At 71.4% G+C, this 56,678-nt stretch carries 51 protein-coding genes, 2 tRNA genes and 1 riboswitch (2 of these 54 cut by a window edge); of the genes, 20 read left to right on the top strand and 33 right to left on the bottom strand.

The window, feature by feature from the left end; genetic code table 11:
* The 3 genes from AMK18_RS13285 to AMK18_RS13275 form a co-directional block, all read right to left on the bottom strand.
* Window positions 1-584, bottom strand: the 5' portion of a protein-coding gene (locus AMK18_RS13285; protein WP_018105576.1) for a carbohydrate ABC transporter permease. Its footprint begins 280 nt before the window's first position; 584 of the gene's 864 nt are visible here — the first part of the coding sequence; it begins with the start codon at window positions 582-584; its stop codon lies beyond the left edge, outside the window.
* Complete coding sequence (locus AMK18_RS13280) at window positions 581-1,594, bottom strand: carbohydrate ABC transporter permease (protein ID WP_018105575.1); 1,014 nt, start codon at window positions 1,592-1,594, stop codon at window positions 581-583. Before AMK18_RS13280 ends, AMK18_RS13285 begins: the two co-directional genes overlap by 4 nt.
* A gap of 114 nt (window positions 1,595-1,708) precedes the next feature.
* Complete coding sequence (locus AMK18_RS13275) at window positions 1,709-3,007, bottom strand: sugar ABC transporter substrate-binding protein (protein WP_073862937.1); 1,299 nt, start codon at window positions 3,005-3,007, stop codon at window positions 1,709-1,711.
* A gap of 281 nt (window positions 3,008-3,288) precedes the next feature.
* Here AMK18_RS13275 and AMK18_RS13270 point away from each other — a divergent pair, with 281 nt between their 5' ends.
* The 5 genes from AMK18_RS13270 to AMK18_RS13250 all read left to right on the top strand — a co-directional run bounded on the left by AMK18_RS13270 (window position 3,289) and on the right by AMK18_RS13250 (window position 9,928).
* Window positions 3,289-4,059, top strand: coding sequence for a GntR family transcriptional regulator (locus tag AMK18_RS13270; protein WP_018105573.1), 771 nt, complete (start codon window positions 3,289-3,291; stop codon window positions 4,057-4,059).
* 258 nt (window positions 4,060-4,317) lie between these two features.
* Window positions 4,318-4,572: a DUF3311 domain-containing protein gene (locus tag AMK18_RS13265; RefSeq protein ID WP_026171857.1), complete on the top strand. Its 255-nt coding sequence runs from the start codon at window positions 4,318-4,320 to the stop codon at window positions 4,570-4,572.
* The gene (gene mctP, locus AMK18_RS13260) at window positions 4,569-6,185 is read left to right on the top strand and encodes a monocarboxylate uptake permease MctP (protein WP_073862936.1); all 1,617 of its coding nucleotides are present in this window, start codon (window positions 4,569-4,571) and stop codon (window positions 6,183-6,185) included. The genes AMK18_RS13265 and mctP overlap by 4 nt, the downstream gene beginning before the upstream one ends.
* A 65-nt stretch (window positions 6,186-6,250) precedes the next feature.
* Window positions 6,251-6,375, top strand: a riboswitch (cobalamin riboswitch).
* 143 nt (window positions 6,376-6,518) lie between these two features.
* Window positions 6,519-8,909, top strand: coding sequence for a ribonucleoside-diphosphate reductase subunit alpha (locus AMK18_RS13255; RefSeq protein WP_073862935.1), 2,391 nt, complete (start codon window positions 6,519-6,521; stop codon window positions 8,907-8,909).
* The gene (locus AMK18_RS13250; protein ID WP_073862934.1) at window positions 8,909-9,928 is read left to right on the top strand and encodes a ribonucleotide-diphosphate reductase subunit beta; all 1,020 of its coding nucleotides are present in this window, start codon (window positions 8,909-8,911) and stop codon (window positions 9,926-9,928) included. The genes AMK18_RS13255 and AMK18_RS13250 overlap by 1 nt, the downstream gene beginning before the upstream one ends.
* Window positions 9,929-9,937: 9 nt before the next feature.
* Here the strand turns inward: AMK18_RS13250 and AMK18_RS13245 are convergent, their stop codons facing one another.
* The gene (locus tag AMK18_RS13245; protein ID WP_073862933.1) at window positions 9,938-10,150 is read right to left on the bottom strand and encodes a hypothetical protein; all 213 of its coding nucleotides are present in this window, start codon (window positions 10,148-10,150) and stop codon (window positions 9,938-9,940) included.
* Between the two features lie 81 nt (window positions 10,151-10,231).
* On the opposite strand from AMK18_RS13245, the gene AMK18_RS13240 reads away from it, so the two are divergent.
* Together AMK18_RS13240 and AMK18_RS13235 are read left to right on the top strand one after the other, a co-directional pair.
* Window positions 10,232-11,206 (top strand): helix-turn-helix domain-containing protein, encoded by a 975-nt coding sequence (locus AMK18_RS13240; RefSeq protein WP_073862932.1) that lies wholly within the window; start codon window positions 10,232-10,234, stop codon window positions 11,204-11,206.
* Window positions 11,207-11,295: 89 nt separating this feature from the next.
* The gene (locus tag AMK18_RS13235) at window positions 11,296-13,206 is read left to right on the top strand and encodes a family 20 glycosylhydrolase (protein WP_241836558.1); all 1,911 of its coding nucleotides are present in this window, start codon (window positions 11,296-11,298) and stop codon (window positions 13,204-13,206) included.
* A gap of 46 nt (window positions 13,207-13,252) precedes the next feature.
* On the opposite strand, the gene AMK18_RS13230 is transcribed toward AMK18_RS13235, so the two are convergent.
* From AMK18_RS13230 to AMK18_RS13190, 9 genes are all read right to left on the bottom strand, one after another.
* Window positions 13,253-13,984 (bottom strand): D-Ala-D-Ala carboxypeptidase family metallohydrolase, encoded by a 732-nt coding sequence (locus AMK18_RS13230; RefSeq protein WP_073862930.1) that lies wholly within the window; start codon window positions 13,982-13,984, stop codon window positions 13,253-13,255.
* A 143-nt stretch (window positions 13,985-14,127) separates the two neighbouring features.
* The gene (def, locus tag AMK18_RS13225; protein ID WP_073862929.1) at window positions 14,128-14,766 is read right to left on the bottom strand and encodes a peptide deformylase; all 639 of its coding nucleotides are present in this window, start codon (window positions 14,764-14,766) and stop codon (window positions 14,128-14,130) included.
* Between the two features lie 59 nt (window positions 14,767-14,825).
* Complete coding sequence (locus AMK18_RS13220) at window positions 14,826-15,818, bottom strand: tetratricopeptide repeat protein (RefSeq protein WP_018105563.1); 993 nt, start codon at window positions 15,816-15,818, stop codon at window positions 14,826-14,828.
* A gap of 91 nt (window positions 15,819-15,909) precedes the next feature.
* Window positions 15,910-17,178: an HD-GYP domain-containing protein gene (locus AMK18_RS13215; protein WP_018105562.1), complete on the bottom strand. Its 1,269-nt coding sequence runs from the start codon at window positions 17,176-17,178 to the stop codon at window positions 15,910-15,912.
* Complete coding sequence (locus AMK18_RS13210) at window positions 17,175-18,554, bottom strand: HD-GYP domain-containing protein (protein WP_073862928.1); 1,380 nt, start codon at window positions 18,552-18,554, stop codon at window positions 17,175-17,177. Before AMK18_RS13210 ends, AMK18_RS13215 begins: the two co-directional genes overlap by 4 nt.
* 137 nt (window positions 18,555-18,691) lie before the next feature.
* Entirely contained in the window at window positions 18,692-19,012 is a 321-nt protein-coding gene (rsrA, locus tag AMK18_RS13205) for a mycothiol system anti-sigma-R factor (RefSeq protein ID WP_018105560.1), read from the bottom strand.
* Window positions 19,009-19,665 (bottom strand): sigma-70 family RNA polymerase sigma factor, encoded by a 657-nt coding sequence (locus AMK18_RS13200; RefSeq protein WP_018105559.1) that lies wholly within the window; start codon window positions 19,663-19,665, stop codon window positions 19,009-19,011. The genes rsrA and AMK18_RS13200 overlap by 4 nt, the downstream gene beginning before the upstream one ends.
* A gap of 283 nt (window positions 19,666-19,948) precedes the next feature.
* Window positions 19,949-20,599, bottom strand: a complete 651-nt coding sequence (locus AMK18_RS13195; RefSeq protein ID WP_198956991.1) for an alpha/beta hydrolase family protein — start codon at window positions 20,597-20,599, stop codon at window positions 19,949-19,951.
* A gap of 63 nt (window positions 20,600-20,662) precedes the next feature.
* Window positions 20,663-21,478: an SOS response-associated peptidase gene (locus AMK18_RS13190; protein ID WP_073862925.1), complete on the bottom strand. Its 816-nt coding sequence runs from the start codon at window positions 21,476-21,478 to the stop codon at window positions 20,663-20,665.
* 65 nt (window positions 21,479-21,543) lie between these two features.
* On the opposite strand from AMK18_RS13190, the gene AMK18_RS13185 reads away from it, so the two are divergent.
* From AMK18_RS13185 to AMK18_RS13160, 6 genes are all read left to right on the top strand, one after another.
* Complete coding sequence (locus AMK18_RS13185; protein ID WP_018105556.1) at window positions 21,544-22,257, top strand: M50 family metallopeptidase; 714 nt, start codon at window positions 21,544-21,546, stop codon at window positions 22,255-22,257.
* 37 nt (window positions 22,258-22,294) lie between these two features.
* Window positions 22,295-23,644 carry a 3-phosphoshikimate 1-carboxyvinyltransferase gene (gene aroA, locus AMK18_RS13180; protein ID WP_073862924.1) on the top strand — a complete coding sequence of 450 codons (1,350 nt, stop codon included), beginning with the start codon at window positions 22,295-22,297 and terminating at the stop codon, window positions 23,642-23,644.
* A gap of 3 nt (window positions 23,645-23,647) precedes the next feature.
* The gene (rsgA, locus tag AMK18_RS13175) at window positions 23,648-24,664 is read left to right on the top strand and encodes a ribosome small subunit-dependent GTPase A (RefSeq protein WP_073862923.1); all 1,017 of its coding nucleotides are present in this window, start codon (window positions 23,648-23,650) and stop codon (window positions 24,662-24,664) included.
* 110 nt (window positions 24,665-24,774) lie between these two features.
* On the top strand, window positions 24,775-25,098 hold the full coding sequence (locus AMK18_RS13170) for a DMT family transporter (RefSeq protein WP_018105553.1): 324 nt from the start codon (window positions 24,775-24,777) through the stop codon (window positions 25,096-25,098).
* Window positions 25,099-25,150: 52 nt separating this feature from the next.
* Complete coding sequence (gene hisN, locus AMK18_RS13165) at window positions 25,151-25,951, top strand: histidinol-phosphatase (protein WP_073862922.1); 801 nt, start codon at window positions 25,151-25,153, stop codon at window positions 25,949-25,951.
* Window positions 25,952-26,136: 185 nt separating this feature from the next.
* On the top strand, window positions 26,137-26,538 hold the full coding sequence (locus AMK18_RS13160; RefSeq protein ID WP_018105551.1) for a CBS domain-containing protein: 402 nt from the start codon (window positions 26,137-26,139) through the stop codon (window positions 26,536-26,538).
* Between the two features lie 68 nt (window positions 26,539-26,606).
* Here AMK18_RS13160 and AMK18_RS13155 read toward each other — a convergent pair whose 3' ends face one another.
* Window positions 26,607-28,058 (bottom strand): catalase, encoded by a 1,452-nt coding sequence (locus tag AMK18_RS13155; protein ID WP_073862921.1) that lies wholly within the window; start codon window positions 28,056-28,058, stop codon window positions 26,607-26,609.
* Between the two features lie 175 nt (window positions 28,059-28,233).
* Here AMK18_RS13155 and AMK18_RS13150 point away from each other — a divergent pair, with 175 nt between their 5' ends.
* Complete coding sequence (locus tag AMK18_RS13150; protein ID WP_026171852.1) at window positions 28,234-28,653, top strand: Fur family transcriptional regulator; 420 nt, start codon at window positions 28,234-28,236, stop codon at window positions 28,651-28,653.
* 108 nt (window positions 28,654-28,761) lie between these two features.
* Here AMK18_RS13150 and AMK18_RS13145 read toward each other — a convergent pair.
* From AMK18_RS13145 to AMK18_RS13130, 4 genes are all read right to left on the bottom strand, one after another.
* Window positions 28,762-28,835: transfer RNA gene (locus AMK18_RS13145), tRNA-Met, on the bottom strand.
* 80 nt (window positions 28,836-28,915) lie between these two features.
* The gene (locus AMK18_RS13140; RefSeq protein ID WP_198956990.1) at window positions 28,916-31,030 is read right to left on the bottom strand and encodes a tetratricopeptide repeat protein; all 2,115 of its coding nucleotides are present in this window, start codon (window positions 31,028-31,030) and stop codon (window positions 28,916-28,918) included.
* A 214-nt stretch (window positions 31,031-31,244) separates the two neighbouring features.
* A tRNA-Met gene (locus tag AMK18_RS13135) sits at window positions 31,245-31,318 on the bottom strand.
* 52 nt (window positions 31,319-31,370) lie between these two features.
* Window positions 31,371-34,358 carry a UPF0182 family membrane protein gene (locus tag AMK18_RS13130; protein ID WP_198957014.1) on the bottom strand — a complete coding sequence of 996 codons (2,988 nt, stop codon included), beginning with the start codon at window positions 34,356-34,358 and terminating at the stop codon, window positions 31,371-31,373.
* A gap of 128 nt (window positions 34,359-34,486) precedes the next feature.
* On the opposite strand from AMK18_RS13130, the gene AMK18_RS13125 reads away from it, so the two are divergent.
* The gene (locus AMK18_RS13125; protein WP_234011946.1) at window positions 34,487-35,056 is read left to right on the top strand and encodes a PPA1309 family protein; all 570 of its coding nucleotides are present in this window, start codon (window positions 34,487-34,489) and stop codon (window positions 35,054-35,056) included.
* A 28-nt stretch (window positions 35,057-35,084) separates the two neighbouring features.
* On the opposite strand, the gene AMK18_RS13120 is transcribed toward AMK18_RS13125, so the two are convergent.
* The 4 genes from AMK18_RS13120 to AMK18_RS13105 form a co-directional block, all read right to left on the bottom strand.
* Window positions 35,085-36,173, bottom strand: coding sequence for a YlbL family protein (locus AMK18_RS13120; RefSeq protein ID WP_073862918.1), 1,089 nt, complete (start codon window positions 36,171-36,173; stop codon window positions 35,085-35,087).
* Between the two features lie 93 nt (window positions 36,174-36,266).
* Window positions 36,267-36,455 (bottom strand): hypothetical protein, encoded by a 189-nt coding sequence (locus AMK18_RS13115; RefSeq protein ID WP_026171849.1) that lies wholly within the window; start codon window positions 36,453-36,455, stop codon window positions 36,267-36,269.
* Window positions 36,456-36,582: 127 nt separating this feature from the next.
* Window positions 36,583-37,044, bottom strand: a complete 462-nt coding sequence (locus AMK18_RS13110) for a molybdenum cofactor biosynthesis protein MoaE (RefSeq protein WP_018105543.1) — start codon at window positions 37,042-37,044, stop codon at window positions 36,583-36,585.
* 89 nt (window positions 37,045-37,133) lie between these two features.
* On the bottom strand, window positions 37,134-38,276 hold the full coding sequence (locus AMK18_RS13105; protein WP_073862917.1) for an SDR family oxidoreductase: 1,143 nt from the start codon (window positions 38,274-38,276) through the stop codon (window positions 37,134-37,136).
* Window positions 38,277-38,465: 189 nt separating this feature from the next.
* Between AMK18_RS13105 and AMK18_RS13100 the strand changes: the two genes are divergently transcribed.
* Window positions 38,466-39,926: a zinc-dependent metalloprotease gene (locus tag AMK18_RS13100; protein ID WP_073862916.1), complete on the top strand. Its 1,461-nt coding sequence runs from the start codon at window positions 38,466-38,468 to the stop codon at window positions 39,924-39,926.
* Window positions 39,923-40,471: an NUDIX hydrolase gene (locus AMK18_RS13095; protein WP_073862915.1), complete on the top strand. Its 549-nt coding sequence runs from the start codon at window positions 39,923-39,925 to the stop codon at window positions 40,469-40,471. Before AMK18_RS13100 ends, AMK18_RS13095 begins: the two co-directional genes overlap by 4 nt.
* A 70-nt stretch (window positions 40,472-40,541) precedes the next feature.
* Here AMK18_RS13095 and AMK18_RS13090 read toward each other — a convergent pair whose 3' ends face one another.
* The 4 genes from AMK18_RS13090 to AMK18_RS13075 all read right to left on the bottom strand — a co-directional run bounded on the left by AMK18_RS13090 (window position 40,542) and on the right by AMK18_RS13075 (window position 44,404).
* A complete protein-coding gene (locus AMK18_RS13090) occupies window positions 40,542-41,297 on the bottom strand; it encodes an AIM24 family protein (RefSeq protein ID WP_073862914.1) in 756 nt (251 codons plus the stop codon).
* 19 nt (window positions 41,298-41,316) lie between these two features.
* Complete coding sequence (locus tag AMK18_RS13085) at window positions 41,317-41,997, bottom strand: AIM24 family protein (RefSeq protein WP_018105538.1); 681 nt, start codon at window positions 41,995-41,997, stop codon at window positions 41,317-41,319.
* Window positions 41,998-42,008: 11 nt separating this feature from the next.
* Window positions 42,009-43,652: a TerD family protein gene (locus tag AMK18_RS13080; protein WP_073862913.1), complete on the bottom strand. Its 1,644-nt coding sequence runs from the start codon at window positions 43,650-43,652 to the stop codon at window positions 42,009-42,011.
* Window positions 43,653-43,783: 131 nt separating this feature from the next.
* On the bottom strand, window positions 43,784-44,404 hold the full coding sequence (locus AMK18_RS13075; RefSeq protein WP_073862912.1) for a M48 metallopeptidase family protein: 621 nt from the start codon (window positions 44,402-44,404) through the stop codon (window positions 43,784-43,786).
* A gap of 238 nt (window positions 44,405-44,642) precedes the next feature.
* Between AMK18_RS13075 and AMK18_RS13070 the strand changes: the two genes are divergently transcribed.
* Entirely contained in the window at window positions 44,643-45,791 is a 1,149-nt protein-coding gene (locus AMK18_RS13070; RefSeq protein WP_073862911.1) for a ThiF family adenylyltransferase, read from the top strand.
* Between the two features lie 41 nt (window positions 45,792-45,832).
* Window positions 45,833-47,290 (top strand): ABC1 kinase family protein, encoded by a 1,458-nt coding sequence (locus tag AMK18_RS13065; protein ID WP_073862910.1) that lies wholly within the window; start codon window positions 45,833-45,835, stop codon window positions 47,288-47,290.
* 211 nt (window positions 47,291-47,501) lie between these two features.
* Here AMK18_RS13065 and AMK18_RS13060 read toward each other — a convergent pair whose 3' ends face one another.
* The 4 genes from AMK18_RS13060 to AMK18_RS13045 form a co-directional block, all read right to left on the bottom strand.
* The gene (locus tag AMK18_RS13060) at window positions 47,502-47,831 is read right to left on the bottom strand and encodes a hypothetical protein (RefSeq protein ID WP_026171846.1); all 330 of its coding nucleotides are present in this window, start codon (window positions 47,829-47,831) and stop codon (window positions 47,502-47,504) included.
* Between the two features lie 32 nt (window positions 47,832-47,863).
* A complete protein-coding gene (locus AMK18_RS13055; protein WP_018105532.1) occupies window positions 47,864-48,232 on the bottom strand; it encodes a WhiB family transcriptional regulator in 369 nt (122 codons plus the stop codon).
* A 173-nt stretch (window positions 48,233-48,405) separates the two neighbouring features.
* Window positions 48,406-48,744 carry a hypothetical protein gene (locus AMK18_RS13050; protein WP_018105531.1) on the bottom strand — a complete coding sequence of 113 codons (339 nt, stop codon included), beginning with the start codon at window positions 48,742-48,744 and terminating at the stop codon, window positions 48,406-48,408.
* Window positions 48,745-48,909: 165 nt separating this feature from the next.
* Window positions 48,910-51,159 carry an ATP-dependent DNA helicase UvrD2 gene (locus AMK18_RS13045; RefSeq protein WP_073862909.1) on the bottom strand — a complete coding sequence of 750 codons (2,250 nt, stop codon included), beginning with the start codon at window positions 51,157-51,159 and terminating at the stop codon, window positions 48,910-48,912.
* Between the two features lie 268 nt (window positions 51,160-51,427).
* Here AMK18_RS13045 and AMK18_RS13040 point away from each other — a divergent pair, with 268 nt between their 5' ends.
* On the top strand, window positions 51,428-51,685 hold the full coding sequence (locus AMK18_RS13040) for a mycoredoxin (RefSeq protein WP_018105529.1): 258 nt from the start codon (window positions 51,428-51,430) through the stop codon (window positions 51,683-51,685).
* A gap of 66 nt (window positions 51,686-51,751) precedes the next feature.
* On the opposite strand, the gene nudC is transcribed toward AMK18_RS13040, so the two are convergent.
* The 3 genes in view from nudC to AMK18_RS13025 are tightly spaced (at most 44 nt apart) and all read right to left on the bottom strand, a layout consistent with a single transcriptional unit that may run on beyond the window.
* On the bottom strand, window positions 51,752-52,699 hold the full coding sequence (gene nudC / locus AMK18_RS13035; protein WP_073862908.1) for an NAD(+) diphosphatase: 948 nt from the start codon (window positions 52,697-52,699) through the stop codon (window positions 51,752-51,754).
* A 44-nt stretch (window positions 52,700-52,743) separates the two neighbouring features.
* On the bottom strand, window positions 52,744-54,138 hold the full coding sequence (locus AMK18_RS13030; protein WP_073862907.1) for a dipeptidase: 1,395 nt from the start codon (window positions 54,136-54,138) through the stop codon (window positions 52,744-52,746).
* Window positions 54,139-54,148: 10 nt separating this feature from the next.
* Window positions 54,149-56,678, bottom strand: partial view of an ATP-dependent DNA helicase gene (locus tag AMK18_RS13025; RefSeq protein WP_073862906.1) — the 3' portion only. The gene runs 749 nt beyond the window's last position; the window shows 2,530 of its 3,279 coding nt (coding positions 750-3,279); the start codon falls outside the window, past its right edge; its stop codon occupies window positions 54,149-54,151.

Raw genomic sequence — 56,678 nt, 5'->3', positions numbered from 1 at the left:
CGGAAGGCGCCGAAGCGGGTGCACCCGTCCACCATGGCGGACTCCTCCAGCTCCACCGGGATGTTCACCACGAAGCCGCGGATCATGATCGTCGCGAACGGCAGCGTGGAGACCAGGTAGACGACGATGAGGCTCCAGTACTCGTCGATGCCGCCCATGGCGTTGAGCTGGGCGTAGATCGGGATGAGCATCGCCGTGGGCGGCAGCATCTGGACCAGGATCATGATCAGGACCAGCGGCTTGCGGCCGAAGAAGCGGAACCGGCCGATGGCGAGGGCCGCCAGGGTGGCGATGATCATGCCGCCGACGACGGCGGTGATCGTGACGATGAGGCTGGACTGGACCGCGGTGCCGAAGTTCGGCTGGTGGACCGCCTTGACGAAGTTGTCGAAGGTGATCGAGGAGGGCCACAGGGTCTGGTCGTAGGAGCGGATCTCGCGGCTGGGCCGCAGGGCGCTGACGACCAGCCAATAGACCGGGAAGACCATGACCAGCGAGATGCAGAGGCCGAGGATGTTCAGGCCGACGCGGGTCTTCTTGCGGTCCGGGCGCAGGACCTGTGGTGTGTCGGTCGTGGTGCTCATTCGACCTCTCCCGTCTTCATGAGCTGGCGCAGGTAGTACACGGCCACCGCGGACAGCAGGATCACCGTGATCAGGGCGATCGCGGTGCCCTGGCTGAAGGAGGTGGACTCGAAGGCCTTCGAGTAGGAGTAGAGGCCGAGGGTCTCGTACTCGGGCTCGGGCTTGCTGCCGCGCAGCAGCCAGATCTGGCCGAAGACGTTGAAGTCCCAGATCACCGACAGCGTGGCGACCATGGAGAAGACCGGCTTGATGACCGGCCAGGTCACGTAGCGGTACACACCGAAGCTGGTGGCGCCGTCGAGGGACGCGGCCTCCTCCAGTTCCTGCGGGACCTGGGTGAGGGCGGCGTACAGGGTGACGACGACGAAGGGGATGGCGCCCCAGACGACCAGCAGCGTGATGATCGCGAAGCCCTGGACCGGATCGAGGTACCAGTTGTGGCCGAGCCAGTCGTCGCCGACGACTTTCGCGATGAGGGTGTTGATGAGGCCGTAGTCGGAGTCGGCCATGAACCGGAAGATGGAGGCGGCGACCATCAGCGGCATCGCCCAGGCGGCGATGAGGCAGAAGGTCAGGATGAGCCGCACCCAGGTGGACAGCCGGCGCATCAGCAGGGAGATCAGGAGACCGATGCCCATGGTCAGCGACACGCAGACGGCCATGAAGACGACGGTGCGGAAGGTCACCCACCAGAACTCGGAGTCACCGAGGATGTTGGTGAACTGGTCGAAGCCGACCCAGGGTGCGGGATCACCGGTCCACAGCTCGCGCCGGCCCATGTCCTGGAAGGACATGATGACGGTCTTGGCGAGCGGGTAGAGGTAGACGGCGGCGATCGCCACGATCGCCGGGAGGATCAGGAGGTAGGGCAGCAGTTCGCCCTTCTTCCGCTTCCTCTTCTGCTTCAGGGGTGCGTTGCCGCCCTCATCGGACAGCGGGCTCCCGTCCGCCTTGGGATCACGTGGTACGGGGACCGGTGGCCCGGCGGCCTTGGTATCGGCGGCAGTCACGTGGCTGACCTTCCATCGCGGGTCCGAGGCGGGCCCCGGATAACACGGCGTGCTTGAGCAAAAGGGGGCGGGGACCCGGCGCAGTGCCGGGCCCCCGCCTGGCGATCAGAAGGCTCAGGCCTTCTTGTTGATCAGTGCGTCGATCTCGCTGTCGGCCTTCTTGGTGGCGTCGGCGACGGACGTGCCCTTGAGGATCTTCAGGAGCATGTTCTCCAGAATCTCCTCCTTCTCGATGGAGGCCCAGCCCGGAGCGATCGGCGTGAACCAGGCGTCCGGCACCGCGTTGGCGATGGCGGCCGTCTCGGGCTTGGCCTTCAGCGGCTCAAGCTGCTTCTCGTTGTTCGGGAGGATGTTCTTCGACGCGAGGACGTCCATGGACTTCGCGTTGGTGAAGAGGGAGATCCACTCCTCGCCCAGGTCCTGGACCTTGGACTTGGAGATGGTGGCGAGGTCGGAGCCGCCGATGAAGGACGGGAGCGCCTTGCCGTTCGGGCCGGGCATACCGGCCGTGGCGATCTTGCCCTCGAGCTTCGGGTTGCCGTTGTCACCGGTGGTGACGCTGCCGGCCTCCCAGGCCTGGCCGTAGATGACCGCGGCCTTCTCGTTGGCCATGACGTTGGCGTGGTCCTGCTCGTCCTTCGTCTGGTCGGCCTTGTTGTACTTCTTGACCAGGTCGACGAAGTGCTGGATGCCCTTCTGCGCCTCGGGGGTGGAGAGGGTGGCCTTCCACTCCTTCGAGCCCTCGTCGTACTTGGCGATCTGGCCGCCCTCGGCCGCGACGTAGGACATGGCGGCGTACCAGTAACGGCCCGGGTAGTACAGGGACGAGGCGCGCTTGTCCTTCTTCGCGAGCTCGGCCTGGACCTTGTCCATCGCCTTGAGGAAGTCGTCCTCGTTCTGCGGAAGGGCGTCGCTGCCGGTACCGGCCTTCAGCATGTCCTTGTTGTAGACCGCGAGGCGGGCGGAGGCGTAGTAAGGAACGCAGTAGATCTTGCCCTCGTAGGAGCAGGTGTCCTTCAGACCCTTGATCCAGGTGTCCGAGTTCTCGTACTTCGAGGTGTCGATCTCGCCGAGCGCGCCGTTGAGGATGTACTGCATGGTCTCGGTGTTGCCGAGTTCGACAACGTCCGGGAACTTGTCGCCACCGAGGGAGGTGTCGAGCTTCTTGACCTTGTCAGCCCAGCCCTGGTACTGGATCTTGACGTTGACGTTCGGGTACTTCTTCTTGAACTGGGCGTTGACGTCCTTCACCAGTTCGGGCCAGGTCGACTGGGCCTCGCCCATGAGCCAGACAGTCAGGTCTTCCTTGCGGTCCTTCGGGTCCTTCGAGGACGTCTTGTCGTCCGAACCACACGCCGCGATGGAAACCAACATGCCCGCGACGCCGATCGCCGCGATGAGCTTGCGCTTCACGCCACCCTCCTCAGGGATGCTGCAACCCCCTCCCCACCGCGCGAGAACGTCGACGAGTACCTCTGGGGCTGGGACCTGGTCTTTAATGGTTTAGACCAGTACCGGGAGCTTGGCCTAGACCTTTAGGGGTGTCAAGGGTGTATAAGAAGTGCACTCGCGTCCGTTATAGGACCGACACCTGAGGGAGGGCGACGAGCCGTGACCGGACCGTGCCACCATGTGAGCCGCGACAGACGGAGGAGCCGGTGACGGCAGCAACGCAGCAGTCGGGAAGGCGGGCCATGGGCGCCGACGGGGGCAGTTCGGAGAACGAGACGGGCGCGGGCGCCGGGACGCGCACCGCGCGCGTACCCAAGTACTACCGGCTGAAGCGACATCTCCTCGACATGACGGACACCATGCCGCCGGGCACCCCCGTCCCCCCGGAACGGACCCTGGCGGCCGAGTTCGACACCTCGCGCACCACCGTGCGCCAGGCGCTCCAGGAGCTGGTGGTCGAGGGCCGGCTGGAACGCATCCAGGGCAAGGGCACCTTCGTCGCCAAGCCGAAGGTCTCCCAGGCCCTGCAACTCACCTCGTACACCGAGGACATGCGCGCCCAGGGCCTCGAACCGACCTCGCAGCTCCTGGACATCGGCTACGTCACCGCCGACGACACCCTCGCCGGGCTGCTCGACATCAGCGCCGGCGGCCGGGTCCTGCGCATCGAGCGCCTGCGCCTGGCGAGCGGCGAGCCGATGGCCATCGAGACCACGCATCTCTCGGCCAAGCGCTTTCCCGCGCTGCGCCGTTCACTGGTCAAGTACACCTCGCTCTACACCGCGCTCTCCGAGGTGTACGACGTCCGGCTGGCGGAGGCCGAGGAGACCATCGAGACCTCCCTGGCCACCCCGCGCGAGGCCGGGCTGCTCGGCACCGACGTCGGCCTGCCGATGCTGATGCTCTCCCGCCACTCGCTGGACGAGCAGGGCGAACCGGTCGAGTGGGTGCGCTCGGTCTACCGCGGCGACCGCTACAAGTTCGTGGCCCGCCTGAAGCGACCGCTGGACTGACCCGTCGTACGGACTGACCCGTCGTACGCATGTGCTCCGCGAACGGCCCCCGGAACCGCCTCCGGGGGCCGTTCGGCGTTCCCGTGACCCGGCTTGGACTGGACCAACCCCCGGACGTTTGCCGCCATTGGGGCCATCCACCCGTCCCCTGACGACCGTTGCCGGACCGCAATGCGGACGGGGGGTGACGGTGGCCGGATGACTCGCCTAGATTTCCTGCGCATTACAGGTGATCAGCGAGGGGACGGAGTCGCCGCCATGGCGGAAGAACCAGAAGGAAAGCCACCGACGGTCACACCGTTGCGGGTGGTCATCGCCCTGTGTCTCATCGCGCCGTTCGTGGCGATGCTCTGGGTGAGTTCGTACGCGAAGGTCGACCCGGCCTTCATCGGCATCCCGTTCTTCTACTGGTACCAGATGCTCTGGGTGCTGATCTCCACCGCGCTCACCATGATCGCGTACAAGCTGTGGCAGCGTGACCAGCGCGCCCGCAAGGGGGGTGCGTCGGCATGAAGGACGGCGTGAACGGCGTCGCGCTCGGCGTCTTCATCTTCTTCTTCCTGGCCGTCACGGTCATGGGCTTCCTGGCCGCCCGCTGGCGCAAGGCCGAGAAGGAGGCCACGCTCGACGAATGGGGCCTGGGCGGACGGTCGTTCGGCACCTGGGTCACCTGGTTCCTGCTCGGCGGCGACCTCTACACCGCGTACACCTTCGTCGCCGTGCCCGCGGCGATCTACGCGGCGGGCGCGGCCGGCTTCTTCGCGGTGCCGTACACCATCCTGGTGTACCCGCTGATCTTCACCTTCCTGCCGCGTCTCTGGTCGGTCTCGCACAAGCACGGGTACGTCACCACCTCGGACTTCGTCCGCGGCCGGTTCGGCTCGAAGGGCCTCTCGCTGGCCGTCGCGGTCACCGGCATCCTCGCCACCATGCCGTACATCGCGCTCCAGCTCGTCGGCATCCAGGCGGTGCTGGACGTGATGGGCGTCGGCGGCGGCGAGAACACCAACTGGTTCGTCAAGGACCTGCCGCTGCTGATCGCGTTCGCGGTGCTCGCCGCGTACACCTACTCCTCCGGGCTGCGGGCGCCCGCGCTGATCGCGTTCGTCAAGGACGGGCTGATCTACCTGGTCATCGCCGTCGCGATCATCTACATCCCGATCAAGCTCGGCGGCTTCGACGACATCTTCGCCTCCGCCCAGGACAAGTTCACCAAGGCGGGCGCGGGCGGCCTCGCACCCGCCGCGGCCGGTCAGTGGGGCTACGCGACCCTGGCGCTCGGGTCGGCGCTGGCGCTGTTCATGTATCCGCACTCGATCACGGCGACGCTGTCCAGCCGCAGCCGTGAGGTGATCCGCCGCAACACCACGATCCTGCCGCTGTACTCGCTGATGCTGGGCCTGCTCGCGCTGCTCGGCTTCATGGCGATCGCCGCAGGCGTCAAGGTGGACAACGGCCAGCTGGCCATCCCGCAGCTGTTCGAGAACATGTTCCCCGACTGGTTCGCGGGGGTGGCGTTCGCCGCGATCGGCATCGGCGCCCTGGTGCCGGCCGCGATCATGTCGATCGCCGCGGCGAACCTGTTCACGCGCAACATCTACAAGGACTTCCTGAAGCCGGACGCGACGCCCGAGCAGGAGACCAAGGTCTCCAAGCTGGTCTCGCTGCTGGTCAAGGTCGGCGCGCTCGCCTTCGTCCTCACCATGGACAAGACCGTCGCGATCAACTTCCAGCTGCTGGGCGGGATCTGGATCCTCCAGACGATGCCGGCCCTGGTCGGCGGCCTGTTCACCCGGTGGTTCCACCGCTGGGCGCTGCTGGCCGGCTGGGCGGTCGGCATGATCTACGGTACGGCTGCCGCGTACGGGGTCGCGAGCCCGACGCAGAAGCACTTCGGCGGGTCCTCCAAGGAGATCCCGGGTCTCGGTGAGATCGGCTACATCGGCCTCACCGCGTTCGTGCTGAACGTCGTGGTCGTCATCGTCCTCACCTTCGTCCTGAACGCGGTCAAGGCCCCCGCCGGGACCGACGAGACCTCTCCGGGCGACTACACCGCGGACGTGGGCGACGCGGGCGTCCAGGAGAAGCTGCCGCCGGCCACGGCGGGAGCGCCGGGCGGTCACTGACCGCACACCTTTACGCCTCGCGACACAACATGTGGGGGCTGCCCGACAGGGCGGCCCCCACATGTATGCTCGTGCTCGCTGTCGCCGCAGGGGAATCCGGTGCGAATCCGGAACTGTCCCGCAACGGTGTAATCGGTGTGCTTTCGCGCACCCGACAAGTCCGAGGACCTGCCGACAGCGCATCCGGCTCGACCGAACCGGATGCCCAGACGTCCGGGCCTCGTGGGATGGGCCGGTGGACGCCGCACGGAGTGCCGCCCCGCCCGGGCCCGCTCCTGCCCGGCTGCCCCCGTGTTCCCCGCCGGCCCAGAGCCGAGCGAGGGAGAGCACCACGTGACCATCGCGCCAGCCGATCCGGTTTCAGCGGCCGAAGCAGCGGGGACCGAGAACGACGGACCGGGCACCGCACTGCTGCGGACCCTGACCGACCTCACCGCCGACCTGCCCGACACCGACCCCGGCCGCGTCGCCGCCGCCGCCCTGCGCGGCCGCAACGCCCGGTCGGACGAGGCGGAGCTGCGCTCGCTGGCCACGGAGGCCGCGGCGGGCCTCATCTCCGAGGACCCCGCCTACTCCCGCCTCGCCGCCCGGCTGCTCACCCGGACCATCGCGGACGAGGCCGCCGGGCAGGGCGCCACCTCGTTCTCCGCCTCGGTCGCCGTGGGCCACCGCGAGGGCCTGATCGCGGACCGCACCGCCGAGTTCGTCACGCTGCACGCCGCCGCCCTGGACGCCCTGGTCGAGCGGTCCCTCGCGGACGGGGCGGACGACCGCTTCGGGTACTTCGGGCTGCGCACCCTGCACAGCCGCTACCTGCTGCGCCACCCGATCACCCGCCAGGTCATCGAGACCCCCCAGCACTTCATGCTCCGGGTCGCCGCCGGGCTCGCCGAGGACACCTCCGAGCGGGCGCTGGACGAGGTCGCGGCGCTGTACGGGCTGATGAGCCGGCTGGACTACCTGCCGTCCTCGCCGACGCTCTTCAACTCCGGCACCCGCCACCCGCAGATGTCCTCCTGCTACCTGCTGGACTCGCCGCTGGACGAGCTGGACTCGATCTACGACCGCTACCACCAGGTGGCCCGGCTGTCGAAGCACGCGGGCGGCATCGGCCTCTCGTACTCCCGCATCCGCGCCCGGGGCTCCCTGATCCGGGGCACCAACGGGCACTCCAACGGCATCGTGCCGTTCCTCAAGACGCTGGACGCCTCCGTCGCCGCCGTGAACCAGGGCGGCCGCCGCAAGGGTGCCGCCGCGGTCTACCTGGAGACCTGGCACGCGGACATCGAGGAGTTCCTGGAGCTCCGCGACAACACGGGCGAGGACCAGCGGCGCACGCACAACCTGAACCTGGCGCACTGGATCCCGGACGAGTTCATGCGCCGCGTCGACGCGGACGGGACCTGGTCGCTCTTCTCCCCGGCGGACGTGCCCGAGCTGACCGACCTGTGGGGCGACGACTTCGACGCCGCGTACCGGGCGGCCGAGGCGAAGGGCCTGGCCCGCAAGACCATGCCGGCCCGTGAGCTGTACGGCCGGATGATGCGGACCCTGGCGCAGACCGGGCAGGGCTGGATGACGTTCAAGGACGCCTCCAACCGCACGGCGAACCAGACCGCCGAGCCGGGCAGGGTCGTGCACTCCTCGAACCTGTGCACCGAGATCCTGGAGGTCACCGACGACGGCGAGACGGCCGTCTGCAACCTCGGCTCGGTCAACCTCGGCGCGTTCGTGGACGGCGGCTCGATCGACTGGGCGCGCCTGGACGCCACCGTGCGGACCGCGGTGACCTTCCTCGACCGGGTCGTGGACATCAACTTCTACCCGACCGAGCAGGCCGGGCGCTCCAACGCCCGCTGGCGGCCGGTGGGCCTGGGCGCGATGGGCCTCCAGGACGTCTTCTTCCAGCTGCGGCTGCCGTTCGACTCCCCCGAGGCCCGGGCGCTCTCCACGAAGATCGCCGAGCGCATCATGCTCGCCGCCTACGAGGCGTCCTGCGACCTCGCCGAGCGGTCCGGTCCGCTGCCCGCCTGGTCCGAGACCCGGGCCGCACGCGGGGTGCTGCACCCCGACCACTACGACGCGGAGCTGAACTGGCCGGAGCGCTGGGACGCGCTGCGCGCCCGGATCGCGACGACCGGGATGCGCAACTCGCTGCTCCTGGCCATCGCCCCGACCGCGACGATCGCCTCGATCGCGGGTGTCTACGAGTGCATCGAGCCCCAGGTCTCGAACCTCTTCAAGCGGGAGACCCTGAGCGGGGAGTTCCTCCAGGTCAACGGCTATCTGGTGGACGAGCTGAAGCGGCTCGGCGTGTGGGACGCGCGGACGCGTGAGGCGCTGCGCGAGTCGAACGGCTCGGTGCAGGGCTTCGCCTGGATTCCGGCGGACGTGCGGGCGCTGTACCGCACCGCGTGGGAGATCCCGCAGCGCGGCCTGATCGACATGGCGGCGGCCCGTACGCCGTTCCTGGACCAGAGCCAGTCGCTCAACCTGTTCCTGGAGACGCCGACGATCGGCAAGCTCTCCTCGATGTACGCGTACGCCTGGAAGCAGGGCCTGAAGACGACGTACTACCTGCGGTCGCGTCCGGCGACCCGGATCGCCCGTGCCGCGTCCGGCCAGGCGGCCGCCGCCGCCCCCATCCCCGTACAGCAGGCGCCCGACGCGGACGCCATCGCCTGCTCCCTGGAAAACCCCGAGTCCTGCGAGGCCTGCCAGTAATGACCGCTGTCAACAACGAGAAGAACCTGCTCGACCCGGGCTTCGAACTGACCCTGCGGCCGATGCGCTACCCGGACTTCTACGAGCGCTACCGGGACGCGATCAAGAACACCTGGCACGTCGAGGAGGTCGACCTCCACTCGGACGTGGCGGACCTCGCCAAGATGACGCCCGCCGAGCAGCACCTGATCGGACGCCTGGTGGCGTTCTTCGCGACCGGTGACTCGATCGTCGCGAACAACCTGGTGCTGACGCTGTACAAGCACATCAACTCCCCCGAGGCGCGGCTGTATCTGTCGCGGCAGCTGTTCGAGGAGGCCGTGCACGTCCAGTTCTATCTGACGCTGCTCGACACCTATCTGCCCGACCCGGACGACCGCGCGGCGGCGTTCGCGGCGGTGGAGAACATCCCCTCGATCCGCGAGAAGGCGCAGTTCTGCTTCCGCTGGATGGACTCGGTGGAGAAGATCGACCGGCTGGAGTCGAAGGCGGACCGCCGCCGCTTCCTGCTGAACCTGATCTGCTTCGCGGCGTGCATCGAGGGGCTGTTCTTCTACGGCGCCTTCGCGTACGTGTACTGGTTCCGCTCGCGCGGGCTGCTGCACGGCCTCGCCACGGGGACCAACTGGGTCTTCCGCGACGAGACCATGCACATGAACTTCGCGTTCGAGGTCGTGGACACGGTCCGCAAGGAGGAGCCGGAGCTCTTCGACGACGCCCTCCAGCAGCAGGTCACCGACATGCTGAAGGAGGCCGTCGAGGCGGAGCTGCAGTTCGGCCGCGACCTGTGCGGCGACGGGCTGCCCGGCATGAACACCGAGTCGATGCGCGAGTACCTGGAGTGCGTCGCCGACCAGCGGCTCACCCGGCTGGGCTTCCCGGCGGTGTACGGCTCGCAGAACCCGTTCTCGTTCATGGAGCTCCAGGGGGTCCAGGAGCTCACGAACTTCTTCGAGCGGCGCCCGTCGGCGTACCAGGTGGCCGTCGAGGGCACGGTCGGCTTCGACGACGACTTCTAGGCGGAAGGGCTAGATCCTCGCCCAGCTCCTGACGTACGGACGCCGTGCGGCCCCCACCGGCCGCGCGGCGTCCGCCGTTCGCGGTGGGCGTGTACTCCGGTCCTGTTCCGCCGCGCGCAGCTCGCGGTCGATGCGGCGCTCGCGGGCGGCACCGATGAGCGCCGGCAGCAGGACGAGGGCGAAAAGTGCGGAAATGCCGAGGAAGTTCTGGAATGTGTTCATGCCTCTACTGTCCTCGTTCCGGCGAGGAAGCGGCAGTGGCAGGACTGTCATAGGACATCGAATTACTGCCACACTGGGTCCATGCTGAACAATGTCGCCGCTCTGCTCCTCGATGAGGTCCATCCCTTCGAACTCGGCGTCCTGTGCGAGGTCTTCGGACTCGACCGCAGCGACGAGGGCCTGCCCGTGCACGATTTCGCGGTGGTCTCCGCCGAGGGCCCCGAGCTGCGGACCCACGCCGGGTTCACCATCAGCACCCCGTACGGCCTCGACCGGCTGGACGAGGCCGACCTCATCGCCGTACCGGCCGGCAGCCACTTCATGGACCGGGAGTATCCCGAGGAGGTCCTCGACGCGCTGCGCCGGGCCGTGGACCGCGGCGCGCGCGTGCTGAGCGTCTGCTCCGGGGCGTACGTGCTGGGCGCGGCCGGTCTGCTGGACGGCCGGCGCTGCACCACGCACTGGCGCCACGCCGCCGAACTGGCCCGCCGCTTCCCGAAGGCCGTGGTGGAGCCGGACGTGCTGTACGTGGACGAGGGGCCGATCATCACTTCGGCGGGGACGGCCGCGGGGATCGACGCCTGCCTGCACCTGGTCCGCCAGGCGTACGGGCCCGCCGCCGCCAACACCATCGCCCGGCGGATGGTGGTGCCGCCGCACCGGGACGGCGGGCAGGCGCAGTACATCCAGCGGCCGCTGCCGCGCACCCGGTGCGACACCGTGGGCGACACGCTGGCCTGGATGGAGCGCCACCTCGACCGCGAGATGACCGTCGAACAGCTCGCGGACCGGGCCCACATGTCGCCGCGCACCTTCGCCCGCCGCTTCCAGCAGGAGACCGGGACCACTCCGTATCGCTGGCTGCTGCGCCAGCGCGTCCTGCTGGCCCAGCACCTCCTGGAGACATCCGACGAAACCATCGACACCATCGCCGACCGGACCGGCTTCGGGACGGCGGCGGCGCTGCGCCACCAGTTCGTACGGGCGCTGGACACCACGCCGCAGGCGTACCGGCGCACCTTCCGGGGGCCGACCGGCCTCACCGAGGCGGCCTGAGGCGAGCGGGGCACATCCGATCATTCGTCCAACCGGTCGCACGACCTGTCCATGGACCGGGCCTTCGCGCGCGCGTCAGGGTCGATGCCATGGACATGCTGAAGGCAAGACGAAGGGCCATCGGGGCCGTGGTGGCCGCGCTCGCCGCCGCCCTGCTCCCCTGGCAGACCGCCCCGGCCCAGGCGGCCCCGGCGACCGCTCCCCCGCCGGAGGTGCTGCCCACGCTGCGCCAGTGGCAGCCGGACAGCGGGGAGTTCGTCCTCACCGGCCGGGCCAGGATCGTGCTGGACGGGGTGCGCGAGCGGCGTACGGCGGACGACGCGGCCCGGTTCGCCGGTGAGCTGGAAGGCAGGCAGCAGGTGTCCCGGGGCCGGGCGCGCGCCGGTGACATCGTGCTGCGACAGGACGCCTCGCTGAAGGGCTCGCTCGGGGCGGAGGGCTACCGGCTGGAGGTCGGCGACCGGGTCACGGTCACGGCGGCCACCTCGGCGGGGGTGTTCTACGGCTCGCGCACGGTGCTGCAACTGCTCAACGACGACGGGCGGGCCGCGCGCGGCTCGGCGACCGACGTGCCCGCGTACCGGGAACGCGGGGTCGGGGTCTGCGCCTGCTACATCAACGTGTCGCTGCCCTGGTTCGAGCGGCTGATGAAGGACATGGCGTCCCAGAAGCTCAACCAGCTCTGGATCGAGGCGAAGGTCCGCAGCGACACCGACCCCGAGTCGGCGTTCTGGGGCTACTACACCAAGCCGCAGATCCGCGCCCTCGCCGCGATGGCGAAGAAGTACCACATCGAGCTGGTCCCGGAGATCAACTCCCCCGGCCACATGGACCCCTACCTGGAGAACCACCCCGAACTCCAGCTCAAGGACAAGGACGGCACGGCCTCCGCGCCCCGCCTGGACATCTCGCGGCCCGAGGCGCTGACGTACTACACCTCACTCGTCGACGAGGCCCTGGACGTCTGGGGCACCGACACCTGGCACATGGGCGCGGACGAGTACATGCTCGGCTCCTCCTACCCGGACTATCCGCAGCTCCAGGCGGCGGCCGTCGCGAAGTTCGGCGCGTCGGCCACCCCGGACGACCTGTTCGCGGACTTCGTCAACCAGGTCAACGCCCATGTGAAGGAGCGGGGCCGCTCACTGCGCATCTGGAACGACGGGCTGCTCGGCCGCAACACGCTCGTCCCGCTGGACCGTGACATCACCGTCGAGCACTGGCTCGGCGGCGGCGCCATCCAGCAGCCGTCCGCCCTGCTCGCCGAGGGCCGCCCGGTGATGAACTCCGCCTACGCGCTCTACCTGGTGCGCGGCGGCTACACCACCAAGACCCAGGAGCTGTACGAGAGCGACTGGACGCCCCTGCGCTTCGAGGGCGAGACGCTGCCCACCGCCGCGGCGAACCTGACCGGCGCGAAGATCAGCCTGTGGCCGGACAGCGCGGCGGCCGAGACCGAGAACGAGGTCGAGGCGAAGGTCTTCATGCCGCTGCGCTTCCTCGCCCAGGCCACCTGGGGCGGCCCGAAGCCCAGCCCGACGTACGCCGGTTTCGAGGCCATGGCCCGCCGCATCGGCCACGCCCCCGGCTGGGCCAACACCGACCGCGCCCCGCTGGCCGACGGCACCTACCGGCTGACGTCCGGCGCGAAGGCGCTGGCCCCGGCCGCGGACTCCGGGGTCGCCCTGGTGAAGGGCGCGAAGGCGGCCTGGACGCTCACCGCGACCGCCGACGGCTACTACACGGTCCGCTCGGCGGACGGGCTGTGCCTGGACGCGGTGCGCGGCAAGAAGTACCTGGGCGCGCCGCTGGAGGTGGGCGCCGAACTGTCGCTCGGGGCCTGCTCGGCGGAGGCGCGCACCCAGCGCTGGCAGCTGGACGCGGGCCACGGGACGGTCGTCCTGCGCAACGCGATCTCGCAGCTGCGCCTGACCGAGCGCTCGTCGGACGGAGCGGCGGTCCAGACGACGGGCGGCACCCCGCTGCGCGCCGGGGCGTAACACGCGAGTGGGGCCCGCCGGTGACCGGCGGGCCCCACCACGCTTGTCAGATACCGCAGTTGGGAGCAGACCAGTAGTGGCTGGGGCCCTGGTTCACGTGGACGTGGTCGTTGTGGTCCGGGTAGCCCGGGCCGAGGATCCCGTTGAACCCGTGGTTGCGGGCCTCCTTGGCGAGGGTGCAGAACGCGATCCCGCCGAGGTCGGCCGCGTCACCGTACAGATGGCGGCTGTTCGAGGCTCCGCCCACGGCGCTGTTGCAGGACGTCGAGCGGAAGCCGCTGTTGATGTTGATGGGCCGGTCGCCGAGCGCGTGGCGCAGCGCCTCCAGCTTCCACATGGTGCTCAGCGCGTTGGCCTTGGCGGTGGCCGCCGAGACCGCGCCGCCCGACCAGGTGCTGTTGCACCGGTTCATCTCGGCGTACGTGAAGTGCGCCGGGGTGCAGTCGTTGTCCTGGAGGGCGTAGATCTTGGCCTGGGTGGCAGGGCCCGCGATGCCGTCGGCGGCCAGCCCGTAGGCGGCCTGGAAGCGCTTGACGGCGGCGGTGGTGGCGGGGCCGTACGAGCCGTCGATGGCCAGGACCGAGTTGTAGCCGGGGTATCCGGCGACCCGGATCTGCAGCTGCTTCACGTCGTTGCCGGCGGCACCGGACTGCAGGGTGCGGGTCCAGGTGTAGCAGCCGTCGGCGTGCGCGGTGCCGGCGGTGACCACGGCACCGCCCAGCGCAAAGGCCATGGTCATGACAAGGCTGAGCAGGAGTCGTGCGGAACGTCTGATCACGGGGGCTCCCTACCGCTGTCGAAGGTGTGGTGCACGAGCCTGTCGGATGCGGCGGAGTCCGTCAACTACGCGTGTAGAAACGGGGGTTGGCGGAAACGCGAACGCGGCGCGGGACGGGCCCGCGCCGCGTTCGCCGCAACGGATCAGTCGTTCGGGACGACCTCGTAGCGCGGAGTGTTCTCGGCCATCTGCCGCAGCGCGTCCTTGCGCTCGCGCTTGGAGAGCCGGTCGATGTACAGGTAGCCGTACAGGTGGTCCGTCTCGTGCTGGAGGCAGCGCGCGAAGTAGCCCGTGCCGCGCACCCGGACCGGATTGCCCTGCGCGTCCTGCCCGCGCACCACCGCATAGTCCGGGCGGGCCAGCTTGGCGTACGCCGTCGGCACGGAGAGGCAGCCCTCGCCGGAGTCGTCCAGGACCCGCGCCTCGGGCGGCAGCTCCTCCAGGACCGGGTTGCAGATCGCGCCGACGTGCCGGACGCCCTCGTCGTCGGGGCAGTCGTAGACGAAGACCTTGAGGTCCACGCCGATCTGGTTGGCGGCCAGGCCGACGCCCTCCGCCGTGCGCTGGCTCGCGAACATGTCGTCGATCAGCGCGGCCAGCTCGTCGCCGAACTCCGTGACGTCCTTGCACTCCTTGTGCAGGACCGGGTTGCCCACGACCGTGATCGGACGGGAGGTACCGCGCTCGCGGTGTGCCGTCTCGCGCGCCTCACAGTCCTCGGTGTCGATGAGGAAGCCCTCCTCGTCGACGCTGACCTGCTCGTCCGTCTCCTGCTGCGCCATGTCCGCCGTACGCCTTCCTCAAAACCCGAATCGGTGCGTACACAGACTACGGGCAGCGCTCAGCAGACTTCTTCGAGATCGCGCCACTCGCGGCTGTCCGGGCTGTCCGCCACCCAGCCGTCCAGCAGTCCGCGCACCAGTCCGGCCGGGGCCGCGAGGCCGCATTCACGCTCCGGCACCCACAGCTCACCGGCCGTGCGGTGGCCCAGCGGGCCCGGGTGCCCCGGCTCGCTGTGGTCGTGCGGGTCCAGGTGCTCGCCGTCGCCCTCGTCGCTCTCCATCCGGCTCTCCGAACAGGAACGGCACAGCAGCCGCACCGACGAGGACCAGTCCTCGGCTGCGAAGCCCGCGTCCGAGGCCAGCTGCTCCAGCGCGTCCCGGTCCGCCTCCGTGGCCGCCTCGAGCAGCACCACCCAGGTCGGCACGGGCGACGGGGCCCACAGCTCGATCTCGTCGAACACCGGGTAGGACGGGCCCGCCGCGGTGATCCGTTCGCCGTTCGGCACCCCGTCGTGCAGCACGACCTCGCCCCAGCGCCGCCCGGACGACGGCAGCGGGATCGACAGCACCTCCATGCGGGCCGGGTCGAGCCGGCGGCCCCACACGACCTCGGCCTCGCCCTCCGGCGACAGCCGTACCGCCGCGCTGCCCAGCTCCATGCCCACCGGCTCGCTGCCCGCGGCCGGGGTCTGCTGCCCGCCACCGGGGACCTTCAGGCCGTACGCCTGCCAGGCGCGGCGCGCCAGCGGCCAGTCCTGGAGGGCGGTCGCGGCGATGCCCACGTTCCACCAGTCCGGCGCCCCGGACTCCTTGTCGAGCAGGGCGACGGCCCGCAGCCCGGCGGCCCTCGCCTGCTCCCAGTCGTGCCGGAACTTGTGCAGCAGCGCCAGGTTGAACCATGACTCGGAGAGCCAGGGCTCCAGGTCCGCCGCGCGCGTCAGCAGCGCCCCCGCGTCCTCGTACCGGCCGTCGCCGATCAGCGTGAACGCGCGGTCCGTGGCCTGCCGCCAAGAGGCGGACGGCCGATGCCGTACCTTCCCGAAGATCCTCACGATTCCCGCCTGTCCCGACTGGACACCCTCGTTCTACCGCTCTCTTCGCATCCAACCATGCCGGGCCTGGGGCCCGCTCATTACCCATCGGTTACCCGGGCGGGACGGGGGTCAGACCGCCCCGGGCCAGAACCCGGGCCAGCGACTCCACCACCTGCGGCTGGTAGTCGTGCCCGGTGCCGAGCCTGAGCTGTTCCAGCGCACCCAGTGGCCCGGAGAGACTTTCCCCGCTGAGGTCGTCGTATGCGTTCACCGCCCGGACGATCCTGGCGGACAGCGGCTGCTCGCGGTAGGGGTCGGCCTGCCGCTCCACCACGACGGCCACCTTCGCGTCCACCCCGGTCTGCCGGACCACCGCACCGCCGAGGAGCGCGATCCGGCGCTGCTCGGCGGCCGGCAGCAGGGCGGTCGCCCCGTCCGGCACCGGGTCGACCAGGGAGAGCTGGCCGATGTCGTGCATCAGCGCCGCGTACTCCAGGACGGTGAGCTCCGGCCCGGACAGGCCCATCTCGCGCCCGACGGCCGTGCACAGCTCGGCCACCCTGCGGGCGTGGCCGTGCGGGGTGTAGCCCGCGATCTCGGTGGACCGGGCCAGCGAGGCGATGGTCTGCCGGTACGTGGTGCGCACGGCGGCGAACCTGCGGTACGAGAGCTGGGTGAGCAGCAGCGGTACGCAGAGCACGGGCAGCGCCCACAGCCCGGCGGCGGCCACCCCGAGCGCCATGACCGCGCCGGTCGCGCAGACGGCCGAGCCGATGCCGATGAGCGCCCGCAGCTCGTCGCGGAGCAGCGGCCCGTACGGGGCGGGAGCCGCCCGGGAGCCGCGCGGAAGGGTGCGGGCGCGCAGCAGGAGCGCGGCGAGCACCGCGTCGCAGAGGGCGGTCAGGCCGAGCAGCAGGAGCAGGAAGGCCGCGTAGTACGGACCGTCGCCGAACCACTGCTCGCTGAGGCCCGCGTTGTACAGCGGCTGGAAGCAGACCGCCGCGAAGGTCACGGTGAGCAGCCGCCGGGCCACCTGGTCGGCGCCCGGCCCGTCGCCCCGCGCCAGCTGCGGCACCGAGGCGACGAGCTGGGCGGCGGCGAGGACCGCGACGACCTGGAGCACCCCGTGGCTGGTGGGCTGCCCGCCGCTGCGCCCGAGCAGGGCGTACGCGAGGGCCCCGGCGGCCCCGAGGGGTGCGGGCTCCCGTTCCCCGGGCAGGGCGCCCCAGCGGGCCAGCTCCCCGATGGTGATGAGGGCGCCGAAGGCGAGGGCGTGCCCCGGATCGTGGACCCCGCGCCACAGGGTGTGGCCGAGCCCGGCGGCGGCGAGCAGCAGGGCGGCGCCCCGCACGCAGAGGGTCGCGGGCCCCGGGGTCACCGCGGCCCCTCGGTGGCGTCGGGCGGCCGGGGGGTGAGCGGTGCGTTGAGGGCCCCGGCGCCCACGCCCCGGCCGGCGTCCTCCTCGCGCGGGGGCGGGAGCTGCGCGTCGTCCGCCGTGACGGCCCCGAACCAGCCGTAGCGCTCCAGGCCGCGCGCCAGGGCCCGCACCATCTGGGGGTCGAACTGCGTGCCCGCGCACCGCTTCAGCTCCTCCACGGCGACCGGGACCGGCCGGCCCCGCCGGTAGGAGCGGGTCGAGGTCATGGCGTCGAAGGCGTCGGCCACGGCGACGATGCGGGCGCATTCGGGGATGCCCCGGCCGGAGAGCCCGTACGGGTACCCGCTGCCGTCGAGGCGTTCGTGGTGGTGCAGGATCGCGGCCCTGGCCTCGCCGAGGAAGCCGATGCCCCGGACGATCTCGTGCCCGTACTCCGGGTGCAGCTCGATGACACGCCGCTCCTCGGGGGTGAGGGGGCCGTCCTTGCGCAGGACGCGGGTGGGGACGCCCAGCTTGCCGACGTCGTGGAGGATCCCGGCGAACCGGAGGACCTCGACGCGTTCCCGGTCGAGGCCCAGTTCGTGCGCGATGAGGACGGAGGCGCGGCCGACCCGTTCGCTGTGGCCCCGGGTGTAGGTGTCCTTGATGTCGACGGCCTGGACGAGCGCCCTGATGGTGGCCCGGTGCGCGGCGTGCTCGCGGTGGTACTGGGCGTAGACCCAGCAGGAGATGTACATGGGCAGCAGCACGAAGAGCGCGGCGAGCGGCCCGTAGGAGCTGTTCCAGAGGACGGCCATCATCAGCCCGGCCAGGCCGTGCACGAGGTGGGGCGCGAGCGAGCGCGGCAGGAGCCCGCGCCAGGCGCGCCGGACGGGGAGCTGTTCGGCGGCGACCAGGATCGAGCCGTCGAGGGCGGCGAGCACGGCGCTGAAGGCGAGGGCCGCCGCGCAGACGGGCAGCAGCGCGTAGGGGAGGTCGGGCGGGCTGCCGAGCGCGGCGGGCCCGCCGAGCAGCGCGTGGACCCGGGCGGCCGCCCAGACGGCGAGGGCCGGCTCGGCGGCGCGCCAGATCCGGCGGGCGGCGGCGGGCGGTTTCCCGGCCCGGCCCGCGAGGGAGCCGGGGACGGCGACGAGCGCCGCCGCCGCGGGGGGCAGCAGGAACGCGGCGGCGAGCAGCAGCGGGAAGAAGGACCCCGCGCCGACGGCGCCGACGGGGAAGGGGCGGCGGCCGAGGAGTTCGCAGGCGAGGTAGAGCCCGGCGAGCAGGGCCAGGGTGGTCCAGGGGGTGCCGGGGCGCAGGGCGGGCGCGGCGCACAGGGCCGCGCCGAGGGCGACGGCCCCGATATGGGCCCGCGCCGCCCCGCGTGTGGCTCTCACCCTCGCTCGCCCCCCAGCTCCGCTCATGGAGGGGCCACGCTAACGAGCGGGGCGATCCGGGCGGGTGCCGTTGGGGGCGATTAGCACGTTCGGGTGAAGCGCGCGGGGGTGCGGCGTGGAGGTGGGGCGCGGGGCGCCTACTCCTTGGCGGCGCTCGGCACCTCGGGGCCGGAGACCGCGATGTCCTGTTCGGGCACCGCCTGTCCCGAGCGGATGAGGTCGATGCGGCCCATCACCTTGGAGCGCAGGTCGGCCGGCACGTCGTCCTGGCCGCAGCAGCGCTTCACGAGCTTCTTGACGGCCTGCTCCAGGCCGTACTTCTCCAGACACGGGGAGCACTCCACGAAGTGCTCCTCGAACTTGGTGCAGTCGCTGTCGGGCATCTCCCGGTCAAGAAACTCGTAGAGGTGGTCGAGGACCTCTGCGCACTCCGTCTCGTGCGGCTCTCCGCAGCTCATGAGCCCGAGCCTTTCCGATCGTCCGACTCCCCGGCGCCGGCCGGGACGAGCCCGCGGTCACGGGCGTAGTCCTCCAGCATGCCGCGCAGTTGACGGCGGCCCCGGTGCAGTCGGGACATCACCGTACCGATGGGAGTCCCCATGATGTCCGCGATCTCCTTGTAGGCAAAGCCCTCGACATCGGCGAGATAGACCGCGATGCGGAACTCCTCGGGAATCGCCTGCAGCGCGGACTTCACGTCCGAGTCGGGCAGGTGGTCGAGGGCCTGGGACTCGGCGGAGCGCAGCCCGGTGGACATGTGCGACTCGGCGCGTGCCAGCTGCCAGTCCTCGATCTCCTCGGCGGCGCTGCGCTGGGGTTCGCGCTGCTTCTTGCGGTACGAGTTGATGAAGGTGTTCGTGAGGATGCGGTACATCCACGCCTTGAGGTTGGTGCCCTCACGGAACTGGTGGAAGGAGCCGTACGCCTTGGCATACGTCTCCTGGACCAGGTCCTCGGCGTCCGCGGGGTTGCGCGTCATGCGCAGCGCGGCCGAGTACATCTGGTCGAGGAAACCGAGGGCGTCGCGCTCGAAACGCGCGTTGCGCTCGGCCGTCGTCTCCTGCGGGCGGCCGTCGTCGGTCCCTGTGTCGGTCCCTGTGACCGGACCCACCTCCTCCAACGCTGGGGCGGAGCCGAAACCGGACCCGCTCGAATCGGAGAATAGTCGACCTTGGTCCGGCGCGGGCTGTCGTTCCGTCCCGCCGAGTGACCGCTCGGGAGTGGTCTTGGCCGCGTGCAGGACCGTCCACTCCAGGTCAGCGGTGTTCGAGCGACGTGGGCAGATGGTCGAACCCATGCGACGGACTCCCTCTCCACTTACGACGTTGGCGTACCGATGTCCCTCACAACAGCGGCCCTCCGCCGGGCATTCCCGGGCGTGCGAGGGGCCCGCGTCACTTCAGATCCGCCAGCCACCCGGCGACGGACGCGGTGAGGATCTCCATCGCCCGCTCCTCGGTGAGCCCGGACCTCTTCGGTACGGAGAAGCCGTGGTCGCCGTACGGCACCTCGGTGATCCGGTAGTCGCCGGGCGGGAATTCGGCGGGATTCCCGAACGGGTCGTTGCCGCCCTGGACGACGAGGGCGTCCACCCCGCAGCCCAGCAGCTCGTCGGCGCGGGTCTTCTCGGGGCGGCCCGGCGGGTGCAGCGGGAAGCTGAGCGCGAGGACCGCCCGGGCGCCGAGCTCCGCGGCGGTGCGGCAGGCCACACGGGCCCCGGCGCTGCGCCCCCCGGCCACGACCGGCGGCCCGGCCGCCGCGAGGGCCGGCCAGAGTCCGCGCCAGCCGGTGTCCAGGGTCTTCGGGGCGGGCGCGAGCTTCTTGCCGGCCACCCGCCAGGGCTGCTCCACGAGGGCGACGCTCACGCCGTGCGCGGGCAGGGCGGCGCCGAGGGCCTTGAGGTCGCGTGCCTCGATGCCGCCTCCGGCGCCGTGGCCGAGGGCGAGGACGAGGCGCGGGGCGGGGGCGTCCAGCCAGGTGACGCGGGCGGTGCCGGCCCCGGTCTCGACGGTCTCGGCGCGGGGGGTCACGTCGTCGGTGTTCACGGGTCCATCCAACCAACACCGGTGGGCGGTACGGGGATGGCGCGGCGCCCCGTCGCGTACGGCTCAGAAGAGGGTGCTCACCTCGGGCTCGGCCAGCTCGTCCTTCAGCTCGGGGCCGTTGTTGCGGACGTTGCTGACGGCGGTCGCGACCGGGTAGGCGCGCATCAGGCCGGGCGGCGGCGGTGTCAGCAGGGCGCGCAGCTCCTCGATGTCGGTGCGCGAGGGGTCCAGCCAGTCGTCCCAGCGGTCCGGGGTGAGCATCAGCGGCATCCGGGGGTGGATGTCGGAGAGCGAGGCCGGTCCGTCGGCGGGGGCGACGGCGAGCGGACCGGTCTCCGCCTCGGTGGTGATCACCGAGCAGGTGACCCACCACGCCTGCGGGTGGTCGTCGGGCAGGGTGCGGTCGCGCCAGAACTCGTACAGTCCGGCCATCGCGAAGACCGAGCCGTCGGCCGGGGTCACGAAGTAGGGCTGCTTACGGGGGCGCTTGCGGCGCCCCTTCTCCTCCAGCTCCCGTTCCTCGGCGCCGGTCACCCACTCGTAATAGCCGTCGGCGGGCAGGATGCAGCGCCGGGAGACGAAGGGGCGGCGGAAGGACGGCTTCTCGTGGACGGTCTCGGCCCGGGCGTTGATCATCCGGGCGGCGCCCTCCGGGTTCTTGGCCCAGGACGGGACGAGCCCCCATTTCAGTGCCCGCATCTGGCGAACCGGGCGCTGGTCGTCCGCGTCTTTCACAGGACGTTCCAGTACGGCGTAGACCTCCTTGGTCGGCGCCACGTTGTAGTCGGGCTCCAGCGCCTCGGCCGGTTCCCACTTCTCCACCTGGAAGAGTCCGGTCAGGTCCTCGGGCCGCCGACTCGCTGCATACCGTCCGCACATAAGTGCCAGACTGCCACGACCGCCATCCCGAACGGACCCCGATCCGGTAAGGAGCCGCCCGCCCCATGGACAGCACCGATCTCGGCAACCTGTGGGACCGCGTCACCGGCACCCAGCCCGCCCCGGAGCAGTGGCTGGTGGTGGTGACCGCGACCGCGGCGCTCATCGCGGTCGTGCCGAACATCCTCTGGCGGATGTCCCGGAACGCGATCACCATCGCGCACGAGGGCGGCCACGGACTGGTCGCCCTGCTCTCCGGCCGGCAGCTCTCCGGCATCCGGCTGCACTCGGACACCAGCGGGCTGACCGTGAGCCGGGGCAAGCCGACCGGGATCGGCATGGTGCTGACCGCGGCGGCGGGCTACACCGCGCCCTCGCTCCTCGGGCTCGGCGGTGCCTGGCTGCTGGTGGACGGCCGGATCACGCTGCTGCTGTGGCTGGCGACGGCCCTGCTCGCGGTGATGCTGGTGATGATCCGCAATGTGTACGGGGCACTGACGGTGATCCTCACCGGTTCGGTGTTCCTGCTGGTCTCGTGGCTGGCCTCGCCCGCCTGGCAGTCGCTGTTCGCGTACAGCGTGGTGTGGTTCCTGCTGCTGGGCGGCGTACGCCCGGTGTTCGAGCTCCAGTCGAAGCGGCGGCACGGCGGGGCACCGGACTCGGACGCGGACCAGCTGTCCCGCCTGACCGACGTCCCGGCGGCGCTGTGGCTGTTCCTCTTCCACGCGGTGTCGCTGTGCTCCCTGATCGGCGGCGGGCGCTGGCTGCTGGGGCTGTGACCGGGCTCACGTTCGCCCAAACCTCTAAAGTGAGCGCATGACCGAAAGCGCCGTGCACCCTGCCCTCTGGCCCGCCCCCCTCGCGAGCGGGGCCGTCGACGCGACCGTCACGGTGCCCGGTTCCAAGTCGGTCACCAACCGCGCGCTGGTGCTCGCCGCGCTCTCCTCGGAGCCGGGCTGGCTGCGCCGCCCGCTGCGCTCCCGGGACACCCTGCTGATGGCGGACGCGCTGCGCGCGATGGGCGTACGCATCGAGGAGACGGTGTCCTCCAGTTCCGCCGCGACCGGCGCGGCCGCCGGGGCGGAGGCCGCGGGCGAGGCGTGGCGGGTCATCCCGGCCCCGCTGCACGGCCCGGTCACCGTCGACGTCGGCAACGCCGGTACGGTCATGCGCTTCCTGCCCCCGGTGGCCACGCTCGCCGAAGGACCCGTCCGCTTCGACGGCGACCCCCGTTCCTACGAGCGCCCGCTGACCGGGGTGATCGACGCGCTGCGGGTCCTCGGCGCCCGGATCGACGACGACTCCCGGGGCTCGCTGCCGATGACCGTGCACGGCGGCGGCGCGCTGGACGGCGGCCCGGTCGCGATCGACGCTTCCTCGTCCTCGCAGTTCGTCTCGGCGCTGCTGCTGTCCGCGCCGCGCTTCAACCAGGGCGTGGAGGTCCGGCACACCGGCGACCGGCTGCCCTCGATGCCGCACATCCGGATGACCGTGGACATGCTCCGGGCCGTCGGCGCGCAGGTGGACGAGCCGGAGACCGGCGGCGAGCCGAACGTCTGGCGGGTCTCCCCCTCGGCGCTCCTCGGCCGCGACCTGACCATCGAGCCGGACCTGTCCAACGCCCAGCCGTTCCTGGCCGCGGCGCTGGTCACGGGCGGCCGGGTGACCATCCCGGACTGGCCGGTGCGCACCACGCAGCCCGGTGACGCACTGCGCGACATCTTCACCGCGATGGGCGGCAGCTGCGAGCTCACCGAGCAGGGGCTGACCTTCACCGGCTCCGGCCGCGTCCACGGCATCGACGTGGACCTCTCCGAGGTCGGCGAGCTGACCCCGGGCATCGCCGCCGTCGCCGCCCTGGCCGACTCCCCCTCCACGCTGAGCGGCGTCGCCCATCTGCGGCTGCACGAGACGGACCGGCTGGCCGCGCTCACCAAGGAGATCAACGAGCTCGGCGGCGACGTCACCGAGACGGCCGACGGCCTGCACATCCGCCCGCGCCCGCTGCACGGCGGTACCTTCCATACGTACGACGACCACCGGATGGCCACCGCGGGGTCGATCATCGGCCTTGCCGTCCCCGGAGTGGAGATCGAGAACGTGGCGACGACCGCCAAGACCCTGCCGGACTTCCCGCAGATGTGGACCGGAATGCTCGGGGCCTGAGACATGCGCCGCTACGGCAAGAACCCCGACGAGGACGACATCCGCGTCCGCCCCAACCGCAAGGGCAACCGCCCGCGCACCCACATCCGGCCCAAGCACGAGGACGCCGAGGACGGCATGGTCCTCACCGTGGACCGGGGCCGCCTCACCGTCCTGGTCGGCAACCGCACGATCGTCGCGATGAAGGCCCGCGAACTGGGCCGCAAGGCCGCGGTGGTGGGCGACACCGTCTCGCTCGTCGGCGACCTGTCCGGCGACAAGGACACCCTCGCCCGGATCGTCCGCATCGGTGAGCGCCGCTCGGTGCTGCGCCGGACGGCGGATGACGACGACCCGTTCGAACGGGTGGTCGTGGCCAATGCGGACCAGCTGGCGATCGTGACCGCGCTGGCCGATCCGGAACCGCGTCCGCGCATGATCGACCGCTGCCTGGTCGCCGCGTACGACGGGGGACTGTCCCCGCTCCTGGTGCTGACCAAGTCCGACCTGGCGTCCCCGGACCAGCTGCTGAGCGCGTACACCCCGCTGGGGGTGCCGTTCGTCGTCACCAGCCGCGAGGAGCTGGAGAACGGGGACGCGGCCGACCGGGTCCGCGAGCAGCTCAACGACCGGGTGACGGCGTTCGTCGGGCACTCGGGCGTCGGCAAGACCACGCTGGTCAACGCGCTGGTGCCGAAGGAGAAGCGGCGCACCACGGGGGTCGTGAACGCGGTGACCGGCCGGGGCCGGCACACCACCACGTCCGCCCTGGCGCTGCCGCTGCCGGGCTACCGGGGCTGGGTGATCGACACCCCCGGGGTGCGCTCGTTCGGGCTGAACCACATCGACCCCTCGCGGGTCATCAACGCCTTCCCGGACCTCCAGCCCGGCACGGAGGAGTGCCCGCGCGGCTGCACCCACGACAGCCACGAACCGGAATGCGCGCTGGACGCCTGGGTGGCGGCGGGGCACGCGGATCCGGCGCGGCTGGACTCGCTGCGCCGGCTGCTCGCCACCCGCAACCGGCGCGAGGGCGACTGAGCGGCGACCGGGCCGCGCACGTTTGCGATCACTCGCTTCCGGTAAGTGCATAATCACGCCCAGCGGCACCGGCCGGTGCGGGCGGTCGGCGATGCGGGAGGGTGCGGACGATGGCATGGCTGCTGGTCGTGGTCGCGGGACTTCTGGAGACCGGGTTCGCGGTCTGCCTGAAGCTCTCGCACGGCTTCACCCGGCTGTGGCCGACCGTCGCGTTCTGCATCTTCGCGCTCGGCAGCTTCGGTCTGCTCACCATGTCGCTGAAAAAGCTCGACGTGGGGCCCGCGTACGCGGTGTGGACCGGCATCGGCGCGGCGGGGACCGCCATCTACGGCATGGTCTTCCTCGGTGACATCGTCTCCACGCTCAAGCTGGTGTCGATCTCGCTGGTGATCCTCGGCGTGATCGGCCTCCAGCTCTCCGGCTCCGCGCACTGACCGCCCCGGGCCCCTGTGGCCCGGCTCACCGGCGGGTCGATACTGTGACGGCATGCCCGATTACCACGATGATCTGCGCCTGGCCCACGTACTGGCGGACGCCGCCGACGCGGTGACGATGGACCGGTTCAAGGCTCTGGACCTCAAGGTCGAGACCAAGCCGGACATGACGCCGGTGAGCGAGGCCGACAAGGCCGCCGAGGAGTTGATCCGGGGCCATCTGCACCGGGCGCGCCCGCGGGACGCGATCCTGGGCGAGGAGTACGGCATCGAGGGCACGGGTCCGCGGCGCTGGGTGATCGACCCGATCGACGGCACCAAGAACTACGTACGGGGCGTGCCGGTCTGGGCAACGCTCATCTCGCTCATGGAGGCGGGCGAGAACGGCTTCCAGCCGGTCGTGGGGGTCGTCTCGGCGCCCGCGCTGAACCGGCGCTGGTGGGCGGCGAAGGGCTCGGGGGCGTACACCGGCCGCAGTCTGACCTCCGCGACCCGGCTGAAGGTCTCCAGCGTGGAGCGGATCGCGGACGCCTCGTTCGCGTACTCCTCGCTGACCGGCTGGGAGGAGCAGGGGCGGCTCGACGGCTTCCTGGACCTGACCCGGGCCTGCTGGCGCACCCGGGGTTACGGGGACTTCTGGCCGTACATGATGGTCGCCGAGGGGTCCGTGGACATCTGCGCGGAGCCGGAGCTCTCGCTGTGGGACATGGCGGCGAACGCGATCGTCGTCCAGGAGGCGGGCGGCCGGTTCACCAGTCTGGACGGTGTGGACGGGCCGGGCGGCGGGAACGGCGCGGCGTCGAACGGGGCGCTCCACCGCGAGCTGCTGGGGTACCTGAACCAGCGTTACTGAGTGCGCCCCGCCCGCAGGGCGGCGTAACGGACATTCGAGGGGCGCGCGGCGGGGCCGCGCGCCCCTTTCGTGATCTTCGCGACCCCTTGTCGCCTTCCCGCATCGGTGCAACTCTGAGCATTCCCCCACTTGTGAACTTGTGAATCGGCCCACGCAGTCGCTTCACCGAGGAGGTGGCACTCTTCATGCTCGTCCGTGACGCCATGAGCACGATGGTCCTCACCATCGGCCCGGCCCATACGCTGCGCCAGGCCGCCCGGCTGATGTCGGCCCGCCGGATCGGGGCGGCCGTCGTCCACGACCCCGATACCTGCGGGCTCGGCATCCTCACCGAGCGCGACATCCTCAACGCCGTCGGCGCGGGCCAGGACCCCGACACCGAGACGGCCTCCGCCCACACCACCACCGACGTCGTCTTCGCGGCCCCCGGCTGGACGCTCGAAGAGGCAGCGGCGGCCATGACGCACGGCGGCTTCCGCCACCTGATCGTCCTCGACGAGGGCGGCCCGGTCGGCGTCGTCTCGGTCCGCGACATCATCCGCTGCTGGTCCCCATCCCGCCCCCGCCCGGCCGAACTGGTCGGCTGACCACCCCGCACACGCGACCGGCCCGGCCCCCGGGTGCGGGGCCGGGCCGGTCGTACGACCGAGGGGATTCAGGCGCGCAGCGCCTGCACGGCCGCCTCCAGCCGCTTGCCGAAGTCCTCGTCGGCACGGCGGAAGTTGCCGATCGCGCGCTCCGCGATGTCGTCGCGCGAGACCTTCGCGATGAAGCCGGACAGGTTGTCGACCAGCCGGGCCTTCTCGTCCTCGGACATGAGCCGGTAGAGGTTCCCGGCCTGCACGAAGTCGTCGTCCTCGGCGTGCAGCGGGGTCGGGTGGTTGCCCGTGACGCCGGTGACGGGGATGGCGCCCGAGAGCGGCCGGCCCGTCTCGGCGGGGCCGCCGAAGCTGTTGGGCTCGTAGTTCTTCGCGCCCTTGTGGCGGCCGTCGTACAGATAGCCGTCGCGGCTGTTGGTCCGCGCCTCGGTGGCGTGCGGGCGGTTCACCGGCAGGTGGTCGGCGTTGATGCCGACGCGGTAGCGGTGCGCGTCGCCGTACGCGAAGAGACGGCCCTGGAGCATCTTGTCCGGGGACGGACCGATGCCGGGGACGAAGTGCGCCGGGCTGAAGATGGACTGCTCGACCTCGGCGAAGATGTTCTCCGGGTTCCGGTTGAGCTCCAGCTTGCCGATCTCGACCGGCGGGTAGTCCGCGTGCGGCCACACCTTGGTGAGGTCGAAGGGGTTGAAGCGGTACGTCGCCGCCTCGGCCGCCGGCATGATCTGCACCTGCACCGTCCAGGACGGGAAGTCGCCGCGCTCGATGGACTCGCGCAGATCCCGCTGGTGGCTGTCCGGGTCCACACCGGAGAGGCGGACGGCCTCCTCGGTGGTGAGGGTCTTGATGCCCTGGTCGGTCTTGAAGTGGTACTTGACCCAGAAGACCTCGCCCGCCGCGTTCTGCCACTGGTAGGTGTGCGAGCCGAAGCCGTCCATGTGCCGGTACGAGGCGGGGATGCCCCGGTCGCCGAAGAGCCAGGTCACCTGGTGGGTGGACTCGGGCGAGAGCCCCCAGAAGTCCCAGACGTTGTCCGCCTCCTGGGAGCCGGTGTACGGGTCGCGCTTCTGGGTGTGGATGAAGTCGGGGAACTTGATGGCGTCCCGGATGAAGAAGACCGGGGTGTTGTTGCCGACGAGGTCGTAGTTGCCGTCCTCGGTGTAGAACTTCAGCGCGAAGCCGCGCGGGTCCCGCGCGGCGTCGGCGGAGCCGAGGTTGCCCGCGACGGTGGAGAACCGCAGGAACGTCTCGGTCTGCTTGCCGACCTCCGAGAGGAACGCCGCCCGCGTCCACTGCGACACGTCGCGGGTCAGCGTGAACGTTCCGTACGCCCCGGCGCCCCGGGCGTGCACCACGCGCTCCGGAATGCGCTCGCGGTTGAAGTGCGCCAGCTTCTCCATCAGCAGCTGGTCCTGCACCAGGACCGGGCCGCCGGTCCCGGCGGTCTCGCTGTTCTGGTTGTCGGCGACCGGTGCGCCTGCCTCCGTGGTGAGCGGTCCCTGCGTCACGTGCGCCTCCTGCGTCGTTTCCGCACGTCATGCCTTCATGCCGTGCCCGCGTCCGGCCTTCCTGTCCTCCGGCCGACGCCATAAGCGATCCTACATTGGACAAAGTCCAAGTCAACTGAGCATCCAAAGTCGCACCTATTCAAGACCTGGCCCTTGCGCTGCTAGAATGGCGCCCATGAGTGACCTGCTGGAACGACTTCGAGGACGCGGCTGGCGCATGACCGCGCAGCGGCGCGTCGTGGCCGAGGTCCTCGACGGGGACCATGTGCACCTGACCGCCGACGAGGTCCATGCCCGCGCGGTGGCCAAGCTGCCCGAGATCTCCCGCGCCACCGTCTACAACACGCTGGGCGAGATGGTGAGCCTCGGCGAGGTCATCGAGGTCTCCACCGACCGCCGCGCCAAGCGCTACGACCCCAACGCGCACCGCGCCCACCACCATCTGGTGTGCGCGCAGTGCGGCGCCATCCGCGACGTGCACCCGTCGGGCGACCCGCTGGCGGACCTGCCGGCCGGCGAGCGCTTCGGCTTCACGATCTCCGGCGTCGAGCTGACGTACCGGGGCATCTGCCCGGACTGCGCCGCGGCGGCCTGAACGCCGCACATCGAACCGCCCCCGAGCCGGGGGCGGTTTTCGCGCGCACCCGACCGCGCATACGACAGAGGGCCGGATCTTCGAAAAGATCCGGCCCTCTGTCTTCAGTAGCGGGGACAGGATTTGAACCTGCGACCTCTGGGTTATGAGCCCAGCGAGCTACCGAGCTGCTCCACCCCGCGTCGTTGTGTTCACAACCCTACGGGACGGCTCGGACCAGTGCAAATTCGTTCGGACGGCCCATGGGGCGGCCCGGACGCCCTTACGCCGTCAGCTCCTGGTGCAGGGCCTCGCGCAGACGGGCCGCGCGCTCCGCGACCTCCGCCGGGCCCAGCTCGACCGCCCGGGCGCACCAGCGCTGCCCCTCCGCCAGCTCACCCCGCCGCGCGGCGAGCAGGGCCAGCCGCAGCGCCGCCCGCCCGTGCCCGTCGGCGGCGGCGCGGGTCCACCACAGGGCGGCCTCGCGCTCGCTGCCCTCGCGGGCCAGGAGCAGGCCGAGGTTGAACGCGCCGTTGCGGCTGCCGGACTCGGCCGCCGCCCGGTACCAGTGCCCGGCGCTCTCCACGTCGCCCCGGGAGGCGGCGAGCATGCCGACGCGGACCTGGGCGCGGCGGTGCCCCTGCTCGGCGGCCCGCTCGTACCACTCCTCGCACTCGGTCTTCTCGGGCAGCGGCTCGCCCAGTGCGGGCGGCCCGGGCGGCGGCTGCCGCGCGTCCAGCAGACCGGCCAGGCGGAAGGCCGCCTCCGCGCTGCCGCCGCCCGCCGCACAGCGCAGGTGGCGCTCCGCCTCCTGCTCCTCGCCGTGGTGCAGGAGCGCCATGCCGACCTGGAGCGCCGCCTCGGTGTGCCCGGCCGCGGCGGCCCGCTCGTACCAGAGCAGGGCGGTGCGGTCCTCGTCGCGCCCGGCGTAGAGGATGCCGAGGTTGAAGGCCGCGTCGACGCTGCCCGCCTCGGCCGCCTTGGAGAACCAGGGCTCGGCGCCGGCCGGGTCGCCGGCCTGGAGCAGGAGCACGGCGAGCGCGTTGGCGGCCTCGCGGTGGCCCGCGTAGGCGGCACGGCGGTACCACTGCTCGGCCTGGGCGGTGCGGTCCTGGGCGGCACAGAGCAGCCCGAGGTTGTACGCGCCGTTGACGTCGCCCGCGTCCATCGCCGCCCGGTACCAGCGCTCGGCGGTCTGCTGCTCGCCCCGGGCCGCGTGCAGCGCGCCGAGGGCGTTCGCGGCGTTGCCGTCTCCGTCCTGGGCGGCGCGCAGCCACCACACGGCGGCGCTCTCCCGGTCGCCCGCGTCGCGCAGCAGGAAGCCGAGCGCGCAGGCGGCCCGGGCCTCGCCGGCCTTGGCCGACATGAGGTACCAGCGCCCGGCCTCCTTGAGCTCGCCGCGCTGTTCGAGGATCGCGCCGAGGTGCAGGGCGGCGCGCCGGTGACCGCGCGCGGCGGCCTGCCGGTACCACTGCTCGGCCTCGCCGCCGCGCGCGTGGTCGGGGCCGGCGACCGGGCCGTCGCCCTCGGCGGTGCGGCGGGGCACGCCGGGCTCCACCGGCTCCGCGCCGGTGCGCGGGCCCAGGCCGGGGCGGCCGAACACCTCGTGCGCGGCGTCGGTGGCGTTGCGCTCCAGGAGGCGGGCCAGCCGGTAGGCCGCCTCGCGGTGGCCCTGTTCGGCGGCGGCGCGCAGCCAGCGCTCGGCGCCGACGTCGCTGCGGTGCTCCAGGAGGTCGGCGAGGGCGTAGGCGCCGAGCGCGTGGCCCTGCTCGGCGGACTGGCGCAGCCAGTACTCGGCGGCGGGCTCGTCGCCGCGCTCGCGGAAGTGCCGGCCCAGGGCGTGCGCGGCCGCGGCGGAGCCGGCCACGGCGGCGGTGCGCCACCAGCCGGCCGCCTCGTCGGGGTAGCCGCGCTGGTGCAGCAGGACGCCCAGGTTGTTGGCGGCGGCCCGGTCTCCGTCGGCGGTGGCGCCCCGCAGGTAGGGTTCGGCGCCGGCGAGGTCGCCCCGGCGCAGGAGCAGCGCGCCGAGCACGCTCATCGACGCGGTGTCACCGGCGTCGGCCGCGCGGCGGTGGCGTGCCTCGGTCTCCGCGCCGTCCGCGCTCGCCTCGGTCTCCGCCCGCTCGGCGTTCTCCACGCCGTCGGCGGTCTCGATGGTCTCTGCGGTCTCGGCGGTCGCGGCACTCTCCGCGTTCTCGGCGTTGTTGACGGGCTGGGCGTTCTCGACAGTCTGGGCGTTCTCGACGGTCTCGGAAGTCTCGGCGCTCTCGATGGTGTCTTTGTACTGCTCGGCGGCAGCGGCAAACACCTCATCCACCAACTTTTCCGCCGGATGGACGTGCCCCCGCGCAAACCGCCCTGTCTTCAACAGAGTTGACCTGTCCCCCATAAATACCATCGTCGCACCACCTGTAACCCGCGTACACCTGGTATATCGCGGTCAGTGACGTCACTTCAGCGTTTTGTCGACATGCCCACAGAGAGACAAGTCAAACACGTCCCCGGCCAACTCGTGCCCCTCGAACCGCACTTCACGCCCACCTTGCGAAGCAGGCCACCACGACACGACGAAGGCCCGGATCCCCTGGAGGATCCGGGCCTTCGTCTTTCAGTAGCGGGGACAGGATTTGAACCTGCGACCTCTGGGTTATGAGCCCAGCGAGCTACCGAGCTGCTCCACCCCGCGTCGTTGTGTTCAAACCGTACCACGACGCGGAGGTGGAGCTTTACCGGATTACTCAGCCCCCGCCCTCATCGCCCGCCTTGTCCGAAGCGCTGGCTTGGCTGGCCTTGTCGCTCTTGTCGGCCTTGTCGGGCTTGGCCGCCTTGCCGTCATCGGACTTGTCGGCCTTGCCGTCGTCGGCCGCCTTGGACTGGGCCGCGGCGGCCCGCTCCAGCGCGTCCTGGAGATCGGTCTGCGCCTTGCCGTAGGCCGCCCAGTCCTGCTTCTTCAGGGCCGCCTCGCCTTCGTCGTACGCCTTCTGGGCGTCGGCGATGGCCTTCTTGAGCGCGGCGTCACCGGTGGCCGGCGGCTGGCTGGTGTCCGGCGGCTCGGTGGTGTCGCCCGGTGGCTCGCCCGTATCGGAACCCTCGGCGCCGAACACGGCGTTCAGGGCCTCGCCGAGGCTGTTCTCGAAGACGATCTTCGAGCCGTACGAGGCGGCGACCTTGCGCAGCAGCGGGTAGTTCTGCGTGCCACCGCGCGTGTAGACCGGCTCGATGTAGAGGAAGCCCCCTTCGAGCGGCACGGTCAGCAGGTTGCCGTACTCGATGTCGGAGTCGGTGCCCTTGAGGTTTCTCACGAACTCGGCGACGTCGTCGTTGCCGTTGAGCTCACTCTGTACCTGCCCGGGGCCCTTCACCGCACCGGTGACTCTCAGGAGCCTTATGGTGCCGTAGTCCTTGCTGGCCGCATCGGCGTCCACCGCCATGAACGCCCCTAGGTCGGGCCGCCCCTTCGGGGTGAACGTCGTGGTGAGCGAGAACTTCTGAGCCGTCTGACCCGGCATCTTTATGCTCAGGTAGTACGGCGGGACGGAGCCGGACTCCTTGTTGGTCGGGTCGTCCGGGACCTGCCAGGCGTCACTGCCGCTGTAGAACTGGGCGGGGCTGGTGACGTGGTAGCGGGTCAGCAGCTCGCGCTGCACCTTGAACAGGTCCTGCGGGTAGCGCAGGTGGTCCATCAGGTCCTGCGGGATGTCCGCCCGGGGCTTCACGGTCCCGGGGAACGCCTTGCGCCAGGTCTTCAGGACCGGGTCCTTGGTGTCCCACTCGTACAGCGTGACCGTGCCGTCGTACGCGTCGACGGTGGCCTTCACCGAGTTCCGGATGTAGTTGACCTGGTTCTGCTGGGCGACGACCGCGCGCTGGTTGGTGGTCAGCGAGTCGGCCGTGGTGTCCCCGAGCGTGGTGCGCGAGGCGTACGGGTAGCCGTTGGTCGTCGTGTAGGCGTCGACCACCCACTGGATGCGCTTGTTGACCACGGCCGGGTAGGCGTCGCCGTCGATGGTGAGCCAGGGGGCCACCGCCTCGACGCGCTCCTTGGGCGTGCGGTTGTAGAGGATCCGCGAACCGTCACCGATGGCGCCCGAGTACAGGATCTGCGGCTCGCTGAACGCCACGGCGTAGGCGGCCCGGTTGAACGTGTTGGAGAGACTGACCCCGCTGTCGCCCTTGTAGCTGGTGGTCTTCTCGCCGTCCTCCTCGTAGTCGAGCTCCTTCTGGGGCCCGCCGACGATGGAGTACTGCTCGGTCTTCTCGCCGTAGTAGATCTCCTGCTTGTACGTGCCCAGGTCGCCGGTGGTCGGCAGTCCGGACTCGGTGAAGTCGGGAGATCCCTTCGGGTTCTTGCCGGTCGTGGTCCCGCGGGCGGCGATGGCGCCGTAGCCGTGGGTGTAGGTGAAGTGGTCGTTGATCCAGTTGCGCTTGGGGATGCCCTGGATGTTGAGCTCGCGCAGACCGATGACCGTGTCCTGCTCCTTGCCGGCGGCGTCCTTGTACCGGTCGACGTCGAGCGTCTTGGGGAACTGGTAGTAGTTCCTCTTCTGCTGGAGCTGCTGGAAGGCCGGCGAGACGACGTTGGGGTCCATCACCCGGTAGCTGGCCGCGTCGTTCGCCGCGGCCCGGAGCTTGGCGTCGTCGTCCTCGGTGGACTTGCCCGTGTAGTCCGAGACCTGCGCGTCGTCGATGGCGTACGCGTCGCGCGTGGCCTCGATGTTCTTCCGGATAAACGGCGCTTCCTTGGCCTGCTCGTTCGGCTGGACCTGGAACTTCTGCACGATCGCCGGGTAGAGGCCGCCGATCAGGATGGCCGAGAGCACCATGAGCCCGAAGCCGATGACCGGGAGCTGCCAGGTGCGCCGCCAGAGCGTCGCGAAGAACAGCACGGCGCAGATCGCGGCGATGCAGAACAGGATCGTCTTCGCCGGCAGGTACGCGTTGGCGTCGACGTACCGCAGACCCGTCCAGTTGTCCGTGGCCTTGAAGTCACTCGACTTCACCGCCAGGCCGTACCGGTCGAGCCAGTACGCCACGGCCTTCAGCGTGACGAAGACCCCGAGCAGCACCGACAGGTGGCCGGTGGCCGCGCCCGTCGCCCGCGCGCCGGGGCTGGTGACCCGCAGCCCGCCGTACAGGTAGTGGGTCAGCGCGGCGGCGATCAGCGAGAGCACCGTGGCCGCGAAGCCGAAGCCCAGCAGGAAGCGGTACCAAGGCAGGTCGAAGGCGTAGAACGACACGTCCAGATGGAACTGGGGGTCCTTCTGGCCGAACGACACGCCGTTCACGTACATCAGCCACGTCCGCCACTGACCCGAGGCGGAGGCGCCGGCGATCAGACCGACCAGCGCGGTGACCGCGAGCAGCACCCACTTCTTGTACGGGGCGAGGCTCATCCGGTAGCGGTCCAGGCTCTGCTGCTCCAGCGACATCGCGCTCAGCGGCGGCCGGAGCCGGTGCGCGAGCCAGATGTTCAGGCCGACGGCCAGGGCCATCAGCAGTCCGAAGACGAGGAACAGCCCGATCTTGGTCCACAGGGTGGTGGTGAAGACGGACGAATACGCGACCGACCGGTACCAGAGCCAGTCCGTCCAGAACCCGGCGAACATGACGAACGCCATGGCGAGAATCGCCAGGACGCCCAGAGTCATGAGCAGGGTTCGGGCGCGCCGGGACGGGCGGCCGACTCTGATCCGTGGCCCGGTCGGGCCTCCGCCGCGGTCCGGCATCTGGAAAGCCAACGTGCGCACCTCGAAGTTCGCGGGTCGTGTGGAGCGGGCCCAGCGATCGTAGAGCCCATCCCTTCAACTTACTGATGCTTTACCTAGTTCCCGTTCCGGGGGCGGAAGGAGGCAGGATGTTGCCCATGTCCAACGTTTCCCCCTCAGGCCCCCCGATGGCCGCGAGCCCGCTCACCGTCGCGGTGCTCGAAATCGACGAGTACGTCTCCACCCTCGGCTGGGACCAGCCGGCCCGCCTCTTCGCCCTGGTCGACACCGCGCGGCTGCGGGCCCAGGAACCCGGCCTCGCCACCCAGCTCGGCCTTGACGACGACGGTGCCAAGGCCGCCGCGCTGACCCCCGTCGAGCAGGAGGAGCTGCCCGCGGGCGCGGCGCTGGACGAGTTCCTCGCCACGATCGCCTGGCCCGACGCGGTCGCCGGGTGCGCGATGACGGTGGAGCGCCTGATGCTGCCGCCGTCCGCCGAGGCGTCCGTGCCGGAAGGGCTGGACGACAAGCGGCTGACCAAGTGGGTCGCCCAGCACCCGGACCGGCAGGAGGTACGGATGACCGTGGCCGTCCTGCGGGACGGGGCGCGCGAGTCCGCCGTACGCCTGCGTGAGAAGGACTCGGCAAGCGAGGTGCTGACCGGTGCCGGTCTCGTGCCGGGGCTGGCCGAGGCGCTGGCGGCCACCTTCGAGTCCTGACCGTCCGCCGTGTGCCGCGGGGGCGCGGTCAGCTCGCCGAGCAGCTCGGCAGCCCGGCCGTGTCCCCCGCGCGGAGCTTGTCCAGCGACTTCTTGGCGTCGTCGATGTTCTTGACGCGGATCAGGGTGAGCCCGTCGGGGGTGTCCTCGGCGGCGGCCGCGCAGTTGTCGTCGGGGGTCAGGAAGTAGCGTGCGCCCGCGTTGCGCGCGCCGACCAGCTTCATGGTGATCCCGCCGATCGGGCCGACCTCGCCGTCGTCGTCGATGGTGCCGGTGCCGGCGATGAACTTGCCGCCCGTCAGCTGCCCCGGGGTCAGCTTGTCCACGATGCCCAGCGAGAACATCAGCCCCGCACTCGGGCCGCCCACATCGGCGAGCTTGATGTCGATGTCGAAGGGGAAGGTGTGGTCGGTGCCCGCCTGGATGCCGACGATCGCGCGGTCCTCCTGGGGGTCCTTCACGGTGGTGAGGGTGACCTTCTCGGCGCCCTCGGGCTCCTTGCCGGCCTTCTCGGCCGCCGCGGCGGTCTTGGCCGGGATCACGGTGAAGGTGACGTCCTGGCCCGGCTTGCGCTTGGTGACCAGCTTCGAGACGTCCTCGGGCTTCTCGACCGCGGTGCCGTCGACGCTCTTGATGACGTCGCCCGCGTGCAGCTTGCCCTGCGAGGGGCTGTCCTTGACGACGCTGGAGACCACGACGCGCGAGGTGACCGGGATCTTCAGCTCCTTGAGGGCCGCGACCTTGGCGCTCTCCTGGGACTGGCTGAACTCCTCGGCGTTCTCCTGCGTCGACTCCTCCTCGGTCTTGCCGTCCGGGTAGAGGGTGTCGTGCGGTACGACGACGCTGTCGTGGCCCAGCCATCCGGAGACGGCCTCGACCAGATTCATGCTGTAGTCGGCGCCGGTGACGCGGACCGTCGTCATGTTGAGGTTGCCGGACGTCTTGTACGTCTTGTGGCCGGTGATCCGCAGGACGGGGTCGCCCTCGACGTCGCCGAGTGTGTTCACCGTCGGACCGGGAGACATCTCCGAGTACGGCACTTTGATCAGCACGCCCGCGCAGAGCAGCGCGATCAGGATCAGCGTGGAGGCGAGCATCGTCGCGGTGCGGCGTGGCATGGAACGACAGTACGGGAAGGGTCTGTCAGTGCACCGCCGGGGCCGGTCCGTACGGGGCCGGGGGCGGGCTGGGTGAGGACGGCGTGCGCGGCCTCAGACGTTCGATATCTGCTCCACCGGTTCGGAACCGGAGTGGGACTTCTCCATCGCTTCGCGGAACTTCGCGTACCCGGCGAGTTCGGTGACGTCACCGGTGGTGCGGTTGCGGGCGGCCCAGCCTCCCCATATCGCAGCGCCGAACGCGGCAAAAACCGGAATCAACAACCAGGCGAGCGCTGCCATGCCGACCTCCCTACCCCCTGATGCGACCGACTGGCCGATCAGCAGATTAACCATCTGGAAAAACAACGCTCGTGGCAGGGGTGCGGTTACGCAAATCGGGGCGGATGCCCGCCGTTCCGGTTTGCGCTCAGCAGGCGCCGACCCACTCCTCCGTGCCGTCCGAGAAGTGCTGGTGCTTCCAGATCGGAACCTCGTGCTTGAGGTCGTCGATGAGCTTGCGGGAGGCCGCGAACGCCTCCGCGCGGTGGGGGCAGGAGACCGCCACGACGACCGCGATGTCACCCACTCGCAGTTCACCCACACGGTGGACGGCGGCCAGCGCCCGGACCGGGAAGTCGGCGACGACCTTCTCCGCCACCCGGCGCATCTCCTCGGCGGCCGAGGGGTGGCACGAGTAGCCGAGGCCGTCGACGTCCTGTCCGCCGTCGTGGTCACGCACGGTGCCGACGAACAGGGTGGTGCCGCCCGCGGCGTCGTCGCCGACCGCCCGGAAGACCTCGTCCACCGACAGCGGCGTGTCACGGATGTCCAGCAGCCGGATCGGGTCCCGCGCCGTCTGCTCGCCGGGGTGGTCGTACGTGAGTGCCATGACCCCATCGTGCCGTACTGCGCCGACGGGACGGAATTGCCGATTCACCCGGCGGGCCGCGCCCCGTGTTGGAGTCTCCTACAGGGTGCTCAGATGCGGCGGCGGGCCTTGCGGGCGCGGCGCACCAGGGCCGCGGTGCCGAGCAGTGCGACGGTCGCCCCGGCGGCTCCGGCGGCGGTGGCGTCCTTGCGGCCGAGGCGGCGGCCGGCGACGGTGTGGCGGCCCTCCACCTCTTCCAGGAGCGCGGCGAGCACCTCCTCGTTGGTCCAGGCCGGGCGCCAGCCCGCGTCGTGCAGCCGGCTCACGCTGACCACCCAGGGGTGCATGGTGTACGCCAGGTCGCCCGCGGGCGAGGGGGTGAGGCCGATCCGGTGCAGCCGGGCGGCGGCGCCCAGCGCGACGGCGGAGGGGAGCTCCATCCGGCGCACCCCGCTCAGCTCCTCGACCTCCTCCTGCTCCAGCCAGCCGTCGCAGCCGACCGCGAACTCCCCGTCGATCTTCTCCAGGGCGGCGTACTCCAGCGCCGTGACCAGGTCCTCCACGTGGCAGAACTGCCAGGCGGGTCGGGAACCGGCGACCACGAGCAGCCGGGGTGACTCGAAGTAACGGGTCAGCGCCGTGTCCGTGCCGCCGACGAGCACGGCCGGGCGCACGACGGTGACATGCAGCCCGGGATGGGCGCGCGGGGCGCGGCGGCCGAGCCGTTCGATCTCCAGCAGGTCGCCGACGCCGGTGGCCTCGGCGGTGGCCCGCAGCTCGGCGTCCTCGGCGAGCGGGAGGTCGTTGTCGGGCAGCGCCCCGTAGACCATGGCGGAGGTGCACAGCACGACCCGGTGGACACCGGCGGCCGCGGCGGCGGTCAGCACGGTCTGGGTGCCGCGCACGTTGTAGGCGGTGCGCGCGGCGGGGTCGGTCTCCAGGTCGAGGTCGAGCGCCAGGTGGACGACGACGTCCGCGCCGCGCAGCTTGTCGGCGATGGCGGGGTCGCGGACGTCGAGAAGGTGCCAGGTCGCGTCGGAGACCTCGCCCCGCCGCTCGTCGATGGCGATGACCTGCTTGATCTCCTCGGAGGCGGCGAGGCGCGCGGTGAGCAGCTCACCGACGCCCGTCGCGGCTCCGGTGACGGCCACGACCGGGCCGCGGCCTCTGGGGCGGCCCGGGACGGATTTCTTCTCGGGTGACGGGTCGGCCAGGTTTCGCGCTGCGCGAACCTGCGGATCTGGGGAACTCACCGGGCGTCTCCAGCGGTTGTCTTCAGTACGTACCCGCGTGACACGTACGTACCAGGTGGCGTCCATCCTGCCGCAGGGCCGGACCGGGCGGAGCACTGAGGCCCTGAGCGGACTTGGTGTCTACGCTGGATGGTGATGTCGGGCAGTCGCCGTCGGTTCCCCCGGCGGCCCTACGAGCCGAGGAAACCCGTGAGTGACACCCCATTCGGATTCGGCCTTCCGCCGGAGGAGCCGGACGACGGCGACAAGGGCAAGAAGAACGACCCCACCGGAGGTGGGCAGGGTTCGGGCGGTCCGGCGAACCCGTTCGGCTTCGGCCCCGGCGCGGGCGGTGACAACCCCTTCGCCGCCATGTTCGGCTCCATGAACCCGAACGACCTGGGAGCCGCCTTCCAGCAGCTCGGCCAGATGCTGAGCTACGAGGGCGGGCCGGTCAACTGGGACATGGCCAAGCAGATCGCCCGGCAGACGGTGTCGCAGGGCACCCCGGACGGCTCCAAGGACGCGAGCGTGGGCCCCGCCGAGCGCTCGGCGGTCGACGAGGCGCTGCGCCTGGCCGACCTCTGGCTGGACGGGGTGACGTCGATGCCGTCCGGTGCCATCTCCAGCGTGGCGTGGAGCCGCGCGGAGTGGGTGGAGGCGACGCTCCCGGCCTGGCAGCAGCTGGTGGACCCGGTCGCCGAGCGGGTGGGCCTCGCCATGGGCGATGTGCTGCCCGAGGAGATGCAGGCGATGGCGGGCCCGCTGATCGGCATGATGCGGTCGATGGGCGGCGCGATGTTCGGCCAGCAGATCGGGCAGGCCGTCGGCGTGCTGGCGGGCGAGGTGGTCGGCTCGACCGACATCGGGCTGCCGCTGGGCCCGGCGGGGCGCGCCGCGCTCCTTCCGCTGAACGTGGAGCGGTTCGGCAAGGACCTGTCGGTCCCGCAGGACGAGGTGCGGCTGTATCTGGCGCTGCGCGAGGCCGCCCACCAGCGGCTCTTCGCCCATGTCCCGTGGCTCCGCTCGCACCTCTTCGGCGCCGTCGAGGGGTACGCGCGCGGCATCAAGGTCGACACCAGCAAGCTGGAGGACGTGGTCGGCCAGTTCGACCCCTCGCAGCCCGAGCAGCTGCAGGAGGCCCTTCAGCAGGGCATGTTCCAGCCGGAGGAGACGCCGGAGCAGAAGGCGGCCCTGGCCCGTCTGGAGACGGCCCTCGCGCTGGTCGAGGGCTGGGTGGACGCGGTGGTGCACGCCGCCGCGAAGTCCCGGCTGACCTCGGCCGACGCGCTGCGCGAGACGATGCGCCGGCGCCGTGCGTCCGGCGGCCCCGCCGAGCAGACCTTCGCCACGCTGATCGGCCTCCAGCTGCGTCCGCGCCGGCTGCGCGACGCCTCGCGGCTGTGGGCCTCGCTCACGGACGCGCGTGGTCTTGAGGGGCGCGACGCGCTGTGGGAGCACCCCGACATGCTCCCGACCGCTCACGACCTGGACGACCCGGACGGCTTCGTCCACCACGAGCAGCTGGACTTCTCCGAGCTGGACAAGATGCTCGGCGAGGCGGCGAACGGCCCGAAGAAGGCCGGGCCGGGTGCGGACGCGGACGCGGACACCAAGAACGACGCCACGGACGAGGGCGAAGGCGACGGCAAGGACGACACCGACAAGTGAGCCTGCACGACGACGCCGTCCTCGTACTCAAGGGTTACGGGGCGGGGGCCGGAGCCGCCCAGGAGGAGCTGCGCGATGCCTATCTGGAGCACCTGGCGCGCCATCCGGACGGCATGTGGAAGTCCTGCGGGGCCGGGCATCTGACGGCCAGCGCCCTGGTCGTGGACCCGGAGCGCGGGCGGGTGCTGCTCACCCTGCACCGGAAGCTGCGGATGTGGCTGCAGATGGGCGGCCACTGCGAGCCCGGTGACGCCACGCTCGCGGCGGCCGCGCTGCGGGAGGCCGCGGAGGAGTCCGGGATCGCCGGGCTGACGCTGCTGCCGGGCGGGCCCGTGGTCCTGGACCGGCATGCGATCCCCGCGCCGTGCCACTGGCACCTGGACGTGCAGTACGCGGCGGTGGCGCCGGCGGGCGCGACGGAGAGCATCAGTGACGAATCCCTGGACCTGCGCTGGTTCGCCTACGACGAGGTGGCCGGGGTCGCCGACGCCTCGGTGATCCGGCTGGTGGAGCGTACGCGCGCGGTGCTGGAGGGCGGCCGGTAGCCACCCGTACGACGTGGCGAACGGTAAGGGGCGGCCTCCAGGGAGGCCGCCCCTTACTTCGCTGGATGGCTCAGTTCCAGGCGTTGTTCTGGTTCTGGCCGTGCGCGCCGTGCTGGCCCATGCCGTACTGGGCGGCGAGGCCCTGTCCGATCTGGGCGTTCTGCGGCGGCATCAGCTCGCTCGGCTGGACCAGGGCGAAGCCCTGCCCGAGGAAGCTGAGCTCCCAGCCCTCGCCGGTGTTGCCACGCCTGCGGAAGACGCCCGAGGAGTGCGTCTGGGCCTGCATCTGCACCCGCAGCGAGGTCGACCAGGCGACGATCGCGTCGGCGTCGGCGCTGACGTACTTGTCGGGCGTGACCTGCATCATCAGCGGCTGGCCCGAGGTCATCAGGGCGACCTTGCCGGTGCCGGAGATGTTGAGCTGGTACTTGCCGGTGCCCGAGATGCCGTACTGGCTGTCCACCGCGATGACCTCGGTGTGCAGCGAGGAGTCGAGCGCCAGGACGTAGGAGCTGTCGACCGTCAGGCCGTCGTGGTCGACGTCCACGACGTGGATGTACTGCGCCAGGTTGGCGAAGTACACGGTGCCCTGCCCGGAGCAGCGCATCAGGTCCAGGCCCTCACCGGTGTGGGCGCGGGAACGGCGCTGGGCGTTCGACTGGTACTCGCCGTCGAACTCCATGAGCCCCTGGTAGGCGACCATGGCGCCCTTGCGGGCGAGGACGTCGTCGTGGCCGGTCAGCGCGACCCGCAGGAGCTGCGGGTTCTGGATGGTGTAGCGCTCCTGGGACTGCTGTTCCGTGAGGCCGAAAAGCGAACTCTGCATGGTGTGTTCTCCCTCCCCGTCAGTGCCGGACGCGCAGCCGGTCGGTGCTGTCCTCGCTCGGCTGGACGACGACGATCCCCTGGCCGGAGAAGGCCATCTGGAACGCCTCGCCGCTGCCCCGCCCAATGAGGGAGGACGCCTTGAAGCTGCGCTTGCCCTTCACCTTGAGGTTCGGGGACCAGGCGACCAGCGCGTCGGGGTCGACGTACGTCTCGTCCTCGCCGCGTCCACAGTCGACCACGAGCGGCGTGCCGCGCGAGGTGATCGCGACCCAGCCGGTCCCCGAGATGCAGACGTTCCACAGGCCCTGGCCTGCGAACTTGGCGAGGCCCTTGACCCGCTCGACGCCCCAGGTGAGGTGGCCGTCGAAGGCGAGCACATTGGTGCCGTTGACCGAGATCGAGTCGTTGTTGAGGTTGATGACGACGACGTCGGCGCCGTAGTCGGCGAGGTAGAGCAGCCCGTCGCCGGTGCACTTCATGAGGGGCGCGCCCTCGCCGGTGATCCACTGCGAGGCGATCTGGCGGACGGCGGGCGGGTTGGGCTCGTACTGGATGAAGCCCTCGTACGCGACCATCGATCCGGTGCGCGCGTAGAGGTCCTGGCCGGTCGCCATGGCGACCTTCAGCATGGAATGGCCGTGGTTCTCCATCCGTGCCGTGACGGGGGTCGGGGCGTAGCCCGCGAGTTGCTGATTCATGACGGGCTCCCTCAGACCTCGTAGGGCTGGACGACGATGAAGTTGCCGGGCGCACCCCGGAACTGGAGGTTCACGGTCTCCCCGCTGTGTCCGGGGTACGCGTTGCGGCGCAGCCGGACCTGGCTGGAGATGATCACCTGGGACGCGGACGACCACGCCACGACGGCGTTGCAGTCGGCGAAGGTGGTCGGGGTGACCGGCAGTACGACGGGCACACCGTGCGTCTTGACGACGAGGGTGCCGGAGCCCTGGAACTGCATGGTGAACAGGGCGCCGCCGGGGATGCCGTGGCCCTCGATGCGGCGGACCTCGTACTGGAGCGACTCGTCGAAGGCGAGCACGTTCTCGGCGGAGACGCAGACTCCGTCGCCCTGGAGCTCGATGGAGTGCAGATGGGCGCCTTCCTCGGCGAGGAAGACCTGGCCACGGCCGGTACAGCGCATGAGCTGCATCTCCTGGCCGGTGGCGTTGCCCACCATGCGGCCGGCGAAACCCGCGCCCTTGTAGCTGAAGTCGACCTTGCCCTGGTACATCACCATGCTGCCCTGCCGGGCGAGCACTCCGGTGCCGCCCATGGTCAGGTCGACCCGCATGAGCTGCTGGTTCTGCGGGGTCCAGCGCTGCCCGGTCGCGGTCTCCTTGTACGGCTGGAGCGCGGCCTGGAGACCGGCGCCGGCGGCCTGCGGAACACCGCCGGGCATGCCGTGCCCGCCCGGCGGCATGCCGGGAGGCTGCTGGCCGTACGGGGACGGGGCCTGCTGTCCGTAGGGCGCGAGCGCCTGGCCGGGGACCTGCCCGAACTGCTGCTGGGGCGGGTGGGGCTGCTGCCCGAAGTGCTGCGGCGGCTGCTGGCCGGGCTGTCCGTACGGGGCCGGCGCGGGCGGCGGGGGCACGGTGCCGCCGGGCGGGGTCATCGGCGCGACGATCGTCGGCGCGGCGTGCATCTGCTGCTGCGGGGTCGGCACCGGGCCGGGTGCGGGCGGCGGGCCCCCGAAGGACGGCGCGGGCTGCGGGGCCTGGGGTGCCTGCGAGGCCGCCGGGGCGCCGAAGGACGGGGCCGGGGACGCCTGGGCGGGCGGGGCGAACGACGGGGCGGCGCCCTGCGGCGGCGCGGCGGCGGGCGTCTCCTCGGCGACCTCGCCGCCGAAGTTCTTCAGCAGCGCCTCCAGGCCGCCGTCGAAGCCCTGGCCGACCGCGGCGAAGCGCCAGACGTCCTTGAGGTAGAAGTCGCCCAGCATGACGGCGCGCTCGGTGCTGAACTCCGAGCCGTTGAACGCGTACCGGACGACTTCCTGGCCGCCCGCCACGATCCGGATGTAGCCGGGCCCGACCTGCGACATCTGTCCGGCACCGTCCACGGTCGCGGTGAACGACAGCTTGTGGATGTTCGCCGGAATGCGGTCCAGGGTGACACGGAACGACTCGGTGTCACCGCTCTGGGCGCCGAGGAGCTGAATGGACTCCTCGGGGGATTTCGGCTGGTTGAAGAAGATGAAATACCGGTCGTCGGAGAGCTGCTCATTGGCATCGAGCCCGAAGCAGCTGATGTCAAAGCTCAGCCCCGGGCCGGCGATCTGCACACCTACGTACAGGTCCGTCCCCGGCGTGAGATCGCTGATCTTGGCCTTGTGGCCGCGTTGGAATTCCCTGGCCATGCGTAACGACCGTCCCCCATCCGGAAGGTGAATGCGTCGCGTCAGGCTATCCGCAAACTCCGGCATCGGGCGAAGCCGGTACAGACCCGGTACAGAAACACCCGACCCCGCTCACCCGGCGCCACCACCGGTCACTCGCCGCGTGCGGCCGGCAGGTGCGGCAGCCGGTCGGCGGCCACCACGCCCTCCAGATAACCGCGGGCACGCTCGGTGCGGGGATAGGCGTCCAGCAGCCGCCAGAACCGGGGCCCGTGCCCGGGCACCAGGAGGTGGGCCAGTTCGTGGACGAGCACGTAGTCCACGACGTACTCCGGCATGCCCTGCAACCGGTGCGACAGCCGGATGCTGCCCTCGGACGGGGTGCACGAGCCCCACCGGGTGTTCTGGTTGGTCACCCACCGCACGGACGCGGGCCTGGCCCGGCCCTCGAAGTACTGGGCGGACAGGCGCTCCGCCCGTTCGGCGAGCTCGGTGTCACCGAGGACGCGCCTGCTCTCCTGGGCGGCGAGCTTGTCGAGCATCACGTCCACCCAGCGCCGCTCCTCGGCCTCGGACATCCGGGCGGGGATGAGCACGATCGTGCGGTCTCCCTCGCGGTAGGCGGAGACCGTTCTGCTGCGACGGGCGCTTCTGCGGACCTCGACCGCGCTCGTCGCCGGGGCGCGGCGGGCAGGGTTCGCACCGCGCCGGCGGGGTCCGGCGCCGGGCACGGCAGGCTCCCCGGCGGAGCCGGGCGACGGGTCGGCGGGCACGCCTCGACGTTACCCGCTGTGTGCGGGGGAAGTCCCGCCTCCGGGACGGTTCTCCATGATCGGCTCCACGCCTTGCACCATTTGAACGACTAATACCCACGCCTGTGGATAACTTTCCGCACGTCTCGGCGCCCCGCTGCATTCTGGCAAAGGAACACGCAGAGCAAGTCGCACACAGCTGGTCGTGCAGAGCTGGTCGCGCACAACGGAGTCACAGACAGACAGACCGGGGGAAGCCGTGCATCCGATGTTGAAGCCCGCACTGCGCCGCGCTTGGCGGGGCGGGGACACCGTGCAATTCGGAGTGACACCCGCACATGCGGTGAAGCTCGGCCCGATGGATATCGCGACGGGCTGTTTCATGGAACTGCTCGACGGCACCAGAGGCATGCCACTGCTCCGCGAACAGGCGAGAGCGATGGACTTGAGCGAGCGTCATGTGGACATGCTGGTGACCCGGTTGACGGACGCCGGCCTCGTGGACGACGTACGGGCGGGCGGTCCGGCGGCGGAAGCGCTGCGGGCCAGGTCCGATGTCCTGGAGCGCCACCGGCCCGACCTGGCCTCGCTCTCCGTCGTGCATCCCGAGCCCGGCGGCGGGATGCGCAGACTCGCGGCCCGCCGCTCGATGCGCGTGCAGGTCCGGGGCGCGGGCAGGGTCGGCGCGGCCGTCGCGGCGGTGCTCTCCGGAGCGGGGGTCGGCCGGGTGGAGGTCATGGACGGCGGGTGTGCGGAGCCGGGGGACGTGTCCCCGGGCGGGCTGCCCGCCTCCGCAGTCGGGGAGCGCAGGGACCTGGCGGCCCGGCAGCTGGTCCGCCGCTCGGCCCCCGGCCCGGGGCCCCGGGCGCCCGGGGCGGCGGGCTGCGGTCCGGCCGGGCACGAGCCGGGGCTGTCCCTCATCGTGGTCGCCCCGCGCGACGGACTCTCCGCGTACGTGCCCGATCCGGGCACCGCCGAGCCGTGGATCTCCTCGGGCACGCCTCATCTGTACGCGGGGGTGATGGAGGCCACCGGGTTCGTCGGCCCCTTGGTCCTGCCCGGCGGCACAGCCTGCGCCGGCTGCCTCCAGCTGCACCGGCGGGACCGGGATCCGCAGTGGCCGCGCATGCTGGCGCAGTGGCAGTCCGGGCGGCGCGGCGCCGCGCAGGCGTGCGATCTGGGCCTGGCGACGGCGGTGGCGGGGCTCGCGGCGGCGCACGCGCTGGCCTTTCTGGACGGCGAGCTGCCCGCGAGCACCGGTGCGCGGTGGGAGGCGGCGCTGCCGCTGTTGGACTGGAGGTCGGAACGGATCGGGGCGCACCTCGACTGTTCCTGTGGCGCCGCCGGTCACACTGAGGGGGTCCGCGCCTCCGAAGCCGGCACGGCGCACGACACAATGGCCGGGTAACCGCCGCACGCAGCGCGGCAGTCTGGGAATTGGAGGAGCACATGTCTGATCTTCCCCGGAAGGCGGTCACCCGTACCGCCAAGCTGGCCGCGCTGCCGTTGGGTTTCGCCGGTCGTGCCACCTGGGGGCTGGGCAAGCGCATCGGCGGGAAGTCGGCGGAGCTGGTGGCCCGCGAGGTGCAGCAGCGCACCGCGGACCAGCTCTTCAAGGTCCTCGGGGAACTGAAGGGCGGGGCGATGAAGCTCGGCCAGGCCCTGTCCGTCTTCGAGTCCGCGCTGCCCGAGGAGGTCGCCGGGCCCTACCGCGCGGCGCTCACCAGGCTCCAGGAAGCCGCGCCGCCCATGCCGAGCGGCACGGTGCACGCGATCCTGGCGGAGCGGCTCGGCGAGGACTGGCGGGAGCTGTTCCTGACCTTCGAGGACAAGCCGGCGGCCGCGGCGTCGATCGGCCAGGTGCACCGGGCGGTGTGGCACGACGGCCGGGACGTGGCCGTGAAGGTCCAGTACCCGGGCGCGGGCGAGGCGCTGCTCTCGGACCTGACCCAGCTCAGCCGGTTCGCGCGGCTGCTGGGCCCGCTGGTTCCGGGCATGGACATCAAGCCGCTGATCACGGAGATGCGCGACCGGGTCTCCGAGGAGCTGGACTACGAGCAGGAGGCGCGGTCCCAGCAGGCGCATGCCGAGGAGTTCGCGGACGATCCCGATGTCGTGGTCCCGGAGGTGGTCCACCAGTCGGCGCAGGTGCTGGTCACCGAGTGGATGGACGGGGTCCCGCTGGCCGATGTGATCGCCGCCGGCACGGCCGGGCAGCGCGACCGGGCCGGCCAGTTGCTCGCGAGGTTCCTCTTCTCGGGCCCCGCGCGCACGGGCCTGCTCCACGCCGACCCGCACCCGGGCAACTTCCGGCTGCTGCCCCCGGACCCGGAGGCGGACGCGTCCGGCGGCGAGGGTGCGGACGAGGGCTCATGGCGGCTGGGGGTGCTGGACTTCGGGACGGTGGACCGGCTGCCGGGCGGTCTGCCGCAGACCATCGGGGACGCGCTGCGGCTGACGCTGGGGGGCGACGCGGACGCGGTCTACGAGATGCTGCGGGCGGAGGGGTTCGTCAAGGACTCGATCGACCTGGAACCGGACGCGGTGCTGGACTACCTGCTGCCGATCATCGAGCCGGCCGAGGTGGAGGAGTTCACGTTCAGCCGGAGCTGGATGCGTTCTCAGGCGGCCCGGATAGCGGATCCGCGCTCCCCGGCCCACCAGTTGGGCAAGCAGCTGAACCTTCCGCCGTCCTACCTGCTGATACACCGGGTGACGCTGAGCACGATCGGGGTGCTGTGCCAGCTCGGCGCCACGGTCCGCCTCCGCGACGAACTCGAGTCCTGGCTCCCGGGGTTCCTGCCGACGGAGGACATGGAGGCGCCTGACGAGCCGGGCGCGGAGGGCCACGATCCGGAGCGCGTGCCGCCGGCACCGAGGTCTGCCGAAACGGTGGACGCCGGCTAGTCGAGCCGGGTCGGACGGCGCCCGGTGGTCCGGGGCCGCCGGGCGGGTCCCCCACCGCGCCCCGCCCCGCAAAACGCCCCCGGGGCCGGTCCGTTGGACGGATCGGCCCCGGGGTGGGGTGCTGCTGCGCGGGTGGCGCTGGGAGGCCTGGCCCGCCGGGCGCAGAGAGCGGCTGCGTCCGGGCGGGGCCTCCATGGCCGGCCTGGCCGGGTCAGTGCATGACGGCCATGGCCAGCGCGCGGCGGGCGCGCATCGAGGCGCGCTCGGCGCGGCGCTGCATCCGCCGGGCGGAGATCAGGCGCACGGCCTGACGGTTCGCGTCGGCTTCGCGCATGCGCTCGTGCATATGCGCACGGGCCAGGGCTTCTGGGATGAGTTGCATTTCGCGGGTCCTGTTCTGACGCGAGTCGTTCGCGCCGATGATGGTGACGTCTGGGGTCGCGGAGCCTGCGGGCTCGGACGCGGGGGTGGGGATGGTCATTGGAGCCTGGTTTCGGGGATCGTGGGTCAGGGGACGGTCGATGGTTCCGATGCGCTTCATGGGCTTGGGGGCCGGGACCCCCAGGTCGGCGGTCACGCCGCGACCGGGTTCTTGCGCGGACGGCCACGCGGCCGCTTCCGGGCGACGACGACGCCCTGGATGAAGAGCTCACCACCCCAGACACCCCACGGCTCGCGGCGCTCCTTGGCGCCGGCGAGACACGCCTCGACCAGCGGGCAGGTGCGGCAGAGGGACTTGGCGTACTCGACGTCGGCCGGCGACTCCGCGAAGAAGACCTCCGGGTCGTAGGCACGGCAGGGGACGGGTACACCGAGGTTCTCGATGGCGTCGTCGAGCGCGGTGAGCGCGGTGAGGGGGGTCAAGGTGGAGTCCTCCGTGAGGCCGGGCGGGGAGATCGTGTCGGAAGGCGGTACGGACGGGGCGTGCGCTTCGAGTTGCACGGTGGTGGTGTCCTCGTCTGGTCGTTTCCGGCCTGTTGGCCGGGGGGCGGCTGGTACCAGGTCCTGCTTGTCCCGAGGCCCCTTCTCGTTGTCTCGCCCGTTGAGGCAAAACAAAAGGGCCGCGGATCCCGAGTGGGGTTCCGCGGCCCTGAAGGCGCCGGCCTGATGCTGGATCAGGCTGGATCACTCCAGGGTTCAGGCCCACGGAAGGCCCACATCGTGTGGTGGTGCTTCGTCTGCTCGGTGACGCCGGCTTCCGCTCCCGCACCGACGGCCGCAAAGGCATAGGCCGGGGCCTGTCCCTTCGCTACTGCTGCTGCCGGTGCCTGGGTCGGTCGCTCATTGCGCTCCCGCACGGGAAGGCCGGCCAGGGACATCGGAATGACGGCGGAGACGCCGGACACACCGGTGGCGCGCAGGGAGGACTTCGGGGCACGGGCGAGAAGGCCGAGCGAGCAGGCGGAGACGACCGAGAGATCGGTCATTTTGTTGGTCTCGATGATGCTGATCACTTCAATCGCCTCCTCTCGGCGTCTCGGGGGGACCGGCGGGCCGGTCCTGCGTATTCGGATAAGTACAGCACGGATCCAGGGCTTCAGAGAAGCCGCTGTTTCCGTGGTTAAGAACCTATGGTGACGACTGGGGCGGGCGCAAACTATTTTTGCGACGAGTTTTTCTCACATCTCCCCGGCGGCCTCCGCCTCACCCTCACATCCGTCCCCACCTGCGCAGATGTCGAGAACGGCGGCGCCGAAGCGGCCCAGCTTCCGCGCGCCGACCCCGGGGATCCCGGCCAGCTCGCCCTCGCTGCCGGGCACCGCCTCCGCGATGGCCATCAGCGTCCGGTCGGTGAACACGCAGTAGGCGGGCTGGCCGATCTCCTTCGCCCGGACCGCCCGCCAGTCGTGCAGCCGCTCGTACAGCGCCTCGTCCATGTCGGACGGGCAGTCGTCGCAGCGCATCAGCTTCATCTCGCCGGCGTCCGTCAGCGTCCTGCCGCAGACCCGGCACCGGGCCGGCGTCCGGGGCTTCCGCCTGGCCGCCGCCGGACGCCCCTCGCCGCCGCCACCGGCCGCCCCGCCCTCGCCGCTGCGGAAGCCGTCGCCGGCCCAGACGCCGCCCGGGCCGGCCGCCGCCGCGCTCCGGCCGCCGGGGCCCGTGGAGCCGGGGCGGAGCCCGTTCAGGAAGCGGGTCGGGCGGCGTCCGGGGCGGCCGCCGGGCGACCGGGAGAGCGACCAGGACAGGGCGAGGTGGAAGCGGGCCCGGGTGACGCCGACGTAGAGCAGGCGGCGCTCCTCCTCGATCTGCTCCGGCGTCTTGGCGTAGGTGATCGGCATCATGCCCTCGGTCAGCCCGACCAGGAACACCGCGTCCCACTCCAGGCCCTTCGCGGAGTGCAGCGAGGCCAGGGTGACGCCCTGGACCGTGGGCGCGTGCTGGGCGGCGGCCCGCTCGTCCAGCTCGGCGACCAGGTCGGAGAGCGTCGCCCCCGGGTGGGCCCGCTCGAAGTCCTCGGCGAGCCTGACGAGCGCGGCCAGGGACTCCCAGCGGTCGCGCACCGCACCGGACCCGGTGGGCGGCTCGCTGCGCCACCCCGTCGTGGAGAGCACCGCGCGCACCTCGGCGGGGAGGTCGTCCGCGTGGTCCAGGAGGGAGTCGTTGCCCCCCGCCCGGGCGGCGCCGCGCAGGGCCACGCCTGCCTCGCGGACCTCAGCGCGCTCGAAGAACCGCTCGGCACCCCGGAGCTGGTAGGGCACGCCCGCGTCCGCGAGGGCCTGCTCGTAGACCTCGGACTGGGCGTTGATCCGGTAGAGCACCGCGATCTCGCCCGCCGGGACGCCCGCAGCGATCAGGTCGCGGATGCGGCGGGCGGTGCCCTCGGCCTCGGCGGGCTCGTCCGCGTACTCCACGAAGGCGGGCTCGGGGCCGCGCTCCCGCTGCGAGACCAGGTCGAGGCGGTGCTCGGCGGCCCGGCCGGTGGCCTGGGAGAGCAGCCCGTTGGCAAGGTGGACCACCTGAGGGGTGGAGCGGTAGTCCCGGACCAGCTTGACGACGGTGGCCGCCGGGTGGCGGGTGCGGAAGTTGAGCAGGTGGTCCGGGGTGGCCCCGGTGAACGAGTAGATCGTCTGCCCGGCGTCGCCGACGACGCAGAGGCTGTCCCGATCGCCGAGCCAGAGGTCGAGCAGCCGCTGCTGGAGCGGGCTCACGTCCTGGTACTCGTCCACGACGAAGTGCTGGTACTGGCGGCGGACATGGGCGGCGATGTCGTGCCGGTCCTGGAGGATGCCGACGGTGAGGAGCAGCACGTCCTCGAAGTCGATCACCGTGCGCTCGCGCTTCAGCTCCTCGTAGGTCTCGTAGACCTTGGCGATCTCCGCCGGGTCGCGCGGGGCGTCCCGCTGGGCCTTGGCGACCACCGCCGGATAGTCGGCGGGGACGGTCTGGGTGACCTTGGCCCACTCGATCTCGCTCGTGACGTCGCGCAGCTCGTTGCGGTCGAGCCGCAGGCCGCTGCGGGCCGCCGCCTCGGCCACCAGCTGGACCTTGCGCTCAAGGAGCCGGGGCAGCTCGCCACCGACTGCTTTCGGCCAGAAGTACTGGAGCTGGCGCAGGGCCGCGGAGTGGAACGTGCGCGCCTGCACCCCGCCCGCGCCGAGCTGGCGCAGGCGGCCGCGCATCTCGCCCGCCGCCCGGTTGGTGAAGGTGACGGCCAGGACGCTCGACGGCTGGAGGATCCCCGCGCGCACCCCGTAGGCGATGCGGTGCGTGATGGCCCGCGTCTTGCCCGTACCGGCTCCGGCCAGCACGCACACCGGGCCCCGCAGGGCCGTGGCCACCTCGCGCTGCTCGGGGTCGAGCCCGTCGAGGACGGCGTCCGCGGTGTCCGGGACCCGGGGGAAGAGGGTGGAGTGCGTCGCTGATGTCACCCCGCCATGCTGCCAGGTCGCCCGGGACGCGTGCGGTGGTTGTCCACAGGGGTGAGGTATCCGTCGTACTAATGCGGGGGAGGTCGCGGGGCGGTCCCGTACGCCGTCCCGCAAGGGCCCCGGGGGCGGGAATGGCGGCCGGGTCGCATACGTTCACCTGGCGTGCGGCCACGCACGCCCCGGGCCCCGTGTGACGTACCAGACGCGTGGGCGCCCGTCCGGGCGTGACGGGACGGCCGGGACCGAAGAGACAGAGGAGCGCGAAGACATGCCGGGCACTGTGACGATGTACAGCACCACCTGGTGCGGCTACTGCCGTCGGCTGAAGGGGCAGATGGACCGCGAGGGCATCGCCTACACCGAGATCAACATCGAGCAGGACCCGGAGTCGGCCGCCTTTGTCGAGAAGGCCAATGGCGGAAACCAGACGGTCCCGACCGTGCTGGTGGTCCCCGAGAGCGGCGGCGAGGACGTCGTGATGACGAACCCGAGCCTCGCTCAGGTGAAGCAGGCCCTCGGGGCCTGATCCCCCGCGCGATCCCGCCCCCTCCGGTCCCGTACCGGTGGGGGCGGTGCCCTGTCCGGGCCCGGGTCAGGCGCCCGCGCGCACCGGCTTCGTGAGCGGCTTGCCGTACCAGAGCTCGATCAGCCGGGAGGCGATCGAGATGCCGAACGGGGGCAGCATCTCGCCCGACTCGAAGGCGGCGGTCAGCTCCTCGCGGGAGAACCAGCGCGCCTCCTCGATCTCCTCGCCGTCCACGTTGATGTCGAACGTCGAGGCGCGGGCCATGAAGCCAAGCATCAGGCTGGACGGGAACGGCCAGGGCTGGCTGGCGACGTACTCGACCTCGCCGACCGTGATGCCGGCCTCCTCGAAGACCTCACGGGCCACGGACTGCTCGATCGACTCGCCCGGCTCCACGAATCCGGCGAGCGTGGAGAAGCGGCCCTCGGGCCAGTGCACCTGGCGGCCGAGCAGCGCCCGGTCCTGGTCGTCCGTGACGAGCATGATGACCGCCGGGTCGGTGCGCGGGTAGTGCTCGGCGCCGCAGGCCGGGCAGCGGCGGATGTGTCCGGCCGCCGCGATCACCGTGCGTTCGCCGCAGCGGGAGCAGAAGCGGTGCAGCCGCTGCCAGTTCTCCAGGGCCACCGCGTGCACCATCAGGGCGGCGTCGCGCGGGCCCAGCAGCATCCCCGCCTCGCGCAGCCCCGCCGGGCGGGCCGACTGGTCCATGCGGCCGGGCAGGGTGTCCTTCTGGAGGGCGAAGTAGCTGACGCCGTCCGCGTCGGTGCCGAGGAAGTAGCGGTGGGTCTCGGTGACGGGGGCCTCGAAGGCGGGCGTCATCACGAGCTCGGTGCCGTCGTCGGTGTCGTCGATCAGCGCCTGCCCCCCGGAGACGACGAAGACCCGGGTCGTCGGATGGCTCCACGCGGCGGACAGCCACGCCTCGTCAAGGCGGTGGTGCGCCGCGCGGTCGATGCCGCTCGGCGCGGTCAGACCGATGGGCCGGTCCGTGGTGGCGTTGTCGAAGGTGCTCACAGGTGCTTCCTACTCCCCCGGGATGGTTCGGGCGTTCAGAGAATTCAGCGGAGGGCGGCCGCCAGGTCGCTCCAGAGGTGGGCGGCGGTCTCGACGCCCTTGAGGAGGAGGTCCAGTTCGACCTTCTCGTCGGGGGCGTGCCAGCCGTCGGACGGTACGGAGATGCCGAGGAAGAGGACGGGCGCGCCGAGCACGTCCTGGAGGTCGGCGGCGGGTCCGGAGCCTCCTTCGCGGGTGAAGAGGACCTTCTTGCCGAACGCCCGGCCCATGGCACGGGCCACGGCCTGGAGCGCGGGGTGGTCCAGGGGCGTCAGGCAGGGCCGGGTGGCGGGGAGGAAGGTGATCCGGTGGCTGATCCCGGCGGGGACGCGGGCCTCGGCCCAGGTCCGTACGGCCTTCTCGATGTGGTCCGGGTCCTGGCCCGCGACCAGGCGGAAGCTGATCTTCGCGCGGGCGGACGAGGGGATGATCGTCTTGCTCCCGGCGCCCTGGTAGCCACCGCCGATGCCGTTGACCTCGGCGGTCGGGCGGGCCCAGATCCGTTCCAGCGTCGAGTACCCGGTCTCTCCGGAGGCGGCCCGGGACTTGGCGGTGTGCAGCCAGTCGGCCTCGTCGAAGGGCAGCTCGGCGAAGAGCGCGCGTTCGTTCGCGCTGAGCTCGGCCACGCCGTCGTAGAAGCCGGGGACCGCGACCTTGCCGTCCGCGTCGTGGAGCGCGGCGACGAGGCGGGCGATCTCGGTGGCCGGGTTGGGGACGGCGCCGCCGAAGGAGCCGGAGTGGATGTCCTGCCCGGGTCCGTGGAACTCGATCTCGCACTCGGCGAGGCCGCGCATCCCGGTGCAGACGGTCGGGGTGGTCTCGTTCCACATGCCGGTGTCCGAGACGATCACCGCGTCGGCGGCGAGGCGGCCCGCGTGGCGCTCGACCAGGTCGCGGAAGTGCGGGGAGCCGGACTCCTCCTCGCCCTCCACGATCAGCTTGAGGTGCACGGCGGGGGCGGTGCGGCCAGTGGCGGCGAGGTGGGCCCGGACGCCGAGGGTGTGGAAGAACACCTGCCCCTTGTCGTCGGCCGCGCCGCGCCCGTACATCCGGCCGTCGCGGATCTCCGGCTCGAAGGGCTCGCTGCTCCAGCCGTCCTCGCGGGCGGCGGGCTGCACGTCGTGGTGTCCGTACACCAGGACCGTGGGCGCTGCCGGGTCGTCGGAGGGCCATTCGGCGAAGACGGCGGGTGCGCCGTCGGTCTCCCAGACCTCGGCGACCGGGAATCCGGTCTCCTTCAGCTTGGCCGACAGCCACTCGGCGCTGCGCCGTACGTCGCCCTCGTGCTCCGGCTGAGCGGATACGGAGGGGATGCGCAGCCACTCGGCGAGGTCGTCGAGGAAGGCCGCGCGGTGCTGCTCGGTGTACGTGCGGACGGCGCTGTCCGGGGTGTCGCTCATGACCTTCAGCTTATCCGTCCGACGGAAGTGGCTCGTCCAGGAGGATGCGCTCCAGCTCCGGACGGCCCGGCAGGGAGGCCGGGCGGACGGCCTCGCCGCTGCGGACGAAGAGGAAGGTGGCCGTGACGTCGGTGAGCGGGAGTCCGTGCAGTTCGGCCCAGGCCAGCCGGTAGACGGCGAGCTGGAGCGGGTCGGCGGTGTGGGTGCGGCCGGTCTTCCAGTCCACGATCTCGTACGTGTCCCCCGTGCGGTACACGGCGTCGATCCGGCCCCGGATGACCCGGCCCGCCAGGGTGATCTGGAACGGCGTCTCGACGCGGTACGGGGTGCGCCGGGCGTACGGGGTGCGCTCGAAGGCTTCCTTCAGGTCGGCGAGGTCGCGCTCGTCGGCGATGTCCGCGTCGCTCTCGTCGCCCCCGGGCAGTTCGTCGGGGCCGAGCATGGGCAGCGGCAGCTCCTCGAACCGGGACTCCACCCAGGCGTGGAAGCGGGTGCCCCGGCGGGCGGCGGGCTGCGGCGGGCGGGGCATGGGCCGGGCCAGCTCGCGGGCGAAGGCGTCGGGGTCGTCGGCGAGGCGCAGCAGCTGGGTGGCGGAGAGGGAGGCGGGGACGAGGACGTCGCGGACGGTGGCGCGGGCCCGGCGCAGCTCCCCGGCCAGCGCGTCGAGGTCCCGGTCCCAGGAGGCGAGGGTGCGCGTCTCCTCGGGGGTGAGACGGGCGGGCGTGCGGGGGGCCGGGACGTCCGGGGCGTCGGCCGGGACCTCAGGGGCCTCCGGCCGGGCCAGCAGCTCCATGACCGTGTCGGCGGCGGCCCTGCGGCGGGCGAGGGCGGTGTCGTCCAGCGGGAGCGGCCAGGCGTGGTCGGCGGACGCCTCGGCCAGGGCCGGGTTCTCCTCGGTCTCCGCCGGGGCGTCCGCCCACACCTCGATCTCGCCGTACCCGGCGGCGCAGTGCTCGTACAACGCGTCGAGGAAGGGGGACGGGCCGCGCGGCTTCTTCTGGGTGGGGCCCCACCAGTGGCCGGAGCCGAGCAGCAGCGTGCGGGGGCGCGTGAAGGTGACGTAGCCGAGGCGCAGCTCCTCCGTGTGCTGGTGCTCCTTCATCTCCGCCTTGAAGCCCTTGAGGCCCTTGGCGTCATAGCCGCGGAGGGCGGGCAGGGTGGCGGTGTCGCCGCGCAGGGCGTGCGGGAGGACCTTGGCCTGGGAGGTCCAGGCGTCCCGGGACTGGCCGCTGGGGAACTGGCCGGTGACCAGGCCGGGCACGGCGACGACGTCCCACTCCAGGCCCTTGGACTTGTGCGCGGTGAGGACCTTGACGGTGTTCTCGCCGCCGGGCAGCGCGTTGTCGAGGCCCTTCTCGTACTGGACGGCGGTGTGCAGGAAGCCGAGGAAGGCGAGGAGCGTGGCCTCGTTGTCGACGGCTGCGAAGCGGGCGGCGACGTCGAGGAAGTTGCCCAGGGTCTCGCGGCGGCGGGCGGCCAGGGCCTGCGGGGACGCGGAGAGCTCGACCTCCAGGCCGGTGGTGGCGAGGACGCGGTGCAGGACGTCCATCAGAGGATCGGCAAGGGAGCGGCGCAGGTCGCGCAGTTCGGCGGCGAGGCGGGCGAAGCGGACGCGGGCCTCGGCGGAGAACGGAAGCCGGTCGTCCTCCTCGCCGCCCCCGTCCAGGAAGGTGTCCAGGGCGTCGGCGAGGGAGATCACCTCGGCCGGGTCGATCCCCTCGACGGCCTCGGCGAGCCTGCGGTCGGGATCGTAGTCCTCGTCGTCGCCGTGGGCGGCGCGGTGCACCAGGAGGCGGGCCCGGCGGCCGAGCAGGGCCAGGTCGCGGGGGCCGATCCGCCAGCGGGGGCCGGTGAGCAGGCGGACCAGGGAGGCGTTGGCGCCCGGGTCCTGGAGGACTTCGCAGACGGCGACGAGGTCCGCGACCTCGGGGAGGTGGAGCAGCCCGGAGAGGCCGACGACCTCGACCGGGATGTCCCGGGCGACCAGCGCGGCCTGGATCTCCGGGAAGTCACCGGCCGTGCGGCACAGGACGGCGATCTCTCCGGGCGCCTTGCCGGTGCGCACCAGGTGGGCGATGGAGTCCGCGAGCCAGGCGATCTCCTCGGTGTGGGTGGGCAGCAGGGCGCAGCGGACGAGGCCGTCGCGCTCGGCGCCGGGGGCGGGGCGCAGGGCCTCGACGCCCTCGTGCATGGCACGCAGGGGCGCGGCAAGTCCGTTGGCGAGGTGGAGGAGGCGGCCGCCGCTGCGGCGGTTCTCGCTGAGGGCGTAGCGGGTCGCGGGGGTGCCGTCGGCGTGCGGGAAGTGGCTCGGGAAGTCGTCCAGGTTGGCGACGGAGGCGCCGCGCCAGCCGTAGATGGCCTGGCAGGGGTCGCCGACGGCGGTGACGGCGTGCCCGGTCGGTCCACCGGTGCCGGGGCCGCTGCCGAAGAGGGCGGAGAGCAGGAGGCGCTGGGCGACGGAGGTGTCCTGGTATTCGTCCAGCAGGACGACCCGGTACTCGTCGCGGAGGATCGTGCCGACCTCGGGTCGGGTGAGGGCG

The organism is Streptomyces sp. CB01249, from assembly GCF_001905735.1.
Taxonomy (GTDB): domain Bacteria; phylum Actinomycetota; class Actinomycetes; order Streptomycetales; family Streptomycetaceae; genus Streptomyces.
Note: the sequence above shows the minus strand (reverse complement) of the source record. Positions and strands in the feature narration are given on the sequence as shown.

Excerpts from the sequence above, each read along its gene's own strand:
- AMK18_RS13235 (WP_241836558.1), top strand. The coding sequence starts at position 11,296 with ATGGACATGCTGAAGGCAAGACGAAGGGCCATCGGGGCCGTGGTGGCC.
- hisN (WP_073862922.1), top strand. The coding sequence starts at position 25,151 with ATGCCCGATTACCACGATGATCTGCGCCTGGCCCACGTACTGGCGGAC.
- AMK18_RS13190 (WP_073862925.1), bottom strand. The coding sequence starts at position 21,478 with ATGTGCGGACGGTATGCAGCGAGTCGGCGGCCCGAGGACCTGACCGGA.
- rsgA (WP_073862923.1), top strand. The coding sequence starts at position 23,648 with ATGCGCCGCTACGGCAAGAACCCCGACGAGGACGACATCCGCGTCCGC.
- AMK18_RS13115 (WP_026171849.1), bottom strand. The coding sequence starts at position 36,455 with ATGGCAGCGCTCGCCTGGTTGTTGATTCCGGTTTTTGCCGCGTTCGGC.
- AMK18_RS13185 (WP_018105556.1), top strand. The coding sequence starts at position 21,544 with ATGGACAGCACCGATCTCGGCAACCTGTGGGACCGCGTCACCGGCACC.
- AMK18_RS13245 (WP_073862933.1), bottom strand. The coding sequence starts at position 10,150 with ATGAACACATTCCAGAACTTCCTCGGCATTTCCGCACTTTTCGCCCTC.
- aroA (WP_073862924.1), top strand. The coding sequence starts at position 22,295 with ATGACCGAAAGCGCCGTGCACCCTGCCCTCTGGCCCGCCCCCCTCGCG.
- rsrA (WP_018105560.1), bottom strand. The coding sequence starts at position 19,012 with ATGAGCTGCGGAGAGCCGCACGAGACGGAGTGCGCAGAGGTCCTCGAC.
- AMK18_RS13120 (WP_073862918.1), bottom strand. The coding sequence starts at position 36,173 with ATGCCACGCCGCACCGCGACGATGCTCGCCTCCACGCTGATCCTGATC.
- AMK18_RS13085 (WP_018105538.1), bottom strand. The coding sequence starts at position 41,997 with ATGAATCAGCAACTCGCGGGCTACGCCCCGACCCCCGTCACGGCACGG.
- AMK18_RS13060 (WP_026171846.1), bottom strand. The coding sequence starts at position 47,831 with ATGAAGCGCATCGGAACCATCGACCGTCCCCTGACCCACGATCCCCGA.
- AMK18_RS13110 (WP_018105543.1), bottom strand. The coding sequence starts at position 37,044 with ATGGCACTCACGTACGACCACCCCGGCGAGCAGACGGCGCGGGACCCG.
- AMK18_RS13080 (WP_073862913.1), bottom strand. The coding sequence starts at position 43,652 with ATGGCCAGGGAATTCCAACGCGGCCACAAGGCCAAGATCAGCGATCTC.
- AMK18_RS13170 (WP_018105553.1), top strand. The coding sequence starts at position 24,775 with ATGGCATGGCTGCTGGTCGTGGTCGCGGGACTTCTGGAGACCGGGTTC.
- def (WP_073862929.1), bottom strand. The coding sequence starts at position 14,766 with ATGGCGCAGCAGGAGACGGACGAGCAGGTCAGCGTCGACGAGGAGGGC.
- AMK18_RS13160 (WP_018105551.1), top strand. The coding sequence starts at position 26,137 with ATGCTCGTCCGTGACGCCATGAGCACGATGGTCCTCACCATCGGCCCG.
- AMK18_RS13125 (WP_234011946.1), top strand. The coding sequence starts at position 34,487 with ATGTTGCCCATGTCCAACGTTTCCCCCTCAGGCCCCCCGATGGCCGCG.
- AMK18_RS13130 (WP_198957014.1), bottom strand. The coding sequence starts at position 34,358 with ATGCCGGACCGCGGCGGAGGCCCGACCGGGCCACGGATCAGAGTCGGC.
- mctP (WP_073862936.1), top strand. The coding sequence starts at position 4,569 with ATGAAGGACGGCGTGAACGGCGTCGCGCTCGGCGTCTTCATCTTCTTC.
- AMK18_RS13240 (WP_073862932.1), top strand. The coding sequence starts at position 10,232 with ATGCTGAACAATGTCGCCGCTCTGCTCCTCGATGAGGTCCATCCCTTC.
- AMK18_RS13270 (WP_018105573.1), top strand. The coding sequence starts at position 3,289 with ATGGGCGCCGACGGGGGCAGTTCGGAGAACGAGACGGGCGCGGGCGCC.
- AMK18_RS13090 (WP_073862914.1), bottom strand. The coding sequence starts at position 41,297 with ATGCAGAGTTCGCTTTTCGGCCTCACGGAACAGCAGTCCCAGGAGCGC.
- AMK18_RS13030 (WP_073862907.1), bottom strand. The coding sequence starts at position 54,138 with ATGAGCGACACCCCGGACAGCGCCGTCCGCACGTACACCGAGCAGCAC.
- AMK18_RS13265 (WP_026171857.1), top strand. The coding sequence starts at position 4,318 with ATGGCGGAAGAACCAGAAGGAAAGCCACCGACGGTCACACCGTTGCGG.
- AMK18_RS13140 (WP_198956990.1), bottom strand. The coding sequence starts at position 31,030 with ATGGTATTTATGGGGGACAGGTCAACTCTGTTGAAGACAGGGCGGTTT.
- AMK18_RS13040 (WP_018105529.1), top strand. The coding sequence starts at position 51,428 with ATGCCGGGCACTGTGACGATGTACAGCACCACCTGGTGCGGCTACTGC.
- AMK18_RS13065 (WP_073862910.1), top strand. The coding sequence starts at position 45,833 with ATGTCTGATCTTCCCCGGAAGGCGGTCACCCGTACCGCCAAGCTGGCC.
- AMK18_RS13250 (WP_073862934.1), top strand. The coding sequence starts at position 8,909 with ATGACCGCTGTCAACAACGAGAAGAACCTGCTCGACCCGGGCTTCGAA.
- AMK18_RS13150 (WP_026171852.1), top strand. The coding sequence starts at position 28,234 with ATGAGTGACCTGCTGGAACGACTTCGAGGACGCGGCTGGCGCATGACC.